Origin of the sequence: Ktedonobacter sp. SOSP1-85, assembly GCF_016587415.1 — a bacterium.
Lineage (GTDB): Bacteria > Chloroflexota > Ktedonobacteria > Ktedonobacterales > Ktedonobacteraceae > Ktedonobacter.
Genome location: NZ_BNJI01000003.1, coordinates 915,822 through 972,947, shown reverse-complemented (window position 1 = coordinate 972,947; position 57,126 = coordinate 915,822). Strand labels below are relative to the sequence as shown.

The window sequence follows — 57,126 nt, the reverse complement described above, 5'->3', positions numbered from 1 at the left end:
CAATAAGCGCATGCAAACGTGCCTCCCATTGAGTAGGGGAGGAATTGTGTTCGGGGGAAGAGTCTTGAGGCTTATCTTGTATTGACATCATGGGTCCCTTTATATAAATAAACCAAAGAGACAGCGGAAAGTGGTCACTTCGCACCACCCTGGTCTCTAAGATCTTATCCCGAAACCCAACGTCACCTGCGTGACTAGCACTTCCCGCTCAGGGTTTTCGGAGAAGAAGTAAACAGAAATTCTCTAGTACCCATAATACGGTTTACAAAGATAAAAAGAGACACCTTGCTATTGTTGGGTGGTGTGATGGCAGCAGGGTGGCTATAATGGATCCCATAACTAAGACAAAAAGAGGTTAATGCATCCAAACCTCTCTTATCCCTTGTTGAGGTTTAGATGCATTAACCTCTGCTGCTCTTTTCTCTCAACTCCAGCAGATCAGCTTTTTTCCTGCAACACAACCGTAAGAGGAGCCTGTGCTGGCACAGTTTCTGACCAGACAATCACCACCCCCAGAAGGATCCAGAAAAAGCCCCAGAGATCGACGAGTGGAGCGAAAATCAGATGCCCTTTTCTCAGGAAGAAAGGAACCTGGATAAGGACCAGTTGGGCGATGAAGTACAGACCAACGAGGAGAGGGACCCATGCTTGCCAGCCAGGCAACTTCTTTCTTAACAATGCTGCTATTCCCAGGGCGACCATGCCGAGCGCGATCAGGATGCCACCAGGTGGCGTCAACACCTGCCCTGCTCCAGAGTTGGGGAGAAACAGGTAGCAGATCATCCCGCTCGCCTGACTGAGAGTGCCAAGGATGGTAACGCTAGCTCCAGCAATTGCCAGCCATCCAGGAAAAACAAACCGACGGGCGATGATTCCTATGGGTCCGCCAATGAGCGCCACATTAGCGATAGCCCAAATCAAGCGGGCGACAGCGTGGACCGGACTCGTGGGGTCCGACCACCACAGGTCAAGTGGTGTATCTGCTAATTGAAGGATTCCACCGATCAGGCAGAGCAACCCGATCAGACGAAAACGCGGTAAAACAGACATGGAATAATCCTTTCTCTTTTCAGCTCTTTGTCCACATTCTGCGTTGATCCAGCTTAGGAACGCGCAGCCTGCGTCTTCTCAAAGCCTCCATTTCCCATGTCGGCGCCTCTCTCATCCAGCACAATTTCATACACCGCCGTTTTCTCGCCAGGATATTTGCGGTCGAAGACAATCCCGAAGAAACGACCCACGATGCCGATACGCAACACGCCTCGCGCGCGCCTGGCCTCCTCGGTATACAGGCGGCGCACGGTGCCTTCAATCGCTGGACCAAGCGCCTCCCCTTTGCGGTTGCCAGGCGCGAGGGTGACGTGTGGATTATGGGCGAGGCGTTTGACCTTCCAGGTATCCGCTGGCGTCATAAAGTAGAGTTTGCCGTTCGAGGCGACCGTGCCTACCGGGGTGCCGATGCCTGTGCCGTTGCGGCGGAAGCTGGTCAGCAGGGTCATATGACCTTTTCCAGGGGCAGTCAGGTACTCTCGCGTGGTATGAGTCGTTTTTTCGCTCATGATCTGTCTCTCTTTCTTGTGCTCAATCTGCTTAGAGTCCTCTAAGAGCAGCAAACGGTTTCGCCAAAACCATATATGTCATCCGTCCATTCACTTGACATACTAAAGAATGCATTCACGTCCTACGGAGAGGTTTTTTCTCTCAGGCATCCAGTCAGGAAGGCTGGATGCCTGCAAGTAGCCCCCCTCTATACGTGTGTGAATGTTCACTAACATACTATAGCCAGAGATGGGGAACTTGTCAAGGGAGGCAGTGCAGCCGATCTCACGCACGACTACCATGATCTTCCATGTTGTCACTCAACTGCCAATACTCGATGTTGTTTTGCTCGCAGTACCACTCTCCCCATGCGTGAATCTGGTAGACGATCGGTTCCAGGCTTCGCCCCGACTCGGTGAGTGAGTATTCCACCTTTGGGGGACCTGAGCGTAGACCTGCCGGTGAATGATCCCTGCCTGCTCTAACTCCCGCAATTAGAGGGTGAGCATTAGTATGATTTTCTAGACTACCTCAAATTATTTTGTGTACTTGTTTCTTTTACTGTTATCCGGTATTTTGATTGTAGTAGGACGTGGGAAGCATAACAAGCGAAGCCAGCTTGCGCTGGAGCAAGAAGATCACCTTCTCTCTGGAGCGCCTTGCTCATCTTGCGCGAGAGCCAACTCATTGCTCGTGCTGAATCTGTTGCATAAAAGCTGAGGTCAGGATCCCCTGCCGTTTTGAGGATCATCCCATAGCTCACTCGCTGCACTCTTAGACCTTGATGAGCACCGAGTCGAACTTACTACCTACGAACTTTGTCTTTGAGGAGAAAAACAGATGTCTCATACTACATTTGCGTCGCTCCCGGCAACGCCGCGCAGACGTCTGCCCCCTGGACCGCCATGGCCTACGGCGGCCTGGAATACCGTCAGATTTGCGCGCCAGACCCTAAGCTTCTTACAGGAGCTGCGTGAGCGCTACGGCGATCTCGTGACGCTGCCAACGGTCCTGGGTCCCTGGACCCTGGTCTTTCATCCTGATGGCGTGCGCCATGTCGTTCAGGAGAATCACTTCAACTATCGCAAAGGGGGGATTTCCAATCAAGCGCTTCGCCTGACGCTGGGCAATGGCCTGCTCACCAACAATGGAGACTCCTGGCTGCACCAGCGTCGCCTGATCCAGCCGGTCTTTCATCGAAAGCAGATCGCCGCCATAGGCCAGCTGATGGCCGAGAGCGCCCTGGCCTGGACTGAGGAAGCCGGCATCAACGCGGGACAGCCCCTCGATCTGTTCCAGGAGATGAGTGGCCTGACCTTGAACATTGTGTGCAAAGCACTCTTTGGCGCAGATATGCTCGCGCACAAGGAGCGCGTGTTGCAGGCGTCTACCACGATCAATCATTTGGAAGCACAAGCCTTTTATGTGCCGGGGCTTTTATCGCTACCGACACCCCAGCGCCGTCGCCTGTATGAGGCCCGCAATACACTCTACACCGTTGCTGACGCTCTGATCTCCAAACGTCATCAAGCATCGACGGAGAGTGATCTGCTGACCCTGCTCCTGGACGCGCGGGATGAAGAGACAGGCGAGGGCATGACGGATCAGCAGGTGCGGGATGAGGTCCTGACCCTCATGGTGGCCGGTCATGAGACCACGTCCAATGCGCTTTGTTGGACACTTCTGCTTCTGGTGCAACACCCAGACATCGAAAGTAGGCTCAGAGAGGAGTATACCCGCGTCCTGAATGGGCGCGCTCCGCAGATGGAGGATCTGCCCCAGCTTCCACTGACGCGCATGGTGCTTGAGGAGTCCATGCGCCTCTATCCACCGGCATGGGCCTTTGCCCGCCAGGCCATCGCCGAGGATGAAATTGACGGCTATCGCATTGCCAAAGGGGCGTATGTCCTGATGTTTCCTGCGACGACTCACCGGCATCCTGACTTCTGGGAGCAGCCTGATGTCTTCGATCCCGAGCGCTTCTCCCCCGAGTGTTCAGCCGGGCGTCATCGCTTTGCCTACTTCCCCTTTGGGGGAGGGCCGCGCGTGTGTATTGGCAACCAGTTTGCCCTCACCGAAGCACTGCTCATCCTGGCGACGATCCTGTCCCGATATCAGTTGCGCCTCCTGCCCGAGACCAACGTGGTCCCAGAGCCGCTGATTACCCTGCGGCCACGGGGCACGCTGTTGATGACGGTCCATCGGCATGAAGAGCTGTGAGCGCGCATCTTTGAAGGCCGGGCCGCCGCATTCCCCTCGCCTTCAGGCAGGGGTTAGGCGGCCCCTCTCGCTCTATTCTAGCATGGTATGGCATACCATGCTAGAATAGAGCGTATGAGAGAACAACATACGAAGCATGCCACATATAAAATAGCATACCATTTTGTATGGTGTCCCAAGTATCGCAAGACTATTCTGGTGGGGAATATCGCCACGTTTATTGAGGAAGAAATCAGGCGATTATGTGAGGCGAATACTTGGGAGATCGGCGCACTCAATGTACAGGAAGACCACGTTCACCTCTTTTTGAGTGCGCCACCCGCTATTGCGCCCTCTCTCATTGTTAATACCCTCAAAGGGATTACTGCGAGACAAGTCTTTAAGCAGCATCCCGAAGTCAAAAAACAACTGTGGGGTGGGAATTTCTGGTCTCGCAGTTACTACGTTGGCACCGTCGGAGACATGACCGAGGAAACCGTCAAAAAATATATCGAGTTGGGACAAGGGACATGAGAAAAACGTACAAGTACCGTTTAGCTCCCAATAAGACGGTGGAGAACAAACTCCATTGGGTTCTGGCACGTTGTCGAGAACTCTACAATGCGGGTCTTTCCGAGAGGAAGGATGCTTACCGTATGGCGGGCAAATCGATCACCTACTATGATCAACAAAATGTCCTTCCAGAGATCAAGGCAAAGATCAGAGAAGAGTATCAGGATATCGCTGCTCATGTCCTGCAAGATGTGTTAAAACGACTGGACAAGGCATTTCAACGGTTTTTTGATCGCTGTGCCAAAGGCCAGAAACCAGGATACCCGCGTTTTCAGGGTCGTAACCGCTATAACTCGTTTACCTACCCGGACGGCGCTGGCTGGAAATTGGATCAACAAACACGCCCGCCTGATAAGAAGGGCATGGTCAGAGTCAATCTGAAATTGACGAAGATTGGAACAGTGAAACTGCACCTGCATCGAGACATGATAGGCAAAGTCAAAACCTTGACCATCAAGCGCGAGGGAGAGCATTGGTATGCCTGTTTTAGCTGCGAAGTGGACAAGCCGGAAGCCTTGCCTAGCAGCTATGAGGATGTAGGGATAGACCTGGGTGTGACTCACTTTGCCGCCTTGTCCAATGGCGAATTCCTTGAGAACCCGCGCCATTATCGGAGAGCAGAGAACAAGCTCAAGAAGCTACAAGAGTCCTTGTCTCGCAAGAAGCGCGGCAGTCATCGCAGAGCGAAGGCAGTGAAGCGCGTGGCAAAGGCCCATCGTAAGGTCCGCAATCAGCGTGCCGACTTCGCTCACAAAGCCTCAAGAAAGCTCGTCAATCGCTATCAAGTGATCGTGCTTGAGGATCTCACCATGGCCAATCTGGTGAAACAGCCCAAGCCGAAGCAGGACGAAGAGACAGGACAGTATTTGCCTAATGGGGCGGCGGCCAAAGCGGGATTAAACAAATCAATAGCCGACGCTGGTTGGAGTCAATTTGTGGGAATGTGTACGTACAAGGCAGCATGGGCCGGGCGTACTCTCGTACAAGTTGATCCTAAGTACACCAGCCAGATTTGCCCGAATTGCGGGAATGTAGGCAAGAAGACGTTAGAAGAGCGGTGGCATTCTTGTACGTGTGGGTGTGAACTGGATCGGGATACGGCCTCAGCGAAGGTCATCCTCGGTATCGGACGAAAACAGCTTTCGGTCGGGACGCGGCCAACGCGGGCAACTGCGTAGAAGCCTCTCCATTCTATGGGGAGGTACGTTCACGGAAAAAGTAGTGGCCCCAGACGATGCACCCAATGTGACTGACACAGAGGCGCTTTGGTTGACACTGTTTGACAACTTTGGGGTGGTTTTGAACTCAAGCAGGCGAATGGCGAGGGGTCCAAGCTTAGCAAAAACGAGGCGAAAATGGTTGCTTGAGTATATGTTATAGTAGAATAAATCAAAGTCTGGGAGAGAAGCCTATGGATAAGCATCAAATCATACTCAAGGCGAAGAATGACAAAATTCGCCTGGTGCGTTTCCTCTACTGCGATAATGGGGGAATTATTCGCGGCAAGGCCACACATGTGGATAAGCTGGAGAGCCGTATGCGTGAGGGCATTGGGCAGACGCTGGCCATGCAGGCCTTTACGGGAGTAGAACAACTGGCGGCTGTCGAGGGTATGGGGCCGGTTGGTGAGTTCCGCCTGTTGCCAGATCCGGAGACCTTTGTCACGCTACCCTACGCACCACACGCGGCCTCCATGATGTGTGATATGGTCGGTACGGATGGCGTTCCCTGGGAAGCCTGCCCGCGTACCTTCTTGAAGCGCATAAGCGCGCGCCTGGCCGCGCATGGTATGCGTGCAGAGGCCGCGGTTGAGCACGAATTTTACCTGGCACGCAAAGACGAGCAGACGGGGAAGTTTCTTCCTGCCGACAGCAGCCTCTGTTATAGCAGCATCGGTCTCGATGAACAGGCACATGTGATCGATGCCATTCTCGCCGCCTTAGAGGCGCAGGGAATCTCCATCGAGCTATTTCACACGGAACTGGGACCCGCGCAACAAGAGCTCTCAATCCAGCACGCCAACGTGCTCAGAGCCGCGGACAACGTCTGTTTGGTTCGCGAGACGGTCAGGAGCGTGGCGCGCGACTATGGCCTGTACGCGACCTTTGCCCCCAAGCCATTTCTCGATCAAGCGGGCAGCGGCGCACATATCCACATGAGTCTCTGGGGGACCGAGCGTGGCGAGCAGGCCGGGAAAAACCTCTTCTTTGAAGAGGGCCAGCGTGGTGGCTTTAGCCAGCTTGGCAAATACTTTGTGGGCGGCGTCTTGAAGCATATTCGCGGCCTGGTCGCGCTCACCTGTGGTAGCCCCAACTCCTACAGGCGCCTATTGCCGCATTACTGGAGTTCGGCCTATAGTGTTTATGGCTATGATAATCGCGAAGGCGCGATCCGCATCCCCTCGCTCTTCAGCGGGCGCGAAGCCAATTCTGCTAATATCGAGCTGAAATGTGCCGATCATAGCGGTAACCCCTACCTGGCATTGGGCGCGCTGCTAGCAGCAGGCCTCGACGGTATCGAGAAGCGTATCGAGCCAGGGGAGCCGCAAGAGATTGATCCTGGCAACTATAGCGACGAAGAGCGCGCTCGCCTGGGCATCCAGCGCCTGCCAACCACCCTCAGCGAGGCCCTCGACGAATTGGAGCACGACACCGTACTCACCGAAGCCCTGGGTCCGCTGCTGGCTACCTCCTACATCGCCGTCAAACGCAACGAAATCGAATTCTTTAAAGAGAAGACTCCCGAGGAAGAGACCGCACAACACTTCTACAAATATTAAACAATGGTGTGTGACAGATACCGGGCTGCCCACAGGCAGCCCGGTATCTGTCACACACCATTGTTTTACAGTCGCAAAGACGGGCCGGAAAACTACGGAGTCGGAGTAGGGAACGGAGGCACCAAAGTCGGGAAAGGCGAAGGTGTCTTCTGCGGTTTCGGCGTTGATGTGACCGTCGGCGTTAGTGCCGGGGTTGGCGTTGGGGTCGGGGTGTTATTACCGCCACCCGGTTTGTTTCCACCATTGCCATTCGTGTTGGTGGGCGCAGTAGGGATAATGTCTCGCCCGCGCAGTGTTGGGGCCTGACCATTGATAACCCAGTCACAGATACCCGTACCAGCCAGGCCATCCTGTGCGGAAAGGTTGCAGGTATAGGTCACGCCACCGGGCTTGGAGAATGTGGTCGGGCCGGTCATGCCATCCGTTGCCGGATTGAGGCGAGAAGTGTGGCAGGCAATATGTACATTCATCGCGTCGTTAATGTCGGCACAGGGACGCCCGGAGACAAACTCCATCACAGCATGCCAGATGGGAGCCGCCCCGGTAATACCAACCACTCCATTTGCCATGTCATGACCATCGGCATTCCCTGCCCAGACCCCAACCGTGGCTCTAGGGGTATAACCAATCGTCCAGTTATCCTTGAAGGAATCGGTGGTACCAGTTTTGGCGCCTACCTGGTAGGTATCACAGCTAATGTATGTCTTGAGAGATGCCTGGCAGCTTGGATCCCAGTCATAGAACGAGAGATCATGGTCGCCAGGAAACTCTGGCTGGCGTGATGGCTCATCGCTCAGGACTGACGTGAGGAGGTAGTTGACCTGGCTGGAAAAGACACGCGTGCCTTTGCCCTTCGATGGATCATACTGGAAGAGATGGTTGCCATAGTTATCCCAGACATCAAGAATATTCTGGTATGGCGCATGCACACCATCATTGGCGAAGGTCTGGTAGGCGCTGGTCATCTCCAGGGGCGAGACATCCACCGTACCCAGGACCGGCGTCAGGTGAAAACAATTCATGGCATCCGTGCAGTTTTTCTTCCGCATAGCTTGATCAAGGCTGGTGATTCCCATCAGGCGCGCGTTATTAAAGACATTATCGGTGCCAGCAAAGGTCATCGCCTTTACCGCAGGAATGTTGTATGAGTTCGCCAGCGCCGCCCGAATAGTTGAGCGTGGCCCGGATACCCCATTCGGCTTCCCACCGTAGTCATTGGGCGAATATGGGAATTCCAGGTTTTCTTGATCCAGGGCGCCTGCAGCAGCGCCATTTGGAAAGTAAGTACGAATGTCAGGTAGAACAATCCCTGGATTCCACCCCATCTGGAAGGCCGTGGCATAGACGATTGGTTTAAAGGTCGAGCCAGGACCACGACCACGCGTGGTAACATTGACGCTACCAGCCACACGCTTGTTCTTTGGGTCCTTGTAATAGTCAACACTACCACTCATCCCCAGGACCTCGCCTGTCTTGGAGTTCATGACTACGACTGCGGCATCATTCACTTGCAGGTCTCGATTGAGTACAGCCGTTGTTCCAGCATAGCTGCCGAACTTCTGATAGGTAGGCTGCGTAATAAAGTATTTCGAGGCATCCTGAACATACTGCTGAATATTCATATCCAGGGTGGTGCGAATGTTGAAGCCGCCCGAGAGGAAGGCCTGGAGCCCCATTTGATCGTCACCATTGCCGAGTATATGCACCATCTGAAGTGTGACCCAATCGGTGAAGTGAGGAGCCTTTTTAATCGCGCTATATGGAGCGAATTTCCAGGTAGCAGTTAATTTCTCGGCCTGCTGGATCATCTCGTCGTCAATGGGTTTGCCATCGATGCGCTTGCCGTCTGACTTCATCTTTTGCAGGACATAGTCCTGGCGTCCGAGCGCGTTCTGGCGTGTGGTCTCGCTGATTGATGGGTCAAAAATGGTGGGGTTATTAGGAATTCCAGCCAACAACGACGCACGAGCCAATTCCACAATCGGATTGGGCTTGCCAGTCTTGGGATCAAGAGCCAGCTTCGTAATGCCGGGCTTACAGTTAAAGTTTTTATCGCAATCGGGCTGCAAGCCAAATAAATCGCGAACCGCCGCCTCTACGCCGAGATCCTGTATTCCGTAAGGGACACTATTAAAGTAGATCTCCAAAATCTTCCATTTGGGGTACTGTTGCGTCATACCCAGAGCCAGGGTAGCCTCGACGAGTTTGCGCGTGTAGGTACTCTGACTCTGCTTCGACAGGTTTTTAATGACCTGCTGCGTAATGGTACTACCACCGCCATTACCGGAGGTGGCGGCACGCAGAATACCCTGTGGATCGATACCCGCATTGCTCCAGAAGGTGCGATCCTCGGCGGAAACCTGGGCGTCCTGCAAGACCTGGGGAATATCTTTAAAAGAGACGGGCGTCGAGCGGCCAGAACTTCCCTCATCCTGATTGTAGCGCTCAGCAATCAATGTCGTGTTGCGGTCATAGATGCGCGTTGTTTGTGCGCTCGTCTTATTCGCAATGCTGGCGACCTTGCCTGCTTGCTGCTGATAATAGCTCACCGCGAAGAAGCCCGTGATAGATGAGGCGATAAAGCCTACTATCAATACCGCCAGAGCTACGCGATTGAAGATCCTGCGAAAGCGCGATTGTGGACGTCCACGCCCACGGCGCCTGCTAGTTGTCAAAGGTGCGATAAAGGGTGAGTTCAAAGCGCGCTTCCAGGGAGTAGCCTGCTCCATAGTCGGTTGCTGAGCGAGAGGATTGTCGCCTTGAGGATATGACCCCTGATAGTTTCCCATAGGTGGCGGCGCAGTCTGCGTAGCCTGTGTATAATTACTGCGCCCCAAAGCGGCCATCTTCCCAGAAACCTGGCGCATAACTTGCATCGCATTTGGCATCCAGCCCTGTTGTTGAGGGGATAAAGGCTTCATGGGAGGCCGTGCAGATTGTGGAGAGAACTGCTGGGGCCTCTGTGGTTGTGGTGGTATCTGTGGCTGGAACTGTTGGGGTTGGGAAGGCGGAAATTGCGAAGAAACAGGCCGACGCGGACTGCCTGCAGGCGGAAACTGTGGAGGTTGACCAGGGCCGGCAGACCGTTGTGAAAATGGGCGTGAAGCAGGTGGTTGCTGCTCGACATTTTTTTGCTGATAGTTGCTGAGTAATCCTCCCGTTTTTTTTGCCGGTTTGCCGTTCTGCGTTGTGTTCGCTGGCGCGCCTGGCTGATTCCAGTTATTACTCATATGCCTCCTTATACGTTTTCATGGTCAGCAGCAGGTTGCTCCTTTATTACGCATATGAAAGAGTTTGGCTGATTCAAGGTTAGAAAATAGGTACTCAGTGACAAGAGTCACTTTTTCCTCTTCACATGCGTACTTTGCGACTGACCTCTCTGTTTTTTGGCTCCTTTATGCAAAAAACATCGGCAACGATAAGATTGCCGGAAAATTCACCTTCGCTGTTTGCATTTGCTATGTATCCTGCATAGGTTAACATACACACTCATCTATCTGCTAATTGCTTACATAAATGGGCTAGGGAGACCAGGCTAATGGTTTAGTCTATGTGGGTGATATGCGGCAAATGAAAGTGAGAATGTGCAAAGATCTCGGGACTATTTTAACTAATCAAAGCGGCCTCTATGCTATAATAAGAGCATCAAAATAGATGTGCTTCAATTAAAAAGGATCCTCTTCGCGCACTTCGATTCCCAACGAGTTTGCTGTAAATGATGGCTTTAAGGATGAGCCGCATATCATTATTTCGCGAAAGGTAGGGAAACTTGCTATGGCGACATCTGCAATGGGAAATGAAGGCAATCAGCTCCGCTCGGAGCGTATTGCCGGGGGAATTTTACCGCGTGTGCTCAATTCATTTGACATGGTGGCAATTTTTGTAGCGATTGTGCTTTTTGCCAGCAACGGCGCGGTAGTCGCAGGCGGCGCGGGACCCTCCGCGTATGTGTACTGGATTCTGGGCTTTATAACTTTTCTTATTCCAGGGGCGGTAGTCACAGGTCAGTTGGGCTTGATGTTTCCGGGCGAAGGCTCGATCTATGTCTGGACGCACAAGGCGTTTGGCTCTTTTATGGGTTTCTTCGCGGGCTTCTGTGCCTGGTGGCCAGGTATTCTGGTAATGATCGCCACCAGTGATACAGTGGTCTCGCTCTTGCAGCAGATCAACACCTCCTGGCTGACTGAGCCCTGGCAGCAAGGGGTCGTCATCCTGGCTGTGCTCGCCTTTTCACTTGTGCTCTCTGTTCTGCGCTTCCGGGTGACACAGAATCTGGTCAATGTGATCTTTGTGGCCTATGGCGGCGCGATCCTGCTTGTGGGACTGGCTGGCTTGCTGGCCCTCTTTGGTGGCCATTCCGCCCATGTTGACTATGCAGCGCATAACTGGTTGCCTGTTCCCGCGACCTATACTTTCTATGGCACGGTTATTCTGGCTCTACTGGGTATTGAGGTTCCGCTCAATATGGGAGTCGAGATCACCAATACGCGCTCGATTACCCGGTATCTCCTCTGGGGTTCGGCGGTCGTCATGGCAGGCTATCTACTAACGACCTTTGGTGTGATGCAGGCGGTGACCCCGGTAAGCGCACAGGGGAGCCCTTCAGCCATTGCCCAGGCGGTGACCTCCGGCTTTGGTGGCGCGGGTAGTGTGCTGGGTCTGCTGGTCAATATCATCTTTATCGGCTTCTTCCTCTTTAACACAACTGTCTACAACTACTCATTCGGGCGCCTGCTCTTTGTCTCGGGCCTGGATCGTCGTATGCCAGCTATCATCAGCAAGGTCAATGCCAACAAGGTTCCCTGGATGGCTGTGCTGGTGCAGACTATTATCGCCGCCGTCTTTACGGTCATCGCCTTTATTCTGGCTCCATATGCCTTAAATGCTGGCCTCAAGCCCGCCGACCTTTCAACCATCATCTATGACATTCTGCAAGCGGCAGTAACCGTTATCTGGTGTGTCTCGATGGTCATTCTGTTTGTGGATGTGATTGTGATTCGCTACAAATACCAGGATGCCTTCACACGGGTAAAGCTGGCTCCCACCTGGGTCTTCTACTTGTGCGCCGTCTTTGGCCTGATTGCCAGTGCCGTGGGCGTGTATGTCACATTCACAGGCCCCTGGACATCACTGGTTACCAGCGCGCAGTGGGTGCTCTGGATTGGAGGCATTGGCTTGCTCTCCCTGATCGTGGGTGTGTTGCTCTACTTCGTAGGCCAGTTCACCGCTGGGCGCCAGCAGGCCGATGACCAGGAAATTATCGCCGAAGTCACCAGTTCAGCAGAGTAGCCACATCCAGTAGCCGCGTACGCCAGTAGCGGGTCTGCTACTGGCGTACGCGGGAAGATGGACTAGGCCTCAGTACTGATCTGAAGAACGCGCACGCCCTGCATATCCAGCCAGTATTGTCCCCTTCTCTGCGCAACGCGGATGAGCACGGTATCGCAGGAGGGGCAGCGAATGACCGTCCCCATCCCATGCATGTAGACAGCCAGTGCACCGATGGCACCGGTTGTACCGCAACCTGTACAGGTTGCCTGAACCTGCGTCATTTCAAAAGGGAAGATCTCTTGCAGAATGCCCCCGGCAGCGTTGCCATCAAGCTTGTTCTCCATCATATTTCTCCTGTGGGTCCGAATCGTTCGGTTTTGATTCGTCCAGGTTCGTATCCCAATGTGACGAGACTCGTTGCGGCTGTTTCGACGAATGGAGTTGGGCCACAGATGAACATCAATGCCCGTTGATCAACCAGCCATGCCACCTCACGCAGCATCTCGGTATCGATCCGACGATGATACCCTGTCCATCCAGGCGGTTGCACGCGGGTCAGCGTTTGCGCCACTTCAATCTTCGTGTTGCTCTTGACCAGGCGAGCGAGTTCTTCACGGTAGATCACCTCCGTGTACGATCGTGACGAATACAGCAAACGGATCGGAATCGTACTCCCCACGGCGGCATGATAGCGAATCATTGCCATCAACGGCACGATACCCGATCCTCCAGCTACTAGCAAGAGAGGACCACCCATCTGCGCCTCCCAGACGAAGTATCCCCCAATTGGACCGCGCAGTTCCAGTTGGTCACCGACACGGAGTTCACCCGTGAGGTAGGGCGACACTTCCCCTTCATCGAACCGTTCGACGGTGAGCGTCACACGTTGTTCCTGCTGAGGAGCAGACGCGATCGAATAGCTGCGCTCTGCCCGGTAGCCGTCTTCAGCCGTGAGTCGTACATCCACATGCTGTCCCGGTCGATGCCCGTTCCAGTGGGGGACGGCAAGCGTGATGCTCTTTGCCCGCGCTGTTTCTTCCTGCGTCGCAACCACCTCGCCAAGCTGCCAGCTTAGTCGCCCCGGTATCGTTCTTCTTTCCATGGATCACCGTGATTATGGTAGCCAAGCGATTCCCAGAAGCCCGGTTCATCCCGATCGACCAATCGCAGACCTCGGACCCACTTGGCGCTCTTCCAGAAGTAGAGGTGGGGAACCAGCAGGCGTGCCGGCCCACCGTGTTCGGGGGTGAGTGGCTGCCCATCATATGCATACACCACCCACGCCTTCCCAATCCAATACGTCTTCCAGTGGAAGGTTGGTAGTATAGCCGCCATCGCTAAAGGCGATCACGTAGTTAGCATCGTACTCAACCTGCTCGAGCAGTGTATCGACGGAGACGCCTTCCCAGTGTGTATCCAGTTTCGACCACTTGGTCACGCAGTGGATGTCTTTGGTCACCATCTCATGTGGCAGGGCGCGAAATGCATCCCAGGTCCGCCGTTTTGGTTGATCGACCTCCCCAAGCAGGGAGAAATCCCAGGTTGCGAGAGGCGTGTGTGGTGTCGGTCCCGCCGAAAGGACGGGAAAGCCACGCTCCAGATATTGTCCTGGTGGGATTCGCCCACTCTCATCGCCAGGCTTTCGGCGACCTCGGAATCCCCGCGAGACGAAACCTTCGCTCATTTTCTTACTCCTGATCTCTTTCTCATGTTGTTCCTCTCGAATTTATCATACACCGATGTCCAGGCTGATCGGCATACGCCGGATAGGATGAACCCACCCCCGTTGTTGCTCAGACAGCATGACGTCATCAATCTTCCGCATAGCCTGGTTTCCGGCTGTGTTGCAAAGATTCATGAAGGGAGACGATGAACGTGGAGCCTCCAGCAGCCAGTCCAAACAAATTGGCGATGAATGAGAGCTATCCTAAGAATCAAGCGTCATAAACAGCGCATTGAGCCCTTCAGCCAGGAGTGGATGGGTGAATGTGCCTTCTTTTAAGGCTGTGTAGGGCAACTTCCCCATCATTGCCACCTGGATGATCGTCATTATCTCGCCCCCTTCTATGCTCAGGATGGCGCAGCCCAGAATTTGCTGGGTCTCGGCATCGACGATAGCCTTCATAAAACCGCTTGTCTCGCCTGTTTCCAGGGCACGGGGTACAGCATTCATGGGCAATTTCGCCACACGGATGTTACGCCCCTGTTTCCTGGCCTCGTTTTCACTCAAGCCAACGCGTCCAAGCTGGGGGTCGATGAATATGGTATAGGGAACAAGGCGATCCCGAGTGCTGGCGTTGCCATGCTCCAATAGATTGGTGCGCAAAATGCGGAAGTCATCGTAAGAGATGTGAGTAAAAGCTGGCCCACCTTTCACATCGCCCATCGCGTAAATGCCAGGAACGCTCGTCTCCAATTGCTCATTGACCTGGATATACCCCTCCTTGTTTAGTTGGATGCCAGCAGCTTCGGGGGTGAGATCTTCAGTGTTAGGGACGCGGCCAGCTGCTGCCAGTAGATGTGAGCCGATGAGCTGCTGTTCTCCCTGAGGCGTGCGCACGGTCAATTGAATACGTCCTCCGCTGAGTGGCTCCGCCTGTTGGGGCGTGGTTCCGGTCAGGACCGTGATCCCTTCCTCGCGCAAAATCTTTGTTATTTCGTCACTCACGTCTTCATCCTCGCTCCTAAAGTAAGCGTGGACCGCGCTGAATGATCGTGACCTGGCTGCCAAAGCGACGAAACATCTGTCCGAACTCCAGCCCAATGTAGCCGCCACCGATGATGAGCAGGTGTTCGGGGAGCGTGTCTAGCTCCATGAGCGTGGTTGAATTGAGCACGGGTACGCTCTCGATGCCTTTGATTTCTAGTTGTTCAGGCCGGTCGCCGGTATCGATAACAATCAGTGGCGCGGTGATCTCCCGCGTCTCGCCACCCTTGAGAGAGACCTCAAGCGTTTTTGGGTCGAGAAAATGAGCTTCGCCCCTGAGCAGATCCAGCTCTTGCGCTGCAGTAAGACGGCTTTTGTAGCCGAGGCGTGCGCCTTCGACGATCCCTTGTTTGCGTGTGCGTACGGCCTGCAGATCGACCGAAATGGGGCCAATGTGTATGCCGTAGTCAGCGCCACGCCTCGCCAGGTAGGCGAGGCGTGCGCTGGCGACCATCGTTTTGGTGGGGGTACAGCCCATATTGACACAGACACCGCCAATGTGGTCACGCTCGATTAGCGCCACTTTTCGGCCTGCCTTCGCCAAAGCGATAGGTAGGAATCTGCCGCCCTGGCTGGTCCCGATCACAATCGCATCATAGTTGGTGGCTTGCGGCATCTCACTGTTCTCCTTCTGCTTCTCCGTAAACGTAACAGGTGCTTCCCACGAGCGAAATACATACCTCAATAGTGGTGTTCCATCTTCAAGATATACGTTGGTACAATAGAAGGACAAATATATCTCTCCGCCTATTTATGCAAAAGATTACAGGGATGCCATTTACTGCTATCTGCATGTTTTTTAACTAAGTTCCCAAATTGAGAATGGCCCTGTCATGTTTCGTCAATCGATATTTGCAACAGAAGGGTTTCCCTTGCTCTCCTGGATGCTTCTCGAAATCGCTATGGGGCAGCCAGGCATCTATGCTAGTCTACCCCTCTTTTGTAATCTTCCCGATCATGGGAGTATGGCTTGAGCACCATGGTTGTTGGAGAACGCTTTTTCCACGCCAGGGACATCCTTTGCTTCTCAGGCCAGCAGTTCCGCGACCAGGTGCAGCAGGGTTTCCAGTTCAAAGGGTTTCTGCAACGTTCTGAGGTGTTTGTGGCTACTGACTTCCTGCGGCACATCCGCGCTCATCAGCAGGATGGGGATATGATCATATTCCTCTCGGCTCCCCAGCCAATCTGCGAGCTCCAGGCCGTTCATCCCAGGGAGATGATAATCCAGCGGCAGTAACGCAGGAACATCTGTTTGCAGGCTGTTCAGTGCGATCTCCCCACTGAGGACATGGCATGCCTGATAGGCTTTCTCCTCCTGGAGGGCTTCCAGAAGGAGATCGCCCAGGAGAGGATCATCGTCGACGATGAGAATATGTTTGCTGTGAGCAGCTTCACGATCTACATATTGGTCCTTGCGCATCGCTGTTCCTCTTCTATCCTTCTGGTAACCTCTTTCCGCGAGGTGGCAAGGGGAACGTGACGTGAAAGGTTGTGCCTTTTTTCTTCTCGCTTTCGACCCGAATTGTTCCCCCATGATGCTTGACAATCTCCGCGACAATATACAAACCCATCCCCAGTCCCGGAAAGGCACGCTGTTGGGGGGTGACCGCCCGGTAGAAGCGTTCAAAGATTCTTCCTTGCAGTTCTCGTGGAAGCCCAATCCCCTGATCGCGCACGCTGATCGTGACCGCTTCAAGCGAGGTGGTAAGCGCCACGTCGATCAAAGGAGCATCTGGAGCATATTTGATGGCATTGCTGAGCACATTCAGGAAGACTCGTGCGAGTCGATCTCGATCTCCGACAATGACAGCGGGAGATGAGGCATGATGAACCGCAATGGTATGGTTTGCGTGCATATCCTGAATCATGTCAACCACTTCCTCAAGCATCTCGCTCAGATCGACCGTGTCTTGCGCATATTCCAGCTTCCCAGCCTGGATGCGCGAAAGGTCGAGTAACTCGTCGACCAGGCGAGTAAGAGCATTCAGCTGTGTTTCCATACGAGCACACACCACCCCCATATTGGGAAGGTCTCGTTTCTCAAGTTTCTTACACAAAAGCTGTGTTTGCAGCTTCAAGGAGGCGAGGGGGAGTCTTCAGTTCATGGCTGACCATGCCCAAAAAGGCATCTTTTCGCTGTTCCAGTTCTTTGCGCGCCGAATTATCTAGCACAAAGGCAATCCCCTGGAACGGGTGATGTTGTAAGACGACCCCGCACACGAGCACTGGAAGGCGACTACCATCTTTACACACGTACTCTTTCTCATATGTCATCGCCTGCCGGGCGGAAAGCTCCTGATGAGCCTGCTGGGCCTGAGCTAGATATTCTGGAGGCGTCATGTACAACCAGTTCATGCGACCTTCACAGAGGTCTTCACGGGTATAGCCGGTCATGCGCAGAAAGGTGTCATTCGCGTCCACAATCTGCTCTCCCTCGATGATATTGATCCCGATTATGCTGGAATTCATCAGGGCGCTCACGCGCTCCTGGCTCTGGCGTAAGGCTTCCTCCGTCTGTTTCTGTTCATCAATATCCGTGCAGGTATCCAACCACTGGACAATCTGCCCTGCGTCATTGCGGAGCGGCACACGCCGTGATAAGAACCAGCGATACGCGCCCATGCGTCCATCCCTGAGGCGATACTCAAATGTGTAGGGGGCACCCGCTGCAAATGCCTGGCGCTCAAACGCCAGGACACGTTCTTTATCCTCAGGGTGGAGGTTTTGAAGCCAGACCTCTTTCTCAGGGCAGGATTCAGTGTGAGGCAGCATGGGCTGCCTGTCCTGAATGGGTAGGCAGCCATCGAAACACAGATGCTGGACCCCCGCCTGCCCTTCAGCGTGTTGAGGCAGCAGACGGCGATAGTCGCGCCAACGTTGATTCGTGTATGCGATAGAGCCATCAGGTTGGATGACCCAAACAAATTGGGGAAGGGCATCAATCAGCGCGTACTGCTCTTCTTTCTTCTCTTTCCGCATTCTTTTTTCGATTCGTAATGACATACTCTATGTTCCCCTTTCACATACCACATCCATTATCAAGAACGCTCCTGCTTTATCTAGAAAAAGGAACATCCCTCGCGTTTCACCAGTGTTTCTTTTGGTGGACGACCTCTGACTCTCGAAGTATATTGGAAGAACAGAGAGGAAGTTATGGGACGAAAGAGCTATTGGAAGGAGAGAAGTGACAAATGTAACCCGGCACCAAAGTTCTAGTACTCAGCTCGACCTCTCTGGTCAGCCTAACATATTCGGATTTGATCTGTCTGATATACCTGACTCTGATGAGCATACTCTCAGTCAAGGGTGTCTGATGAAAGGAGGCCAAGGGTCCGCGCACGGGCTACTGCCTGGGTGCGATTGGTAGCTTCAAGTTTGCTGAGGATATTACTAATATGATGCTTCACGGTGCTGATTGCGACCACCAATGCTTCCGCGATGTCCTGGTTCGAGGCACCACTTGCGAGCAAGCGAAGCACTTCCTGTTCACGCGTGCTTAACGGGTCCAGCAACGGTTGGGGTGGTCTTGAGGATGGCTCGCTTTCCAGATGGGTTGGCTGGGCCACTGGCTGCTGTTTGAACGCACGCAAAAGGGTCTCCAGATACGGGAGATCTTCCTTCTGGTGCTCCTGTTCTCTGAGTTGGGAGAGCAATCCAGCTATGGCGGCCCCCCCATCCACAAAGTGATGGATGTACCCTTCTGACGCACCCAGATGCACCGCCTGCGCCAGGAGAGATAGGGCTTCTCGCTGCCGCTGAAGCATGAGATACGCCTGTATCTGCAAGAGCCACATTTCCAGCACATGGTTCCACCGCTGCGTGACCGTTGCCCGTTCTACCAGGGGGATGAGCAGGTTCAACGCCTGGTCCGCTTGGGATTCGGCAAGCAGCAAGCGAGCAAAGGCAACATTCTGTCGTTCCCGTGCCAGCGGAGAGTCCAGCGGATCTCCCAGTTTCACCTCTCGCGCCCAGCGTCGTGCCTGCTCCAGATCGCCACCTGCCAGCCAGAAACGCATCTGATCGACGCTGCTCCAGATCGCTGCACGATAGGGGGACGGTGAGTTTCGCCAGGCATATTCCAGCTGCCGAGAGGCTTTTCTGGCCTCCTCCAATCGCCCTTGCGAGAGGGTAATCCGCAACAACAGGGTATAGGCGAGGGGTAAAAATGCCAGAAGTTCGGTCTGTTCACCGAGCTCGATTGCCTGTTCCGCGAGATGTTGGGCTTCCTCTAATCGGTTCCACTCGTGCAAGATCCTGGCTTGATAGGTATAGGGCCAGCATATCTGCGTTGGCTGAGGTCCCTCAAGAGTTTGGAGCGCGTGAATCGCTTGCTGGCTCAATTGCCATGCCTGGTGGAGTTTCCCCGCCATCGTGCTTTCCCAGACGGCCTCGCGCCAGTAGATACTCTCGAGTGTTTGATCGCCCTTCGCTTTGATCCGGCTCCATTCAGCCTGCAGTTGCAGGACACCGCGCTCGACATACCCCTGAGAAACGTTCGCCCGCGCCTGGGCAAACGCCATCTGGACTCGTGCGGCCCATTGCTGTTCCTCAAGATGGGTCAGTGCCTCCTGACAAAAAGCTCGCGTTGCTCCCGCATCCCCATGATAGAAACCCGCAATCGTGGCCTGCAAGGCGGCGATTTCCCCAGAAGATGGAGTGGAGCCTCCGGTCCGTGTGCATCTCGCGCCATGGGTGTCTGTTCTTCCCGGAGATGAGCTCGTGCCCAGGCGCGTCTGGCATCGCGCACCCAGCTTTCGGTGACGTCTGGCGGAGCGATCCAGAACAAGCTCTGGGCAGAGGCCAGGCATAAACGAGGCCGCTCACGCAGGACCTCGCGGGGAAGTTGCTCCATCCAGGAAGGGAGCAACGCGTACTCGAGCTGACTCCAGAGGTCCTGACGGGGAATCTGCTCCATCAGCCACGCGGCCCAGGACCACTCGTGCGCCTGCAGCGCGTGCTGGATCGCTTCGCCGCGCATCTGTTGGGCCGCATACCACTGACTAGCCCGCAGATGCAGGCCAGGCACCTCCGTGGGAGAGGTCCGCTCCAACTGAGTACGCAGGACCGAGGACCAGAGAGGATGGTAGGCATACCACTGGCGCTGCTCATCAATGGGACTGAGAAAGAGATTGGCCCGTTCTATTTCCTCCAGGAAAGGATGGCTGTCCTGCTGCTCAAGGACTGCATTGCACAGGGAGTTGTGCAGGCGGGATAAGATGGATGTTCGCAGGAGGAAGGTCTGTACCTGCTCTGGTTGTCGTTTCAGCACCTCTTGCACTAGATACTCGAAAAGCGCACGCTGGTTTCCCTGGAGTGCTCGAAGCAGATCGTTGGGGTGCGCCTTTTCCTTCAAGGTAAGCGCTGCCAGTTGCATGCCCGCCCACCAGCCTTGCAGGCGTGCGTCTACTGCCTGGATGTCTTGCCCGGCAAGCCGAAGATCCATCACGCTCCAGAAAAAGGCAATCATCTCCTCGCTCGTTGCCCGTAATTGCTCGGTGCGCACTTCCAGAACCTGGGCCTGCGCGCGCAGCCGGGCAAGGGAAAAGGGAGGGTCAGTCCGTGTCGCCAAGACCACACACAGAGTGGGCGGCAGGCGCTCAAGCAGTGAGGAAAGCAGGGCATGGATCGCGGGCTCTGTAATCTCCTCGTAATTGTCCAGCACCAGTACCAGGGGTTCGCTTTGTCGGGTCAGGTTATTGATCAGAGTTGCGAGCACTGCTTGCCAGGATGGTTGTGGTATCTCGGACAAGGAGGCAACGGGGAGAGGAGAAAGTCCGGGCCGGCACTGTTCCAATGCGGTCAGAACGTACGCCCAAAACTGCAGGGGAGCGTTATCGCCTGCGTTAAGCGACACCCAGGCCACTGGCGGGTGGTCTGGAGGAAACGTACGAACCCAGCTTGCCAGCAGCGTGGTTTTCCCAAAGCCTGCGGCGGCGGAGATGAGCATGAGGCGTCGGTGGAGGCCGGCATTGAGCAAGGCCAGGAGACGTGGGCGAGCAATGATCTCATGGGTAGATACGGGAGGAAGAAACTTGGTCGCAAGCAGAGAATGAGGGGATGAGCGTAGGTCTGGCGCTGATGTGGTGTTGTGGGGGGTATGGTTCTCGTGGCCCATACACGTTCTTCCTTTCTGCTCCCTGTTGTTTGCCTTTTTGGCGATGAGCAGATCAACTCCTTGGAACATACATGCTGTGCCACCGTCCATGAAAGAGCTCTCTGTCCCTCTCACTGTGCATGGCTCTCCTGTTTGATTGTATTCCTGCGCATTCGCTTTAATTGACCAGGAAAGTCGAGCTGCACGCTAGAACTTTCGTGCCAGATCCCGGCGGCCACTTCTCGCCTTCCAATAGCTCTTTCGACCCATGACTTCCTCTCCGCGCTTTCAGTATACTCCGGGAGTCAGAGGTCATCCGCCAGCAAGGAACACTGCTCAGATGCGAGGGATGGAACCATTAGCAAAATCAAAAGACGTGTTTATGGCCAAGCGCCTGAAAAAATGTTGTGTACATTCCTGTATACTGCCCTGTGTGATAGCGTCTTTGCTCATCCAACATTGGCAGAATTGCACAATAACCTGTTCTCGAAGCTCGACCAGGAAAGATCGTGCACCGCGTCTGCTCGTGCATAAGCGAGGCGGACGAAATAAGGGAGATATGCATGCAGAAGCATTCCTGGTGGCAACGGCTCCACTGGCCCGAATACGGCTCAGAATTGCTGGGAACCGCGTTTCTCGTCTTCATCGCGTTAAGCGCGGTCGCCTTCAATTTGGGGACAGATTCACCGCTGGCAGTCGTGCTTCCCAATAGCGGCGTGCGTCGGCTGATTACGGGAATGCTGCTCGCGGGAAGCGGACCGCTTGTGGCAATCTCACCTCTTGGCAAGCTGAGTGGTGCCCATCTCAACCCCGCTGTCTCGCTGGCATTCTGGCTGCAGGGCAAGATGCACCAGCACGATCTTGTCAGCTATCTGGCGAGCCAATTTCTCGGTGCGGTGCTCGGCGCGGGATTGGCCGTGCTGGCCTGGAGAGAGCGGGCGGCAAGTGTCCACAATGGCGTCACCGCTCCAGGGGCGGGGTATCCTATCTGGAGCGTTTTTCTGATCGAGATGGGACTCACTTGCCTGCTGGTTCTGGCGATTTTTCTCTTCGTCAGTAGCCATCGCCTGATGCATTGGACCCCTTTGATGACCTGGCTTCTGATGGCGTTCATCTACTGGCAGGTTGCGCCCATCTCTGGCTCCAGCCTGAATCCCGCTCGCAGCTTTGGCCCAGCGCTGGTCTCCTGGTTCTGGCGCGACCAGTGGGTGTATATCCTTGCTTCTCCCATTGGGGCACTGCTGGCCGTCGGACTCTTTCGATCGCTGAGCCTGGTGGGCATACACGATGTGTTGACGGCCAAGCTGTTCCACGCCCCGCGCTATCGGTGTATCTTTAAAAATGTCAAAGCGCCGCAATTGAATACCGATCAGGATGGAAAATTGATTGCGCCGAGAGAGAGGAATTGAACACCAGGCAAGAGAAACTTTTTCATCACAGGAAACGTTTCGGCACTCAGAGAGCTATCAACCGAACACATCTTTACCTTTATCTCTAGAAGACACAGGTGAGAAGAAGGGAGCACATGATGAGGGTGACAGGATATACCAAAAAGCTCGCCATTTTACCATTTGATCATCGCGCTTCTTATATCAGTGGTTTGTTTGGCTGGAAGGAACCGCTCAATGTCGAGCAAGCGTTGAGGGTAGCTGAGAGTAAGCGAGTCATCTACGAGGGGTTTAAAAAAGCCCGTATCCCCAAAGAGGAGGCGGGTATCCTCGTTGATGAACAATATGGCGTTGGCATTCTCCGCGAGGCGGTACAACAGGGTACCATCACGGCAGTCCCCGTGGAAAAAAGTGGGCAAGACGAGTTTGATTTTGTTTATGGCGACGACTTCGCGCACCATATTGAGACCATGCAGCCGACATTCGCCAAGGCGTTGGTTCGCTATAATCCCGAGGGAGACTGTATGCTGAATCAGCGTCAAACCCAACGTCTGAAACGTCTCTCCGACTACCTGCACCAATCACAACATCTGTTCCTGTTTGAACTCCTTGTCCCAGCTGAGTTCCACCAACTTGAACTCGTCGATCAGAATAAAGATGCCTATGACAGCCAGCTTCGGCCTCGCTTAATGGTACGGGCCATCGAAGAATTGCGGCAGGCTGGGGTGGAACCAGATGTCTGGAAAATTGAAGGGTTGGATCAACGCGCTGATTGTGAAAACATCGTTGAAGTCGCACACCGCAATGGTGGCCAGAATGTTGGTCTCATTGTGCTGGGGCGTGGAGCAAGCCAGGAGCGCGTTATTCACTGGCTCCAGACGGCTGCAAGCGTGCCAGGTTTTATTGGTTTTGCCGTTGGTCGTACCAGCTTCTGGAACGCCGTTGCTGACTTTGAGGCAAAACGCCTCTCTCTGGACGCCGCCGCGACGCAGATCGCGCAGCATTTTGAGGAGTGGAACCAGTGCTTTGAGGCGGGACGCTAGGCAGGTATGGCGGTCCACGGCGGTCTGAATCGCTCACCGAATGTGAGCTAGCGGTTGGTTGAGCGCAATCTTCATCAACTGTTCACTAAGCAAAAATGCTCATGCTTGGCTGTTTTCTGACCGTCCTGCTGTGCTACTGTGTTGTTGAGCCATCCTTACCGATTTTGCCTTTTTTGACAACCACCTGTTTTATCAACTACAAGGGAGAGGTTGGCGCAGCCATTCTCGGACCTCGCGCGGACTTTATCCTGGCTCCGTATGTCTTAAATGCTGGCCTCAAGCCCGCCGACCTTTCAACTATCATCTATGACATTCTGCAAGCGGCGGTAACCGTTATCTGGTGTGTCTCGATGGTCATTCTGTTTGTGGATGTGATTGTGATTCGCTACAAAAAACTGATGACCAGGAGATCATCGCCGAAGTCACCGGTTCAGCAGAGTAGCCGCATCTAGTAGCCGCGTACGCCAGTAGCGGGTCTGCTACTGGCGTACGCGGCTACTGCTGGGTGTTGTTTAGATTGGGCTGAGGGCGAGGGCCTGGTGGTGTTGGGTGAGGTACTCCTCTTTCCAGGGAATGGGAAGTGCCTTCCAGTGTTGGCCTGCGTCGACTGAATGGTAGAGGCCACGGTTGCAGAGCGCGTAAAAGACGCCGGGTTCGGCCTCGTAACTTGCCAGGACGGGTACGACCGTTCCTTCTATATCGGGGAGTCCATCCGAGATGCGTCGCCAGGGCTGGCCAGCTTGTTTCAGGTAGATGGCGGACTGGGCCTCTTCGCGCTGGTGATGGGCGGCATAGGGACCCGGCGAGGCGGAGACCACAATGGTATCTGGATTGGCGGGATCGACCGCCAGGCCCCAGAGGTAGTGCTGTTCCAAGCCCTCGTCGGGTCGCTGCCAGCTTTGTCCGCCATCATAGCTCTCGCTGTAGCCTCGTCCTGGTGAGGAGAAACCATCACCCGCCGCCGAGTACAGGCGGTCGGGTGCCTGGGGATGCATCACCAGGGTATGGGTATCGATAGGGGCATCGGGGACGCGATCCTCCCAGGTCTCGCCACCATCCAGGCTGCGCACAAGCGCGCCGGCCTCGATGGCCGCGAAGAGGCGTCCCGGCACCCTGGGATCGGGCGTAATCCAGCGCACATGGCTGGTGTAGGGGCGAGGCGGAAAGCGCCAGGAGGGCGCGGAAGGTAGCTCGCGCAAGGCTTTCAGTTCACGCCAACTCAGCCCACCATCATCAGAGCGATAGATAGTGCTTGGTTCAGTGCCAGCGTACACCACACCATAGCCCTGGTTCTGCTCGGTCGAGCTGACCGCGAGCGAAGTGATATGGGACTGGGTGATGCCATCGTTATTGTATGGTTCCATAGCAGCTCCGGCATCACCAACGGGTTGCCAGGAATTGCCCGCATCTGCGCTCCGCCAGAGTCCTCGCCCAAAGGTGCCACAATACACGATCTCCGGCCTAAAAGGATCGACCGCCAGGCAGGTTGGCTGCAAGCCCTCAAGAAATGAGTGGGTCTGCCAGCCTTCACCAGCCTGCTCAACGACGACCAGCTCTCTCTGCATAGCGAGATACATCTTCATAGCGCGTCCCCTTTCTGTGGAAATTAGACCGACGCTGCTCAAGCACGCGTCTACATATCATGGTACCATTATGCGTAGACATGTGCTTGCATGATTACATGGCAATTTCGGGATGCATTAACCATTATGGAGAACCATATCCAGAAAATGTGGTATTGATTTATTTCAATGTATGATAGAGACTATGCTTGAGACAATAGCAATTTATGTTTCCTGGGGAGATATATATGGAGCAGTATACAGATGCAGGGATGCTGGCCCTGCTGGGATCGGGCGAGTACCTGGATGTGATGAATGAGGTGGATACCTACTTATTAGAGGCGCGGGGCGGAGCTGTGAAAGAGAGCCGGGTTGCGCTCTTGCCTACGGCCAGCGGTCTGGAGGCCAATGGCCCTAATTATTGGAATGGCCTGGGAAGTTCGCATTTCCGGCGCCTGGGCGTCAAAGAGGTGCGGGCAACACGGATTATTGATCATCAGAGCGCGAATGATCCCGAGCAGGTCGCGCTGCTTGAGGAGAGCAATTTAACCTATTTCTCGGGTGGTGATCCCCAGCATGTAATTGAGTCGATGCGTGAGTCAGAAGCCTGGAGGCGCATCGAGGCCGCGTATCGAGGGGGCATGTCACTGGCGGGCTGTAGCGCGGGCGCTATGGCCATGGGTGGCTTTACCCTGGCGATTCGCGATATTCGCGCTGGCCAGGAGCCGCGCTGGACCAAGGCTCTTGGGCTTGTGCCGCATATTGTGGTCTTCCCACATTTTGATCGCATGCGCCACTGGATGGGCGAAGAGTTGCAGAAGAGGATTATCGCGAGCGCGCCCGAAGGGTGTGTACTTGTAGGTATCGATGAGAATACTGCCCTGGTGCGCACCTATGAGCCACGAGATGGTCGCAATGCGACCTGGCGCGTTATGGGCCAGCAGAGCGTGACGCTTTTCGCAGTTAATGTGGAACCACGCGTCTTCCAGGCGGGCGCGAAACTTGAATTGTAGGGTCCAAGCTTGCATGGACTCTCTCTCCCCTATGTATCCGTTGTGCGGATACGCTACGTATAATGTCTGTAAACTGGTCGTGTGCTTACCTGTTGTTTATGTAGTAGTGTCCTTCTTATGCGAAAACCAACGTCACTACCGTGACTAGCGCTCCGCGCTCAGGTTTTCGAAAGGTAGTAAGGGGAAAACGATATGCAAACTCGCCGCTTTGGCAAAACCGATATGCAGATCACTCCGCTTGGTATTGGAGCGTGGGCCATGGGTGGAGGCGGTTGGGACGCCGGCTGGGGTTCTCAGGATGACCAGGAGTCTATCGCCACCATTAAGCGCGGCCTGGACCTGGGCATTAACTGGATCGATACCGCTGCCGTGTATGGTCTGGGCCATTCGGAAGAGGTCGTTGGGAAGGCCATCAAAGGTCGTGAGAGGCCCCTTATCTTCACCAAGTGTTCCCTGGTCTGGGATGAGAAGCGCCAGATAAGCAATAGCCTGAAGGCGGACTCCATCAAGCGCGAGGCCGAGGCCAGCCTCAAACGCCTGGGCGTTGATTATATTGACCTCTACCAGATTCACTGGCCAAATCCCGACCCCGATATCGAGGAGGGATGGAGTGCGCTGGCCGAGCTGAAACGCGAGGGCAAGGTACGCCATATCGGCGTCTCAAACTTCAATGTTGAGCAGATGCAGCGTGCCGAGCGCATCGCCCCTGTGGAGACGTTGCAGCCGCCTTATTCATTGCTTAGTCCCGACGTAGAGAGGAAAATTCTCCCCTATTGTGAGAAGAACGATATCGGCGTGATTGTCTACTCGCCCATGGCTTCGGGCCTCCTAACTGGCCGCATGACGAAGGAGCGCATCGAGCAGATGCCTGAGGATGACTGGCGCAAGAATGCCGACAACTTTAAGGAGCCTGCTCTCTCGCGCAACCTGGAACTGGCGCATATGTTGCAGGAGATTGGCCAGGCGCATAACGTCACCGCAGGCGTGGTCGCTGTGGCCTGGACGCTGCGCAATCCAGCAGTTACCGCCGCCATCGTCGGCTCGCGCCGCCCTGCCCAGATCGAGGACATGGTCGCCGCGGCAGAGTATCGCCTGAGCGATAGCGAACTGCACGATCTCGAAAAATTCATGCTAGCCCACCGCTAGCCAAAGCTAATAAGGCACGACGCTACTAAAGTACGCGTCTACATATGTGAGTAATATGTAGACGCGTACTTTAGTAGCGTCGTGCCTTACAAACATTGCTGAAGTAGACGCTACATTGTTGGCTGGTTGAGATAGAGTGTCTTGTTGTGCTTGAAATTATAGAGCGCCAGGACGGGTCGCTTCCCTGTCTGGCTGCGCTGGATGGCCTCGCGCCGCGCTTCCTCCAGGCGAGGACAGATCAGGGTCACATCCAGATAGCAGCAGAGTGTATCTGGATTGATCCAGGTCCCCAACCAGGTGTCAGGCTCGCGCAGGTAACTCTCATTCGTTTGGATAAAGTTATGTAAACCCTCAGCGATATTGGCCTCGGGATTGAGAATGAGTGTCTTATCCGGATATTTTGGCAGACCCCAGGCATCGATAGGATCTAAGAACTGGTAGCTGGAGAGTTGAGAGGTCACTCCCCCATATTTAAGCGTAGCAATCGCGACATCAAGAACGAACTTCTCGAATTGATACTGTTCCAACCAGGTAGCAAAGTACATAGCTATTTGTCCTCGCACGCAAAGTTTCAGTCTCTATCACGTTTGAGGACGGCACTTTTTACCAGGCAAGTGGTATTCTCTGGTAAAAAAGGCGTAGAGAAGCGGGGGAGCGCTATTCATCTCCCCCGTCAGGCGAGAGGAAGCTACCTATCAGTCAAAGAACGATCGATAGGGGGTGATTGGTAGGGCGAAAGTTCAGATGTCGCGCGGCGCTCATAGAACCTCTGCTTCTCATAGTTGAGTTCATTGTAAAGCTGGTTCTCCTCACGGGTCAGTCCATCAATGCGATGCAGGACGCGAAAGAACTCATTAGTATTCTGGAAGGCCGTCATGCGATCCTGGTAGAAGAGAATCTCGTCATCAATCGCGTCGATACGTTCTGTCAGGTCCTCAATTTTCTGCTGAATGTGTGCGCTCTCAACATCGCGTGGATGAAGATCAAAGTATTCCATAGGTCAGCTCCGTCTGCTAAGCAGGACACGTTTAGGTCAAATTAGTATACCTAAGGGGGTGAGGTTATACATCCATCGAAGTAGGGAAATGTATCTCCTCCTTTAGAGTGAGTATGTGTGTACACCTGCGGCCCAGCTTGGGCGTGAAAGAAGCAGTATGGACTTCGATTGAAGGCCGGGCCGCCGCATTCCCCTCGCCTTCAGGCAGGGGTTAGGCGGCCCCTCTCGCTCTATTCTAGCATGGTATGGCATACCATGCTAGAATAGAGCGTATGAGAGAACAACATACGAAGCATGCCATATATAAAATAGCATACCATTTTGTATGGTGTCCCAAGTATCGCAAGACTATTCTGGTGGGGAATATCGCCACGTTTATTGAGGAAGAAATCAGGCGATTATGTGAGGCGAATACTTGGGAGATCGGCGCACTCAATGTACAGGAAGACCACGTTCACCTCTTTTTGAGTGCGCCACCCGCTATTGCGCCCTCTCTCATTGTTAATACCCTCAAAGGGATTACTGCGAGACAAGTCTTTAAGCAGCATCCCGAAGTCAAAAAACAACTGTGGGGTGGGAATTTCTGGTCTCGCAGTTACTACGTTGGCACCGTCGGAGACATGACCGAGGAAACCGTCAAAAAATATATCGAGTTGGGACAAGGGACATGAGAAAAACGTACAAGTACCGTTTAGCTCCCAATAAGACGGTGGAGAACAAACTCCATTGGGTTCTGGCACGTTGTCGAGAACTCTACAATGCGGGTCTTTCCGAGAGGAAGGATGCTTACCGTATGGCGGGCAAATCGATCACCTACTATGATCAACAAAATGTCCTTCCAGAGATCAAGGCAAAGATCAGAGAAGAGTATCAGGATATCGCTGCTCATGTCCTGCAAGATGTGTTAAAACGACTGGACAAGGCATTTCAACGGTTTTTTGATCGCTGTGCCAAAGGCCAGAAACCAGGATACCCGCGTTTTCAGGGTCGTAACCGCTATAACTCGTTTACCTACCCGGACGGCGCTGGCTGGAAATTGGATCAACAAACACGCCCGCCTGATAAGAAGGGCATGGTCAGAGTCAATCTGAAATTGACGAAGATTGGAACAGTGAAACTGCACCTGCATCGAGACATGATAGGCAAAGTCAAAACCTTGACCATCAAGCGCGAGGGAGAGCATTGGTATGCCTGTTTTAGCTGCGAAGTGGACAAGCCGGAAGCCTTGCCTAGCAGCTATGAGGATGTAGGGATAGACCTGGGTGTGACTCACTTTGCCGCCTTGTCCAATGGTGAATTCCTTGAGAACCCGCGCCATTATCGGAGAGCAGAGAACAAGCTCAAGAAGCTACAAGAGTCCTTGTCTCGCAAGAAGCGCGGCAGTCATCGCAGAGCGAAGGCAGTGAAGCGCGTGGCAAAGGCCCATCGTAAGGTCCGCAATCAGCGTGCCGACTTCGCTCACAAAGCCTCAAGAAAGCTCGTCAATCGCTATCAAGTGATCGTGCTTGAGGATCTCACCATGGCCAATCTGGTGAAACAGCCCAAGCCGAAGCAGGACGAAGAGACAGGACAGTATTTGCCTAATGGGGCGGCGGCCAAAGCGGGATTAAACAAATCAATAGCCGACGCTGGTTGGAGTCAATTTGTGGGAATGTGTACGTACAAGGCAGCATGGGCCGGGCGTACTCTCGTACAAGTTGATCCTAAGTACACCAGCCAGATTTGCCCGAATTGCGGGAATGTACGCAAGAAGACGTTAGAAGAGCGGTGGCATTCTTGTACGTGTGGGTGTGAACTGGATCGGGATACGGCCTCAGCGAAGGTCATCCTCGGTATCGGACGAAAACAGCTTTCGGTCGGGACGCGGCCAACGCGGGCAACTGCGTAGAAGCCTCTCCATTCTATGGGGAGGTACGTTCACGTAATTTGGTTGAAGTAATTTGAAATAATGCCAGCCCTCGAATCAGGAGTGGAGAAGAAATGCACATGTACCAGCAGCAGAAGAGTAGGCTTACAGGGATACAGAAGATAGTGGTGCTCAGGGCCAACGCACTTGGCGATTTTATCTTTACCCTGCCTGCCCTGGAGGCTCTGCGCTCTAGTTATCCCAAGGCGGAGATTGTGCTCCTGGCAAAGAAATGGCACCAGGCGTCTGGCGCGATAGGCCGGGTCCTGTGGATCGCGTGGTTGTGGCGCCTCCCTGCGCGGGCGTCGGCGAGAAGGAGACGTTTCAGAATGATCAGGAGGAGTTGGAGCGTTTCTTCCAGGCCATGCGAGACGAGCACTTTGACCTGGCGATCCAGTTGCATGGTGGTGGGCGCTACTCAAATCCCTTTACGCATAGCCTGGGGGCGCGTACGACGCTGGGCTTGAAGACTCCTGATGCTGTGGCGCTGGATCGCTGGGTCCCCTATGTCTACTTCCAACATGAAATCCTGCGGTATCTAGAGGTGGTCTCACTGGTAGGGGCGACCACGACGCAGCTTGAGCCGCGTGTGTATGTGATGCCTGAAGATTTGCAAGAGGCCGAGCGTGTCGTACCAGAGCAGAAGAAGCCGCTGGTGATTCTCCATCCGGGGGCGGGCGACCCCCGTAGGCGCTGGGCGGCTGAGCGTTTCGCCCAGGTGGGCGATCACCTCGCCGCACTGGGAATGCAGGTCGCGGTCATTGGGACTGGCAGTGAGAAGGCGACTGTTGAGAGCGTACTGGCGTCTATGCATACAGAAGCGCTGAACCTGTACGAGCGGCTCTCCCTGGGAGGGCTGGCAGCTCTCTTCTCGCGCTGCCGCCTGGTGGTCTCCAACGACTCGGGTCCTGTGCACCTCGCCGGGCGGTCGGGGCCTCAACGGTGGGTATCTACTGGTGTATGAACCTGGTGACCTCCGGCCCCATCACCAGCACCGGGCATCGCACCTGTGCCTCATTCCAGATGCACTGCCCCGTCTGTGGCAAGGATTGCATGCTTGAGGAGTGTGAGCACCAGGAATCCTTCGTCGACACTGTCACTCCGGAGGAGGTCCTCTCCGCAATCCATGATCTCCTTGAACAGTAAATGATGTTGGTTAAGCTCTCTCCCAACACAGACGTAGACATCACCTGTTGTGATGGTTATGAGTGGATGAGGGAAAAGCGAGGAGCTCAGAGCAGAGACAGGTTTCGTGCTACCTCGCTGGCCTCAACACGATTGTGGACATTGAGTTTGCGATAGAGGCCCTGGACATGAGTTTTTACAGTATTCACCGAGATCACCAGTTCGCGAGCAATCTCGACATTGGATCTCCCGGCAACCAGCAAACGCAAGACTCGTTGCTCCTGTTCACTGAGCGGCTCCAGGAGTAATGGGTTCTGTCTGGGATGTAGTATCTCTTTTGCGAGCTGGGTACCAGGTTCTTGAGCAAATGCCTGGAGGAGGGTGCGCACATGGGAGATCAGGGAGGCCTCGCGGAGTTCTGGCAGCAGCGTTTTTAGCAGAGCTTCCATGGCAGGGCCTTCATCCAGAAAGACGCGCTGATAGTTCTCAGGGTGTGCCAGTCGTAATGCCTGGAGAAGAGATGACCTGGCCTGCATCTGTTCTTTACAGGCAACGTGAGCCAGAGCCTCCAGGATTTGGATGATCAAAACGCTCTGCTTGCGCCCCTGAGCCTGGGCCTTTTCTCTCCAGAAACCCAACACTTCTAATGCCGTCTCCCCCTTCTTTTGCGCAATGTGAAAACGCGCGAGGAGCAGGGCTTCTTCCTGCTGTTTCAAAAGCGGCAGGCCTTGCTCTTGTTTGGAAACTCGGGAACCGAAAGCGTATTCCTTTTCCTGGATCCATTGCTCTACTGCGGACAGATTTCCCTGTGCCAGTTGCAGCCGTGCCAGATAGACGCGTATCGTGCTCAAAGGCCAGGAAAAGCGAGCGTTTCTCTCCCACTTCAAGAGCAACTCCTGAGCCTGGGCGGTCTCTCCAGCATACTGCAGAAGGCGGGCTTGGATGAGCGCACCCGATGTAAAAACGTGGACCTCTTCCTCCGGCTTTTCTCTCAAAGCCAGTGCTTGCGAGAGATAGTGTTGCGCCCTGGCGATTTCATTTCGCTCATAGGAAATTTGAGCGAGGCTATGATATGCCCACGAGGTGAAGAAAGGATCCATGCCTCCGGTTGCCAGAAATTGCCGTCGGGATAGCTCCTGGTCTTTCTCAACGTAGGATAGGGCTTGATGGTAGTAGTGGGAGGCTTTCTGCAGCTCGCCTTTTTCCAGGCATACGCTTCCCAGGTAGAGGAACGTAGAAAACATATTCACAAGAGAATCGATGCGTTTCGATAGTTCGAGACTTTCTAGAATGTACGGCCTGGCCACATCCACCTCACCTGCAAAGAATGCTTCTAACGCGTTCGCCAACATATTGTCGGGATAGAGGAAGCTGTCCCTGGAAAGGAGCGGTTGTGCCTGGTAAGCTAACGCAAGCGCATGGGGGAAATCTTCTTGATAGAAGGCAAGCTCGGCGTGGAGTTCTAACGCGTCTCCCAGTTGTTCCCATTGCTCTTGTGCCTCAAAGCCCTGTTCAGCCCACTGGAGGAGCTGCTCAGAACGTGCCTGGATGGCAGGTGAACGCCGATCTGTTGTAAACATCATAGCGATAACAGAGAGGGAACAGAGTTCTGGTTGGATTCGCACCACTTCCTCTGGCAATTGCCCCAACCAGGAGCGCAGCAGATGGTACTCATTGTGAAAGCTGTTTGGAGCCACAAACCGCTCGATCAGCATCGCCGCCCGGGAAAACTCTTCGCATGTCAGGGCTGCCTCAATCGCTTCCGGAAGCATCTGCTGTTGTTCATACCACTGACTGGCTTTGTTGCTCAATGAACGTACGGTGGCCGCTCCCAGGCGACGTCGAGCTTCGTGTTGCATCGCCTGTGCCCACAGCATGTGATAGCGGTACCACTGCCGATTCTCATCCAGGGGTTGCAGGAAGAGGTTGGCCCGTTCCACCTGTTCAAGCAGGCGATCGCTATCCTCTCTGCCCGTGATGGCATCGCAAAGCGAGGCACTCAAGCGGTGGAGTCCGCTGGTCTGTAGCAAGAAGTCTTGCAGCTCTGATGGCAGACTCGCGAGAACTTCTTCGCGCAGGTAGTCGAGCAAAAAGCGCTGGCTGCCACTCAACGTTTGCACATAGGCAGAGGGATCAGTGTGTTTTTGCAGAACGAGGGCAGCCAGTTGCAGGCCTGCAATCCAGCCCTCAGTGCGGGTTTTCAGTAGCGTGGTATCGTCCTCCGAGATGATGAGTCCCATGCTCTGAGTGAGAAAGAGGTGCGTTTCTTCCTGCGTGAAGCGTAGATCAGTATCGCGTATCTCGCCCAAAAGCCCGCGCGCACGGAAGCGAGAGAGGGGAAGGTCGGGGTCTACCCGGCTAGCTAGCACCAGGTGCACATGAGATGGTAGATGCTCCAGCCAGAAGGTCAGAGACTGGTGAATGGTTGGCTCATCGATGACGTGATAGTCATCCAGGATCAGCAGGATGGGCGAGGTCTCTGCATGTATCTCAGCCAATTCATTGAGCAGGGCTGTCAGGCTGGTAGAAAGAGGCTCCAGTGTAGGCGTTTGTAGCAGGGTCAGTGCACGCGCCCCAATCTCTGGTCGACATCTGCGAAGTGCCATGATTATCGAGAGCCAGAAGCGCTTCAGGTCATTATCTAGCGCCTCCAGAGAGAGCCATGCAACCGATTGGGGATACCTACGCGCCCATGCTGAGAGCAGCGTCGTCTTGCCCCAGCCAGCGGAGGCGGAGAGCAAGGTCAGTGGGTGAGAGAGGGCTCCATCCAAAACCGAGAGCAACCGCTCCCGTACAACGAGCATGGTGGGCGGCCCTGGGGGAGAGAACCTGGTCACTACCATCGTAGCTCTGAGTTCACTGCCCGGCTGTAGAGTGCTGGAAGGGCTTGCTTTATTGGCGTGCGTTGTCGGCAAGGAGACAGGGGAGACAGACGCGTGCGAAGGTGCTAATGACAGATCCTGATCGAACCCATGAAGGGCCTGTGCCACCTCCTCTAAACGCGCAAATGTCACGGTCGCACTTTGTCCAAGGTAGCGTTTCCTGGTCTGTCCCGAGCTTGTGTGGTAGGCATACCAGTAGCTGGTCCCGCGTGGCCGAGCCTCTTTCAGCACGCTCAGATGAGCATGTTGCCCCTGGAAGGAGAAGGAGGAATGGGTCGTCAACCAGATGTGCCATGCTTCCTCATTCTCCGGCGTCCTCGGCTGTGGTGGATAGTCAGGGGTATGCAGAACATACAGGTGATGCTCGGCAGACCAGAGAAGTATATGCGCAGGTGGTTTTGGCATAGGCTCCTTGTACACAACAGGTTTCATCCCCAACGCCCCAACATGGGTGAGTATAGCAAAAACGTGACTGGCAAGCAAGCCTTCTCGCAGACTGTCAATCTGACCCCGTGGAGAGCGTTCTCTGACTTGTGGGACTGGTTTCTCCAAACAAGAGGCGTCGCCAATTGATGGATTCAAAAAGGTGGGCTGTGAGCGATGGTTTGCTGATTTGACATACTAAGGCGCCGTCGCGCGCTCAAGTTGAATGAGATAGGTCAACGCCTCCTCGCGTGAGTTACCGCACATCTCTTGGGAGGGGCGGAGCAGGCGGCAGACCTGGGGGCGCTCTGGTTTGCCAAAGATCTGGCAACGATTATCCTGGGTAAGCTGTACACAACGCACGCCCGCGGGTTTACCCTGTAGCATACCAGGGATTGGTGTGCTGATAGAGGGCGCGATACAGCAGGCCCCACATCCGGCGCGACATTCCAAATCGCTCACTCTTCCTTTCATGGTACAACAGATCCAGTAGTGCTTGTAAACCCTCATTCGAGGGCACGGCGACGCACCTACTCTCGCTGGGAAAGGAGGTAGCCTGTTTTTCCGTCTAGTATTTTTGCACTAGTATAGCACATGGTTCCTCTACATGAGAGGAATTAATCTGAGGCACTGCACCCGGCATGGCCTACCTGAATGTCTATTTCATGAGAAGGAAAATACCATGTATAAGCTCTATGCTTAAGGGTAGTCCACTGAGACGGCAGCACACCCGGAGGCTGACACCATGGTCTTGACCAGGAGATCTTCCTGCTCAGGCGCGCCCATGACGTACCCACCCCCGTGGGTCCAGAGCAACGCGGGCAGTGGCCCCTGCACAGTGGTCGGCAGGTACACCAGCACTCGTACCTCAGGTGCTCCTTCTGGACCGGGGACGAAGCGCTCGCTGACAGCAATGCTGGCGAACTCGGGGCTGTTCACAGGCTGCCGCCTACTCTGCTTCATCATGACTCGGATTTGCCCCAGGGATTCTGTGGTGAATTGTACATCAGGAAGATGATCAAGCATGGGCAAAAGTTCAGGGTCAACAAGGTGTCTGGTAGACATCGTACTTTCCTTTTCAATAGGCAAAAATGGAAAACAATAAAAGAAGAGAAACATACGCATACGTGTTACATGACAGTCAATCAAAACATCACGGAATCTTCTTCCACGACGCGTAGCGCGAAGCGCCCAAAGCCCTGACCGCTCTGCGCGTAGGCATGAGACTGGGCCGCCTCGCGCAGGGCAAACGCTTTGCCCACCGGTGCCCTGAGAAAGCCCTCCTCCGCCAGTTGGACGAGCTGATCCAGGGGGACTGCGGTCGTCCCACGACTGGTCACTGTCCGGATTCCGCGCGCCTGTGCCTGCGCACGCTCCTCGGGGCTCAACTGCGCATTCGACATCAGCGTTCCTCCGTCGTGCAGAGCTGCCAGCGCGCTGCTCACCGTTGCGCCAGGTCCAAGAATCACCAGGTCCATCCGCTCCGCAGGGATCGTCGTAGAATCCACCACCAGTTCTGCACCAAGAGAGCGCACAAACTCGTGATACCTCGCCGGAGCGGTGCCAATCACCCGGGCGCCCTTCCATTTCGCCAGTTGCACCGCGAACAAACCCATGCCGCTGGTGGCTCCCTGAATCAGCACCTGTTGTCCGGCGGTCACTCCTGCAATGTCGAAGAGCGCGCGCCAGGCAGTGACTGCGCCAAACGGAAAGGCGGCTGCCTCAAGAAAGCTCAAGGTCTTTGGCTTGCGTGCCAGGACGCTCGCGGGAACTGAGACATACTCGGCATAGCCCCATGAGCAACCTGCCCCAAAACCTCCTGTCCGAGCAGTTCGGGCGTCACTCCTGCTCCCACCTCTTCGACCACCCCTGCCACTTCGATGCCAGGAATAAACGGAAAGGTGACGGGCTGAGACTCTTTGAACATTCCCTGAGGGATTTGCCAATCAATGGGATGCACACCTGCGGCATAGACCCGCACCAGCGCTTCGCCATCCTCCGGGACCGGGCGAGGGGTCTCCCCCAACTGGAGCAATTCCGAGCTCCCATAACTATGCAGAAGCATTGCTTGCATCATTCGCGTCATATGAATTGACATGGTTGTTCTTATCCTTTTTTCTTACAGGGTTTGCATCCAATTCACTAGTGCCTGCCCCGTCTCCTTGGGAGAGTCCTCCTGGGGATAATGAAGCCCGCGCACGCTGACTTCGGTTTGCGCGGGCCAGGCCCGGCAAACCGCCAGAGAACTCGGGGTCAGGTTGCCTGGATCGGCGCGCAGAAACAATTTGGGAATGGGGTTATGGGAGAGCCATTCCCCAGAGGTTGCGACAATCTCAGCAACCTCGGCAGGCTCACCCTCAAAGGGGATCTGGCGCGGCCAGGAGAGAGTGGGACGCCGCCCTTCTCCCGGCTCGGCAAATGGGCGGCGATACGCGCTCATCTCTTCCTCGCTCAAGGTGCGCTGAATGGTCGCGGGCAGGTTGACCTCGATGAACGAGTTCTGTTCCAGGACCATCTGTTCCCCTGCCGGAGAGCGCAAGGCCTGGAAGATCTTGCGTCCGCGCTCAGGCATCTCGTTCCAGTTCATGGAAGCCACAACCCCTTCCATATAGGCGATCCCTTTCACAGCGTGCGGATGACGGCGGGTCCAGTCAAAGGCCTGGGCAACGCCCCAATCATGCGCGACAAAGGTGATGCGCTCCCGAACGTCGAGCTGCTCAAGAAGCGCATCCAGGTAGCGCCGATGCTCGAGGTAGGTGTAGGAGTCGGGACCGCTGTGGGGCAACTTCGCCGAATCACCCATGCCAATCAGGTCAGGAGCGATACAGCGTCCGAAACGCTCCAGGTAGGGGATGATGTTGCGCCAGAGGTAGGAAGAGGTTGGATTCCCATGCAGGAAGACAATCGGGTCGCCGCTCCCAACCTCTGCGTAGGCCATTTGTAGTCCAAGCACCTCTTGAAACTTTTTAGGATAAGGAAAGGTTGCGTTAATCATAAGAGTTCTCGTTCCTTTCTACGAACTACTCGTCTTCTGGATGACCGGTAGTGATGTCGACGGCCTGTGATCTCAAGCAAGAGACGTCGGAGAAAATGTCACATCCCCGGGAAAAGGCTTCCTCTTCAACAGTGGACTTCACCAAGAGAAAGCTTTCCCCGAACGATTTACTTCACAGGGATGCCTCCCTGCAAGAGCGTCTGCACCAGATCAGCGACAAACTGCTCTTCGGAGACAGGGAAAGGATTGAACCCCTGAAAGTAGTGGATAAAAGCATACTGATGGCAGGGACCTAGCAGCAGCGCCGCGAACGCAAACGGCTCGATCTCTGGCTTGAGACGACCCAGACGCTGCTCAGCGGCAACATAGCTGGCAACGATCTCGTAGAGTCCCAATGGTCCACGTTGGTGCTCCTGCAGCCAGAGGCGAAAGTGAGCCAGCAGGTCCATGTCGGCGAATAACGCTGTCGTCAATGGGAGGAGTTTTTGGTAATAACGAATGGCAGCCCGGGCGATTTCCTGGATATTTTCTTCAATGGAGCGTTCTCCAATGCGATCCCCCCCAACCACGGTGAAGAACTCCGGCTGGTTTTCTTCAATAGCCGCCAGAATTAATGCTTCCTTGGTCTCAAAGTGGTTATACAGGGTTCCTTCAGCACATCCAGCAGCCTCCGCAATTTCTTTACTGGTCAGGCGAGCCAGGCCCTTTGTTTGCAGCATGCGTTCTGCCGCCTCCAAAATGTATCGACGTGTTCTCATCAGAAAAAACGTTCCTCCTTCCAATGCCTTACGAACTAGGGTGATTGCTCACTACAAAAATATAGCAGACACTCATCTTTGTGACACTGGTCAAAAGAACAGGTTTCGCGACCAATCTGTTGCAAAGCTGGAAAGGGCAATGGCACCCCGCTTTTCTGAAGAAGCTGACGAGAGGCCAAAGCGCTTGTAAATTTCTCCGGCGGGCCTAATAGGCCTAAATGGACGTTTATGTCTCTCCAAGCCCTTCATGTGGTTTTTCATCTGATTCATACGCAACCCACATTTGAGAAAAAGTCGAGCTGAAACTCAGTTTGAACAGTTTCTTCCCCATTTCCCCTGGAACGAACAAACGCCATATGCTATCATGAATGACCTTACATCTTTCTCCTCATGGCCTCTTTTGACCAGGGAGATGCTTTGCCGCTGCCAGTTCAGCTCACAGCACGTTCGCGCGGAGAACCGACACGCGAGGCAGCGGAGCTTGGAAGATATGATGGATCACTCAAGGTCAGGACTCTGCGGAGTCGGCTGAGGCACAGGCTTTCTGCTTCTCAGACGACTCCACGGAGCCTTGTATGTTGAGGCATCCGGTCCCGGAGGGGGTACAAGGGCAATATTGTCAGGATAGTAGCTCCATGGCTGCGCGTTCTTTATCCGCAATCTCGAGCAAAAGCTTCGACGCCTGCTGTAGCTCCTGTTGGTTACCTGTTCTTCCCGCACGGTCGATCGAAGCAGAAACACTGACCCACATTGGAGCGATTTCCGTAAACAAACGGTAGGCTTGTTCGATTTTCGGGTCTTCCAACAGATCGACGCATTCTTTCAGGAAATCCCGATACAGATTCCGAAACAAAGCGCCGCCGGTTCCAGCACGCTCCATCAGCAAAGCGGTCAGGCATAAATCATGTTCGATATTGTTGCTACGGGAAGGCCACTTCAAGATTTCATTGCTCATTTTGACTATGCCTTTTTTCCCAATATTGCGAATGGGCGGGTTCAAATAGTCATACGAATTCTTGGACAAGGATGCGCGTACAGCTGGAACGAGCGGCGGCAAGGCGTCGATTGGCTCGAGCGTAAAAGAACGATTTCGGGAACTCATGGACCCCTTTGCGTTTCTGGCCGCGGCCAAGCTGGTCAAACGCGTCTTCACCAGTCCGCCCTGTTGTCTGGTGTCCGCCATATATGCGTATTCGTCATCGATACCGTATAGGACCGCATAGTGACCGGCAAAGTGCACTTTGTTCGTGAAATAGTCCAAGTAATAGGAGTCCAATTTCAGCCCGACCGGAATTCCATGTTCGATGCAGCTCCATATGTTCTGCCACGCTTTATCGACGGACGACGTTTCTTGAATTTTGACGGTCAACCCTAGCCGGGCGGCGAGATTGGCCGTCAATTCATCCGGTTTCACCCTTCCTCCGATGAACGGAAAGTCCATCCCCTTTGAGTCCCAATATATGAATCCGAGCCCTTGCCCGAGTCCGAACAGCATCGGTTCCGACAGCTGGACTCCCGCAAATTGCAGCAAATTACCCATAGCTGTCGTTTCACAATGTTCGCCTTGATAGGAAACGAAACTGTCAATGATTTTGCCCATATTCCTCTGTCTCCTCCAACAATTCTTGAATGAGATTGGCAACGAACGCTCGCTCGCTCTCGATGAGGCTTATCGGATGCAAGAACAGCGCTCTTACGTTCAACGGCAATCGAACGCCGCCTTGCGATTCATACTTTTGCTCTATTTTTTTTGAAGTCTCTCGAAGAAAATCCAACCGATTCCGCAAAGCTTCCACGGCCTCGTCCTTCCCGACAAAAGGTAAAGCAGCCAGGCCGAGATCGAAGCGACTGTCGCGCTCTCGCGCAGATGACAGGCTGTCCAGGATTTCTTGTTTCAGCTTGGCAATACCGGCTTCGGTGAGGGCAAAACGGTTCGGCATAGGCCCCTTACCGGATTTTTCGTCGGATTCCTCGGTTACGATCCAACCTTTATCACTCAGCTTCTTCAGTCCTGCGTAGATCGAAGTCGTGCCTATATTCGTCCATTCCCGATAACCGCGTTGATCGACTAACTTCTTGATATCGTACCCTGAAGCCTGACGACATTCCTCGATCATTTGCAGCAGCATGAATTCTACATTCGAAATTGGGTGCATAGAGAGGCCCCTTTATCTTTAATATTTCACGTGTGGAATATACCACTAGTGGAATAAAAACTCAATAATCAGATCTATTGGCGCGCTTTCGCCAACTTCTCCGTAGCTGGTCAAGGAAGGGCATCTCTCATCGACAGAGTAATTCCCAAGAAAATCAACAGCTTCATGTCAAAGTTTACACCGTCGAGTGCGAGTTGGCTTCGCTTCTACGCTACTTTCCTCAGGAGAAGCGGCCTCACTCTCCATCTGGAGCAAACTGCTCAACTGTGAACGATCGCCGAAGGTCGAGCGCCACCTGTTGTTTGCCAGCAACAATGTCGGCTGCCATATCGGCCAAACTTGCCGAAACCTGTTCCTGTTCCCGTACACACTCAAGCGTGAGCTTGGTATTAGGTGCGACTTCGACGGATGTTGAGAAGCCATGGAAGAAATCGACGCCAATCATCTGCTGGCGCGCGTCCCGATGGTGATACACACAAAGCGCGAAACAGGAGCTGGCTGCGCCTCTACATCCAGGTCCGCCTGTTCAAAAAGCGCACGTATCTGCGCTGCACTGTGAAAACGAGAATGTGGAAGCAGCCATACAAGCAGGGAGTGAACCCTGTCCCTTTCCTTGTTAGATCTGCTCTTCTCTTTCATGCTCAGGGGACAGCGAGTGATGTTCAGATTGACGGCCTTTGGGAATGGACTCCCGAGAAGAAGTAGCCAAGGAGGTAGGCGATGAAAGCTCCCATAAAGCCAAGTGCCATCCGAAGTTCCAGGTCATTTTGCTGGGTGGCAAGAAATTGGACCCCACTGAGCCAGGCAAAGACGAGCGGAGCCAGCAACGGCTGCGATGATCCCAACAGGATGCCGCGCGACGAAACTCAAAATCAAGGCCACCAGTGCAACGACAATCAGCAGCGTCCCGAGATAGATATGAAGTTGAATGATGATGCTCTTCCCGAAGACCCAGCTTGAGACATTTCCGCTCGGAAGCTGCACCTCGAGATTGGCAAGCATTCCCAAAATGTGCTGAAGCACTAAAAGCACAAGGGTAATGAGAACTGTGAGACGAAATGCTCTCCCACGAGCGTGCGTGAAGAGAACAGGAAAAAGAATGCCTTAAGAACTTGTGTTCTTCTGGTCTCTCTGCTAGAATAGACGTACTATTACTGATCACAGGTATGTGTTTGAAGGTGGAGCGCAGATGCCCAAGACACGCCAGGATCGCGCAAGCAGAAAGAACAGCAGGAGAAACGACTTGCGACCCCCACCTTTCTGCTCGAACTGCCTCTGGTGGTCGATCCAGGGCAAGCCGCACGCCTGCGTGCCCACCTGGAAGCGGCTCGCCAGTTCTACAATGCTATCCTCTCCGAAGGCCAGAAGCGTTTGAGGCGTATGCGGGCTACCCCCGCCTGGCAAGAGGCACGTGCTCTTCCTCGCATTTAGCGGGGAGCTCTCAGAATAGTAAAGAGGTTAACCAGGAAATTGAGCTTGTTATAGACGCAAATAGCAAATGGAGGGCGAACTTTGCAGACTATGCCAGGACAATGCGCGATTCTAGGATCAGGTGAAACGACCGTGGTTGGACGCCGCGTGCTGAGTCAGATGCTACCTCGCTTAGAAGAACCGCGGACCATCGCGGTTTTAGATACGCCTGCTGGTTTTCAGCCTAACCGTGTGCTGGTCGCGGAGAAGATTGTGCAGTTTTTGCGGGAGCGCTTAGGTGAGTTTCGCCCCCAGCCGCAACGCATTGAGACGCGCCAGGAGGAGCAGGAGAGCGAGACCGGGGCCGCCATGCTAGCAGCCATCACACATGCGCGCGCCATCCTTGCCGGGCCAGGCAGCCCAACGTATATGATACGCGAACTACAGGGAACGACCTATTTTGATGCCATCCGCCAGGCACATGCTAACGGTACCGCGCTCTATGTCTCCAGTGCGGCCTCTATTGCGATGGGTTCTTATAGCCTTCCAGTCTATGAGATTTTCAAGGTTGGTGATGAGCCGAGTTGGTATCAGGGGCTGGATTTCTTCAAACCCTTTGGCATGACCCTGGCGATTGTGCCGCACTGGAATAACAATGAGGGTGGGGCCGACCTGGATACAAGCTTCTGCTATATGGGGCGCGAGCGTTTCAGCAAGATGCTGAAGCAGTTGCCGGAGGACGTGGTTGTCTTTGGCATCGATGAGCATACCGCCTGTATTCTGGACTTTGTCACGGGCGAGGTCGCCGTTGAGGGCAAGGGAGGCGTCCATATCATCCGTGAGGGTCAGATGGTGGAGTTCCAGGCGGGTGAGAGCTTTCCCTTAACGTTGCTGGGAGCGGAAGCGGTCGCGCAGGGGCAACGGCAGGCACTCTCCACAGTGGGAAACCCAATCTATGTTGAGACATTGCTTGCGCCGGGCGAGACCCTTGATCCACGTATTGAGGAGCAGAACCTGGCGGGAGCGCTTCCCGCGCCACTTATTGATGCCCTGGTGACTATTCGCACAGACCTACGTGCCGCGAAGCAGTGGCCCTTTGCCGACCGCTTGCGCGATACGCTTAGTACCTATGGCATAGTGATCGAAGATACTCCCCAGGGCTCCCAATGGCACATAGAGGAAGAAGAGTAAACAAGTCAACGACCCCACGCGTAGAACGCGGGGGCTTGCTCCCGTGGTTGACGTTGGTCCCGTTGTCCAGCCTGAGATGCTGATCCCGCAGGCCGGGAGAGGACGCATCTACGTTCGGAAGATCATGGCACCCAGGGATGCCACCTCAGTCCCTGGCTCTGCCGTTGGTGGTTAAAAGCCCGTTGGGGTGTCGGGCGGTGCGCCAACAGACGAGTCTTCTGTAACCGTGGCGAGAGGGGTCATCTGGGCACGCCTGGCCCAGGTGCGTCACCAGCCCCTTACGGGGGCCTCTTCGGAGGCAGAAAGGATCCATTCGTATGTCCGTGTTTGTCGTGGATCGGCACCATCAACCGCTGATGCCATGCTCGGAGAAACGGGCACGGCTCTTGCTGGCGCGCAAGCGAGCAGTGGTGCATCGACATGTTCCCTTTGTCATTCGTCTCACTGATCGAACGCGCGAGCAGAGCGAGGTTCAGCCCGTCGCGCTCAAACTGGACCCTGGGTCCAAAACCAGCGGGATGGCGCTGGTGCGAGTTGAGCAGCGAGAGGAAGGTGACGTCCATCATGCGCTTCATCTTGTTAACCTGTCCCATCGAGGCGAGCAGGTGAATCAGCCGCTCATGCAGCGGCGAGGCTACCGCAGGCGACGCCGAACGGCCAACCTGCGGTATCGTGCCGCGCGCTTTGCCAACCGCAGGCGACCAGCAGGGTGGTTGCCGCCCAGTCTGCGCTCTCGCATTGGCAATGTCCTCACCTGGGCCACCCGTTTGCAGACGTGGACCCTCTGACGCGCATCGAGGTCGAGCGCGTCAAGTTTGACATGCTCCTGATGCAGCATCCCGAAGTCAGCGGGATTGCCTATCAACGAGGCGAGCTTGTTGGCTGGGAGATCCGGGCCTATCTGCTCGAAAAGTTCGCCCGGCGCTGTGTGTACTGCGGCAAGCAGAACGTGCCCTTTGAGATCGATCATGTGCTACCTCGCTCTCGTGGGGGATCGCATCGCGTGTCCAATCTGGTGCTCAGTTGCCATGCCTGCAATCAAGCCAAAGGCAATCAGACCGCCGTCGAGTTTGGGCATGCGGAGGTGCAGAAACAAGCCAGGGTCCCTCTCAAAGACGCCGCGGCGGTCAATGCGACGCGTTTCGCGCTGGTGGAAGCCTTACGAGCATTGGGGTTGCCTGTTGGGACCTGGAGCGGTGGACGCACGAGATGGAACCGAGATCGCTTTGGTGTCGAGAAGGAGCACTGTCTGGATGCGCTGTGTGTTGGCGACCTGGTGGGAGTGACGCGAGAGCGAAGCCAGATGCTGCTCATCCAGGCGCAGAGGCGTGGCAGCTACCAGCGCACCAATGTGAATGGCTCAGGCTTTCCCGTGAGTTATTTCACACGAGACAAGCGCATCCGAGATTTTGCGACAGGGGATCTGGTGCGGGCTGAGGTGCCCCAGCTGCTCAAGCCACTCAAAACCGAAGGCACGCATGTGGGGCGGGTCGCCGTGCGAGCGTCAGGCTCCTTCCGTGTGGGAAAGCGCGACGGTATCAATGCCAAATATTGTGTTGTGCTGCAACGGGCCGATGGCTATGCCTACGGACAGGCCCCTTGCCCCAACCCCCAACAAGGAACGCCTGCTTCCTCCCCATCTTTGAAAAGAGGGGCATCCGCAGGCGGTGGTTGGTGATAGAAGAGGCCACTCGCGCATGCGCGAGTGGCCTCTTCTATTACGTATAAAATTTATTTAGGGCCAGCTGGTTTCGTTGAGGGGGGTGACGATGAGCTCCTGGAGGGCGGACTCGGGTGGGAGCTGGGCGGCGAAGACCATGGTTGCCGCGACATTGGCCGGACTTTGTAGGTTGTTTTTGTCGGGCATGGGAATGCCCTGATCCAGGAAGCGGTCAAAGAAGTGAGTATCCATGCCGCCGGGGATGAGCGTGGTAACACGAATGTTATGTGGGCGCCCCTCGACGCTCAAGCCACGGCTAAAGCCCAGCAGGCCCCATTTTGAGGCGTGATAGGGCGAGGCATTGGCCCAGGCGCGGGTAGCCGCAGTCGAGGCGATATTGAAGATATGCCCACCACCCTGCTGGCGTAGCCAGGGGAAGGCCGCTTTGGCGAAGACGATGTTGCGCACGTCCTTACGTGGTAGCAGGCGGCCTACGTAGGAGATAGTAAAGGCCGACTTGGGAATGCCAAGCTGGCGTAGCCCAATCTCCTGGCGTGCCAGGGCGCGCGTAACCGGGCGTAAGAGCGTAGTGTTGGCGGCGGCAGGTATCAGCACGAGCCTGGATGGATCGGCTCCATACTCCTCAATGAGTTCCTGCCATTCACTTGGGCATTGCGCGATGACTTTATCAACCTGCTGGATAATACTTTTTTCTACCGCGATGCGTTCAACGGGGCTTGTATCGGCGGTTATATTTGGTGACATGAATCAGCAAGACATCTGGATCATCAACCAGGTGCCGGGTCTCGGTGGCATCAGGTCGCGGAGTATTCTGGAGTAAATCGCGAGCGGCCTCAAGCACCATCTGTGGCGAGATCAGGCGAAGACACTCATGCGAATAGGGACAGACGCGGCTATAGCAGATGCGACAGGGAACGTCAACGTAGAGCTGACGATGAGCCACGTTCCAGGGTCCCCATTGCTCGGGGGGATTGGTCAGGGCGAAAAGCGCGATCACGGGCGTTTGCCCTGCCGCCGCGAGATGCATGGGACCCGTATTATTGGTGATAGCCAGGTCTGCTCGCTGGAGCAGAGCACATAAGCCTGCGAAGGAGAGATCTCCTGCCGCCCCTCGTACCTGTTCACGCTTTTGCGGATCTATAAGTTCCAACACGCGCTTAACCAGTTCCTCCTCAGAGTGGTCGCCAAGTGACCACCACTCGGGCCGAGAGCTGTTCCACCAGGAGATTGATGACCTCGACATACATCTCCCAGGGGTAGGTGCGTGCAGGCATCGTACAGCCGGGATGGACCACGACCAGGGGCCTCTGGTCCGCGAATGCCTGCTGTGCGAGCCAGCTTTCAGCCTCACTCTGGGCCTCTGGGGGCACCTGTAGTACGAGGTTGCGCTCACTGGCGCGCATACCCAGCGCGCCAACGAGATTGAGCGCTCGCTCTACCTCGTGCACAATATGTTCAGGATGCTTATGGCGGGTGGTCAGCAGGGAGCCGGGGCCATCGATGGAGGCCGCGGCCCGTAAGGGAATATCTGCCAGGTAGCACATGTAGGCCGCGGGCAGCGCGCTCTGGCGGAAAGATGTGAATATAATCGCGCCATCGAAGTGCCTCTCACGCAGGAGCGCGATCATGGCCTGCTCGCGCTGACTATCGTGGGGCAACTTCTGCCAGGGATCGACCCAGGGGGCCTCATATACCATGACCTCGTCGATATCGGGATCGAGGCGTCCGATCTGTGCCCCAACGGGGCTGGTGAGCAGGGTCAGGCGCGCCTGGGGTAACGACTCCTTGACGGCGTGAAAAGCCGGTGTCATTAGAAGCACATCGCCCGGGTTGTCGAGTCGTACGAGCAAAATGTTGTTCTTATCTTGCCAGCGTGGATCTACCATGAACCTCTCCCCTCCTCCCGAACACTTGAGACATGCTCAGGTGCCTGCTGTAGCATGGCCATGCGCGCAATGCGGTCGATAACGGCGCTTGTGCTCATGCCCCCGAGCAAGGGAATGATAACCACCTGTCCGCCAGCCTCCTGCACGGCGCCGGCCTCTGGCAGGTCCTCATTTGCGTAATCGCCGCCCTTGACATGTATATGGGGACGCAAGAGGCGTATCAGCTCCGTGGGCGTCTCCTCCTTGAATGGGACCACATAATCAACGCCATCCAGAGCCGAGACGAGCGCCATGCGTTCCCGGAGGCCATTGATGGGACGCCTGGCACCTTTAAGACGGCGCGCACTCGCATCGCTATTGACGCCAACGACCAGGATATCACCCAGTTCTCTGGCCTGGCGTAGCAGGTGGATATGGCCGGCATGCAGGATATCGAAGATGCCATTGGTGAAGATAAGGCGTTTGCCTGCCTGGCGCTCAGGCTCTAAGATGGCGGCGAGCCTGATCGCGTCCACCCGCCCGATTTCCGCCTTACTCTGCTCGTTATGACTTCTCAGGCTCACGCGTTGTAGGAGATCATGGTGTGAGACGCTGGCGGTATGTACGCGTGAGACAGCGATGCTGGCAGCATCCAGTCCAATGCGTGCCGCTTCAACGATATCATCTGCCACGGTCAGGGCCAGGAAGAGAGCCGCGGTAAAGGAATCGCCCGCGCCCACATCGTGCGCTCTGGCAACCGATGCCGTGGGGAGATGTCGTTCATGTCCCTGGTGGTCAAGCAGGAAGACTCCCTCGCCACCCAGTGTAATCGCCAACGTATCTTGTTGTGAGTAAGCTGTGCAGATGTTCAGCCAGTATCCGTGCCTCAGCCAGGAGCGTCTCTGAAGATGAAGAGGTGTATTTACTATCAGCCGCGCCCACGAGTTGGCGAGCCTCAGCGATGTTGGGCGTAATGGCTGATATTTCCAGCCCCTTGAAGTTATGCAGGGTTTTGGAATCGACGATCATAGGCAAATGCCGCTCAGCCTGAAGCGTATGAAGACGCTCAAGTATGCGAGGTGAGAGGACGCCATAGCGGTAGTCAGAGATAACGGCCAGGTCACAGAGCGCGAATGCCTGCTCAAGCTGAGCGAGCAAACGTTGTTGTATATTCTCTTCAGGGATGAAGGCATGTATTCCACCCTCGTCGAAGCGTGCAACATACTGTCCATTGGCGAGCAGACGCAACTTATGCTGACGAAAGATACGCTCACCCTGCGTGAACAAGGCCATGCTGGCATGGCTCCTACAGATTTCTGTGTCACTTGGCAGATGCACCAATAGGTACGTGTCTAGTCTTGTTTGCTCTCCTGGTTGAATTTGCGGATGGCGACCTCGCCGGGCTTGCTGATAAATGAGGCGACGGGCGTCACATGCCTGTGGGCCGCGTCCCGCGTTTTATCGTCGTTGGCTGGCGCCTTGGGCATGAGTCGGCTTACCACGGAGAGGATATCGCTGGTCAGGCCGGGGAAGAGGCCGTGGAATCCAGCTAGCAGCTTGGCCTGGGGTGAGAGGATAACTTCGGCCTCTCCCAGACGGGCCGCGTCTACAATCTTACGAGCCGCTCTATCGGCCTGCATAGAGATGAAGGGGTAGGTTGCGCCCATCGCGAACCAGGCATACTCCGCCTCCTTGTCGCCTTTGGCATAGGCGTGTACATGCGAGCCTGTGCGCATCAGGCCAGGCACGACGGTCGTCACCGTAATGCCATCCTGTGCCAGTTCAGCATGCATACCCTCGGAGAAGCCTACAGCGGCGAATTTGGCCGCCGAATAGGGAAGCAGGTGGGGTATGCTGACCTTACCGCCGATGGAGGTGATATTCACGATGCGCCCGCTGGCGCGCTCGCGCATATGAGGCAACACGGCAAAGGTCATATTGACCGTGCCCCAGTACATAATATCCATCGCCTCTGCATAATCCTCGATAGTCGTACTTTTCTGTGGGCCAATCGTGATTACACCCGCGTTATTGACGAGAATATCGATACGTCCAAAATGATTGAGAACCTGGGAGACAAAGAGGTCAACCTGGTCGCGCTTGCTGATATCGCAGGTCTTTATATAGATTTCGGCGATTTCGACGCCCTTTTGCGTAAATTCCTCTTTTACGATCTCCAGGGCCTTAGCCTCACGTGCGCAGAGCGCGAGGCGGCATCCCTGGCGCGCGAACTCACGCGCCATCGCCAGACCTAGCCCGCGTGATCCACCCGTGATGACGACGACCTGCCCCTGGAGATCCTGCGCCAGACCGCGCCTGATGTAGGTACGCAGGGCCAGGCCAGCACCCAGCCCAATCCCTGCCCATGCCAGATTCCTGCTCCATTTCGTACTCATAATGTTGGTATCTCCCTGTTTTATTTATATAAATCGTCTCTCTAAAAGACGGTTGCTAGAGAGAATCGGGTAGTCACAGGGAACACGCTCAGCAGGGAGAGTGTGTGTCAGATTGAGCATTGTTCAGGATGAGCAGCAGATGCGATTACGCCCCTTCTGTTTGGCTAGGTACATAGCGCGATCGGCCTGCTCTATGAGAGCGTCGCGTGTGGTACCATGCCTTGGATAGACGGCTATGCCGATGCTGGCGGTCACTGAAATCTCGTGCGTGTTATCACGAACACTGCAGAGGAAGGGTCGCTCTGCGAGGATAGTGCAGAGTTGCCTGGCTCTCTTCCTGATTGTGGACAGATCACTATTGGCGCAAATCAGGGCAAACTCTTCTCCCCCATAGCGGCCGATGAAGTCTTCCTGGCGCTGATTGGCATGTAAGCGTTGGGCAACCTCGTAGAGAATGGTATCGCCCACTCGATGTCCCCATTGATCGTTTATGCTTTTAAAATGATCGAGGTCAATAAACATGATCGCGAAGGGGCTATGCTCTGCTTGTGCCCGTGCGAGAGTCGCGTCAATATAGCTCATCACGGCCCGGTGATTGGGAAGCTCAGTCACGGGATCAATGGTTGCCGCAAATGCTTGTTCGCGATAGAGTTTCTCTAGCTCTAGCAAGAGAACGCCTTGTTGTTGATAAGCCTCCTGCAATTGTTCGCGCAGCGTCTTCTCGCGACTGGTCACGCGCTCCTGGTCGCTTAACAGGAGGCTCAGACGGGGCATCTCACCACAGAGCCAGCCGAGGATCAGCATGATAAATACGACCATCAGAATGATGCTTCCCCAGTGCTCATTCGAGATTCCAGTGACCCAGGATTGCGCGAGCGTTGCCCAGATAGCTACTAGCGTGGCACCTGTACCCAGGAGTGCAATTGCTATAAGCATCAGGCGTTTATAGTTGATAGTGAACGCTATGCTTCTGCCTTTCCCTCTATTGAAACTTATTATTATGGGCAAGGTGAAGAATAGTGATGTGGAGCATAATAAGAGAACAAACGAGCTTGCCAACATAATTTTATGTGTATTTCGCTCGATCTCTATGACGTTATTGCCACTTTCAAAGAGCGAGGGGACGAATATAAAGCCTATAACCATGACCACCAGGATAGTGAAGGCCTGGACTAGCATCGTAAAGACAGGAACCCCCGAAGCGTTTATGCGTGCAAAGGCAGGAGGCAGGCGGTGATGTTGAGTCAGGGTGATAAGTAGGCGCGAAAAAAGCACCATAAAGATGACTGCCTGGAAGATATCCGCAAGGCCCAACACGAGAGTGGCGGGAAAATTTACCACTGGTCCGAAGGCGTTTATCCAGAGTACAACCGCGGCCTGAGTTTCATTTCTTGACACAACAGGTGTCCACGCTGCGGCACTGACCAGGCCCAGCAGATAGAGGAAAGGTATGATGGCAGCCCCCCACCAGATGTATTTGGAGGCCCGGCGTAGGCCCGCTTGCCCCTCGCGTACCTCACTGCCCATAAAGAGGGGATGATTCAGGCCAAGGAAGGCTAGAATCGTGAAGCTATAGAATAGAGGTTGCTTATGCCACAAGAGTGGCTGAGTTGCCGGGTGGTTCCAGGGAAGAAGCCACAGCATGCCATGCTGTAGCCTCCACAGCGTGCTAGCACCCAGGATGATATAGAGTGCGCCATAGCCGAGACAGGCAATAAAGAGCAATTGCTTTAGACGTGATAGGGGGAGACAACTGATGGCCGTTGCCAGAAAGAGCATAAGAATCATGAGCAGGCCCTGTTGAGAAGAGGTATAGAGCCAGTTTGGTTTGAGCATGCGGAAGTAGATGATTGCCTCTTGAAGCGAGGTCGAGGTATAGAGTATACTGGTAAGCCAGATACTAAAAGTGATCGTAAAGCCAAGGACAGGATTTAGACAGTTGTCAAAAAGCTATAACTAGCATGTACTTCTGCAACTATCTATAGCCGCTTCAAACAAGTCCAAAACAGTTGCAAGTACATGCTTTTCCTGTTATACTTCTCCTCATGAGGACAAATGTTCGTCAGAGGAGGAACGATGCGCTCTCCCCATACCAACCGTACCCACCAGCCCCTGACCTATGATGTGCGGTTGCCTGACGAAGCCCAGGCAGATGCGCTTCGCCTCCTTGACGCCAGTAAGGCCGTCGTCAATGCGGCACTGACGATCCTCTGGCCCTGCCTCGACGCGTTTGGGGCTGAGCGTGAAGGGCCTGCCTGGAAGCAGGTTGGCAAGTACATCGCAAGCCCGTTGCCGCATGGTGATCGTCAATGGCGCTGCGAGAGCGAGGTCGTCGGGCGCTTGCTGCGGGCACAAGCCGAGCGCAAAAAAGTCTTTACCCTCGTCGCCCCCATTCTCTCCGATGGCTTCATTCGCCCCAAAACGGAGAGGCGCCCAGCAGGCAAAAAACGCCCAGCCATCAAAGAAGCCATTACGGCCTTGCAGCAGAGCCTCGATGAGGATGAAACCAGCTTTGTCACCCTACAAAATGTGGTCGAGCAAGCCTGCAATTTTTGCTTGCAGCATGATCGTTTCCCCACTTCCTATGAAGAATTGCAACCCATCCCCTTGTTACACGTTGGTCTGCTGACCTATGCAGGAGACGATGGTGGCACAAAAGGCCAGGCCTATCGGCTGGCTCTTGACGCAGATGCAGGGGTGGCTCGGTTTCGCTTCCGCTCCCCTGACGAGATGGGGATGTGGCGCTGGCGCAAAGAGGAGACCCTCATTGCGTTCCCTGCTTGCCTCAAAGAGCGTCTTTCCGACGGGAAGCTCATGGCTCCCACGCTGCGCGAAGAGCGCCGAGCCGATGGTGAGCGCTTTGCCGTGCTCGACTTCATCATCGAGGTCGAAAAAACGGCCTTGCCCACCTGGGAACAGGTTGAATGCGTCTTAGGCGTGGACTGGGGTGTGCATACCCTCTTGACGGCGACTGCCATCGATGAACACAGTGAGCAAGTTGGCAGGCCATTCTTCCTGGACACTGGCGGCTTTGATGGCAAACAAGCCCGCACGCGGCGCCAGATTGATGAACTTAAGAAGAAGGTCGCGGCCTTTGAGCAGGAACGAGATGCCTTGCCAGAAGCCCATCCCAAACGCGCCTGGTACCAGGAGCGCCTCGCACTCTCTCGGCGCGACATCGAGCGCTGTTGGGGCAAATATGAGCGGCGCAATCGAGCGCTGGCGCATCTGGCAAGTAACGTCTTGCTGCTGTTGTGTCAGATCCATGGCTGCTCGCTGCTCTCGATGGAATCGTTGAAAACCCTCAAAACCACCGGGCGAGGGAAAGGTGTCCGGGGGCGCTGGCGCCACTATCGCAATAACTCGACCGTCCGCGGGGAAATCTGGAGGATCCTTCGCTATAAATGTCATCTTCTGGGCGTGCGGTTCCGTACAGCGCAACCACGAGGAACCAGTCATACCTGCCCCCGCTGCGGGATCACGGCAAAAACGTATCGTTCCCCCAGTGATCGTCGTGAAGCGGTGAAGTGGGGGCGGTGGATGGCTTGTGAGGCCTGTCAGTATAACGGTGATCGGGATTATTGTGCGTCGGTCAACATTGCGAGACTGGGCGTGGCATATCTGGCTCACATGAAACACGTAGGCAAGGCGAGGTCTTGCTCCATCTCTGACCCCAGGGTCAAGCCCGTTTCGTATACCGGAATGGGTTCGGCGTTGCTGTTGCCGCCGACGGGAGAGACACCCGCCCGCACCTTGCGGGGAAAGATCTGTTACTATCCTGGCTGGGTGGCTTCTGCCTTCCTTCAATCGTCACAGCCCAAAGCTGTTTTCCTTCGATTGTGTGGATAGTTGGGCCTTGTTCAAGATAGTTCTAGATTTTAGCAACGGTTGAAGACACTACTGAGCCACACATAGGGGCTTCCCTGTCCCGGCAGGTGTCGCGCCAGCCAGTAGAAGACGACTGCCCCTGGCAAGAAGAAGGTGCAGGTACCTAGAAGCCAGTAGAGTAAGGCGAATGGCCCGGCCAACTGCATCAGCATCGCAAACGACAGAACGACGATATCGAAAATAAGGAAGACGACCAGGTCACGAGTGCCTAAGGTCCTGGGAAGCGGCTGAATGTCAGGGAGCGTCGCAGTGATCCTGGGTATTTTAGCTTCGAATATATATTGCGCCGTTTGGGGAGAGTTCCGCTCCGGCTGCCCTGGTGGAGGGATTGCCATAATATCTCTTTCTTAGCAAGCTAGCATATAGCTGAGACGCGCTTTAAGTCAACGATCCCCACGCATGAATGCGGGGGCTTATCCCTTGTGTTGATGCCGTTTTCGTTGTCCAGCCGAGGTGCCAGAGCCCGCAGGCAAGGCGCTGATTGGCACCAGCGTTACGCTCGTCATGACACCCAGTCGTGCTTCCTCAGCGGCTGGCGCTGTCGCTCAGCGTTAAAAGCACCCGTCGGGGTACGGGTCGGTGCGCTGAGCCGAACAAGCGAGTGCAACACCGGCGAGGGGAGCGTCCTGAGTCAGCCTGCTCAGGACCGTTACACCGCCCGGTAACGGGACCCTCACACGAGGGAAGAGAAAGGAGTCACCCATGGCGTTTGTGCTCGACAGACACAAAAAGCCACTCATGCCGTGTACCCCCAGGCGCGCCCGCCTCCTGCTTGCGCGCAAGCGGGCCGTGGTCCATCGGCTCAGCCCCTTCACGATCCGGCTCAAGGACCGCAGCGTCCAGCAGAGCACGCTGCAACCGGTCGTGCTCAAGATCGATCCAGGCTCGAAAACGACTGGCCTGGCGCTGGCGCGGGTGGAAGAGACTGGCGAGGGAGAGGTGCACCACGCGCTGCACCTGGCCGAACTTTCCCATCGTGGGGAGGAGGTCCGCGACCGGCTGCGCAAACGGGCCGGGTATCGGCGACGCAGGCGTTCGAGCAACCTGCGCTATCGGCCGGCGCGCTTCCTCAACCGCCGTCGAGCGCCTGGCTGGCTTGCGCCGTCCCTGCGCTCACGCATCGATAACGTCCTGTCCTGGGGCAGGCGCTACCAGCGCTGGGTCCCGCTGGTGCGTATCGCGGTCGAGCGGGTGAAGTTCGACACCCAACTGCTGCAGCATCCGGAGATCTCCGGGGTCGAGTACCAGCGCGGGGAACTGGCCGGTTGGGAGGTGCGCGCCTATCTCCTGGAGAAATTCGGGCGCAGGTGCGTGTACTGCGGGCGCACGGACACGCCCTTCGAGTTGGACCATATCCAGCCGCGCAGTCGGGGTGGCTCCAACCGCGTGTCGAATCTGGCGCTCAGTTGCCACGCGTGCAATGCGGCCAAGGGGGAGCGCACCGCCGCGGAGTTCGGCCATCCCGAAGTAGCCGCCCAGGCGAAGCAGCCGCTACGGGACGCGGCTGCGGTCAACGCCACCCGCTACGCGCTCTGTGACGAACTGCGCGCGCTGGGACTGCCGCTCACCAGTTGGAGCGGCGGACGCACGAGGTGGAACCGTGCTCGCTTCTCGATCCCTAAGACGCACGCGCTGGACGCGTTGTGTGTGGGGGAACTGGCAGGGGTTGCGGTGGGTGGGCAGAACACCCTTGCGATCACCGCCACCGGTCGGGGGCGCTACAGCCGGACCAATGTCGATGAACATGGTTTCCCCGTTGGCTATCTGATGCGCCGCAAGCAGGTCCTGGGCATCAAGACCGGTGATCGGGTGCGGGCGGTGGTCCCAGAAGGGTTTGCGGCGCAGGGGACGCATACCGGGCGCATCGCCGTGCGCGCGAACAAGCAGTTTCGCATGGGCAAGGTGCAGGGGATTCCTGCGCGCTTTTGCCGGGTCCTCCAACGGGCCGACGGCTACGACTATGCTGTGGTGGCGACAGCCTTGCAGGGATGACGTACTGAGGAGCCCCCTCCCCAGCCACCAGGAAAGGAACGCCTGCTTCCTCCCCATGGGTGAACCCAGGGGCATCCGCAGGCCGAATGAGGTGATGAGAGTGAGATGACAAATCTATTCTCCTTCTAGTATATTTACCCACAGCTACAGCGACCCATTGAAACGCTGAGTAAAATGGCTCGGAGCATACTTTTGAAGCGTCTTAGAAGGCGTTGTACGTATAACATACAAAAATTAGGTAACGCAGATTCCTACAAAGCAGTAGCGGGCCGAAGCATGTTGCTTCGGCCCGCTACTGGCGTATGCGGCTACCTGGTTAGCTATACTGTTTCGTATTAGCGCAGGGGGTCGCGTCGGAGATGTAGATGTTGGTCCAATCATCAGGGGGAGTGAAGCCCTGGGCATTATCTACGACACCGATCACGCAGGGCTTGCGCACCAGTGTAGAGATGCTCTGGTAGACAGGAATCCAGGCGACATCGTCGATGAGTGCCTGTTCGGCCTGGTTGTACTGTTTCAGGCGTGCCTGCTGATCCGCATTGACGTCGGCCTGCTCCATCAGGAGCTGGTTTGCCTGCTGTTCCGTGGCAAGAGGTGTTGAGTTCTGTCCATAGTTGAAGGCATTCTTGGGCGAGCCTTTGTCGAAGATCAGGGTCAGCCAGTCCTGGGGATCGGGATAGTCCGAGCTCCAGTCGAGTGCCCACATCTGCATTCCTTTGGGATTGTTCACTGTGCTATTGCGATCATCAAGTAGCTTGTTGAAGTCTTCGTCCTGGATCTTGACGGTGACGCCAAGGTTCTTCTGCCACATCTGCTGGACAGCGGCAAACATGTTACGCCAGTCAGTTAGACCCAGGGTGGAGACAGTAAAGGTAATCTGGGGGAAGGTAGAGACGGTAAGGTTCTCATCTTTTAAGCCCTCGGCAAAAAGCTGCTTGGCCAGTTCCGCGTTACCTTTGGTGCTGGTAACGCCATGCGTGGCTGTCAGGTTCTCATTGTAACCCGGCATGCCCTGAGGAACAATATGGTTCGATGGGATGGCGGCGTCTTTGAAGACGTTATGCGCGATGGCGTCCTTGTCGATTGAGAGCGCAAAGGCCTGACGGATCTTCAGATTGTCAAATGGTTTCACCAGGTAATTCATGGTAAAGTATTCGACATCGAGCTGAGGAATGCTATGATATTGCCCGTTGGGCAACTGTTTGGCGCTGGCAATTTCCGTAGAAGACACGCTGGAAGAGTCTACCTGGTTCGCCTGGTAGGCACGATAGACGGTATCTGCCTGCTTGTAGAAGACCATGACGACCTTTTTGAGTTTGGGTTTGGGGCCGTAGTAGTTGGGATTGGGTACAAATTCGATGTCTTTGTTAGGAGTGTAGCTGGCGACTTTAAAGGGGCCATCTCCGCCGATGCCCTCGCTCAGATGGGTGGCAAAGTTATTGCCATACTTCTGGATCATGCTCTTCTCAACCACAAACGAGGTTTGATAAGTCAGGATTTGCAAGAAATAAGCGGCTTTGCTTTTGGCAATGAGGACCACCGTTTGGGAATCGGGCGTCAAAATACTATCATTGATGAGCGATGGTACGGCGCCGCTGAAGCGCTTATCTGCGTCCTTGAGCAGGCCGAGATACACGGGCGAGACAGGCGACTTGAGATCGGGTGTTAGGGCCCGATCCAGGCTATAGGCCACGTCAGCCGAGGTCAGGGGCGTGCCATCACTGAACTTGAGGCCAGGTTTGAGCTTAAAGGTCCAGGTCACGCCATCAGCAGCCAGCGAATGCGAGGCTGCGAGCTGATCCTGTACCTGGAGCTTGTCATCAAGCTCAACCAGGCCGGTAAAGACCATATTGATGGCATTGATGGCCGCCGATTCGGTTGCGAGCGCGGGATCAAAGGTCTGCAACTCCGAGCGGCCTTCCACGGGTTTGACCAGGATCTGCTGGTCATCCGGGGCTTTGCCGCTGCTGGTTGGGGTGTTGTTGCCACCGCCACAGGCCGCGACAAAGAGCATCAGGATGCCCATGAAGAGAGGGAGTACACGATGGGTTGTGATGCGTGTACGTGGTCGGGTGTCTGGTGTGTGTAGTTGCATCAGGTCTCCTTGCTACCAGATAGTGAGAGTACCACAAATAAACGATGCGGTG

General features: G+C 55.1%; 50 protein-coding genes and 6 pseudogenes (1 of these 56 cut by a window edge). 19 read left to right on the top strand and 37 right to left on the bottom strand.

The genetic code is table 11. The features are described 5' to 3' along the window. The 4 genes and pseudogenes from KTE_RS42420 to KTE_RS42405 all read right to left on the bottom strand — a co-directional run. A protein-coding gene (locus tag KTE_RS42420) for a PAS domain S-box protein (protein ID WP_201392836.1) crosses the window boundary here: on the bottom strand, positions 1-91 show its beginning. It extends 1,472 nt beyond the left edge of the window; 91 of the gene's 1,563 nt are visible here — the first part of the coding sequence; its start codon is at positions 89-91; the stop codon falls past the left edge of the window. A 347-nt stretch (positions 92-438) separates the two neighbouring features. Further along, positions 439-1,050, bottom strand: a complete 612-nt coding sequence (locus KTE_RS42415; RefSeq protein WP_201392834.1) for a hypothetical protein — start codon at positions 1,048-1,050, stop codon at positions 439-441. Between the two features lie 53 nt (positions 1,051-1,103). Further along, positions 1,104-1,559 carry a PPOX class F420-dependent oxidoreductase gene (locus tag KTE_RS42410; RefSeq protein ID WP_201392832.1) on the bottom strand — a complete coding sequence of 152 codons (456 nt, stop codon included), beginning with the start codon at positions 1,557-1,559 and terminating at the stop codon, positions 1,104-1,106. A 265-nt stretch (positions 1,560-1,824) separates the two neighbouring features. Continuing rightward, positions 1,825-2,033 (bottom strand): annotated as a pseudogene (locus KTE_RS42405) (winged helix-turn-helix transcriptional regulator); the annotation flags it as partial. Between the two features lie 346 nt (positions 2,034-2,379). On the opposite strand from KTE_RS42405, the gene KTE_RS42400 reads away from it, so the two are divergent. From KTE_RS42400 to KTE_RS42385, 4 genes are all read left to right on the top strand, one after another. Beyond that, on the top strand, positions 2,380-3,759 hold the full coding sequence (locus tag KTE_RS42400; RefSeq protein ID WP_201392830.1) for a cytochrome P450: 1,380 nt from the start codon (positions 2,380-2,382) through the stop codon (positions 3,757-3,759). A gap of 114 nt (positions 3,760-3,873) precedes the next feature. Further along, entirely contained in the window at positions 3,874-4,272 is a 399-nt protein-coding gene (tnpA, locus tag KTE_RS42395) for an IS200/IS605 family transposase (protein ID WP_201392828.1), read from the top strand. Then, positions 4,269-5,489: a transposase gene (locus KTE_RS42390; protein WP_236600284.1), complete on the top strand. Its 1,221-nt coding sequence runs from the start codon at positions 4,269-4,271 to the stop codon at positions 5,487-5,489. The genes tnpA (KTE_RS42395) and KTE_RS42390 overlap by 4 nt, the downstream gene beginning before the upstream one ends. Positions 5,490-5,722: 233 nt before the next feature. Continuing rightward, positions 5,723-7,090 carry a glutamine synthetase family protein gene (locus tag KTE_RS42385; RefSeq protein ID WP_201392826.1) on the top strand — a complete coding sequence of 456 codons (1,368 nt, stop codon included), beginning with the start codon at positions 5,723-5,725 and terminating at the stop codon, positions 7,088-7,090. A 92-nt stretch (positions 7,091-7,182) separates the two neighbouring features. On the opposite strand, the gene KTE_RS42380 is transcribed toward KTE_RS42385, so the two are convergent. After that, a complete protein-coding gene (locus KTE_RS42380; protein WP_201392824.1) occupies positions 7,183-10,320 on the bottom strand; it encodes a transglycosylase domain-containing protein in 3,138 nt (1,045 codons plus the stop codon). A 544-nt stretch (positions 10,321-10,864) separates the two neighbouring features. On the opposite strand from KTE_RS42380, the gene KTE_RS42375 reads away from it, so the two are divergent. Beyond that, entirely contained in the window at positions 10,865-12,379 is a 1,515-nt protein-coding gene (locus KTE_RS42375; protein ID WP_201392822.1) for an APC family permease, read from the top strand. Between the two features lie 62 nt (positions 12,380-12,441). On the opposite strand, the gene KTE_RS42370 is transcribed toward KTE_RS42375, so the two are convergent. The 9 genes and pseudogenes from KTE_RS42370 to KTE_RS48515 all read right to left on the bottom strand — a co-directional run bounded on the left by KTE_RS42370 (position 12,442) and on the right by KTE_RS48515 (position 21,183). Next, entirely contained in the window at positions 12,442-12,708 is a 267-nt protein-coding gene (locus KTE_RS42370) for a DUF6510 family protein (RefSeq protein WP_236600982.1), read from the bottom strand. Beyond that, positions 12,705-13,463 (bottom strand): ferredoxin reductase, encoded by a 759-nt coding sequence (locus tag KTE_RS42365; protein WP_201392820.1) that lies wholly within the window; start codon positions 13,461-13,463, stop codon positions 12,705-12,707. Before KTE_RS42365 ends, KTE_RS42370 begins: the two co-directional genes overlap by 4 nt. Next, positions 13,433-14,045 (bottom strand): annotated as a pseudogene (locus tag KTE_RS42360) (sulfite oxidase-like oxidoreductase). Before KTE_RS42360 ends, KTE_RS42365 begins: the two are co-directional and overlap by 31 nt. A 243-nt stretch (positions 14,046-14,288) precedes the next feature. Beyond that, a pseudogene (locus KTE_RS42355) lies at positions 14,289-15,684 on the bottom strand (mercuric reductase). Positions 15,685-16,095: 411 nt separating this feature from the next. After that, on the bottom strand, positions 16,096-16,488 hold the full coding sequence (locus KTE_RS42350) for a response regulator (RefSeq protein ID WP_201392819.1): 393 nt from the start codon (positions 16,486-16,488) through the stop codon (positions 16,096-16,098). 13 nt (positions 16,489-16,501) lie between these two features. Next, the gene (locus KTE_RS49350) at positions 16,502-17,068 is read right to left on the bottom strand and encodes a HAMP domain-containing sensor histidine kinase (protein WP_307812075.1); all 567 of its coding nucleotides are present in this window, start codon (positions 17,066-17,068) and stop codon (positions 16,502-16,504) included. 49 nt (positions 17,069-17,117) lie between these two features. Beyond that, the gene (locus KTE_RS49345) at positions 17,118-18,071 is read right to left on the bottom strand and encodes a PAS domain-containing protein (protein WP_307812074.1); all 954 of its coding nucleotides are present in this window, start codon (positions 18,069-18,071) and stop codon (positions 17,118-17,120) included. A 293-nt stretch (positions 18,072-18,364) separates the two neighbouring features. Next, on the bottom strand, positions 18,365-19,699 hold the full coding sequence (locus KTE_RS48520; protein ID WP_236600981.1) for a LuxR C-terminal-related transcriptional regulator: 1,335 nt from the start codon (positions 19,697-19,699) through the stop codon (positions 18,365-18,367). Then, on the bottom strand, positions 19,627-21,183 hold the full coding sequence (locus tag KTE_RS48515) for an NACHT domain-containing protein (RefSeq protein ID WP_236600980.1): 1,557 nt from the start codon (positions 21,181-21,183) through the stop codon (positions 19,627-19,629). The genes KTE_RS48520 and KTE_RS48515 overlap by 73 nt, the downstream gene beginning before the upstream one ends. Positions 21,184-21,725: 542 nt before the next feature. Here KTE_RS48515 and KTE_RS42335 point away from each other — a divergent pair. From KTE_RS42335 to KTE_RS42325, 3 genes are all read left to right on the top strand, one after another. Further along, a complete protein-coding gene (locus tag KTE_RS42335) occupies positions 21,726-22,571 on the top strand; it encodes an MIP/aquaporin family protein (RefSeq protein WP_201392817.1) in 846 nt (281 codons plus the stop codon). Between the two features lie 116 nt (positions 22,572-22,687). Beyond that, the gene (locus KTE_RS42330; protein WP_236600979.1) at positions 22,688-23,593 is read left to right on the top strand and encodes a 2-deoxy-5-keto-D-gluconate 6-phosphate aldolase domain-containing protein; all 906 of its coding nucleotides are present in this window, start codon (positions 22,688-22,690) and stop codon (positions 23,591-23,593) included. A 101-nt stretch (positions 23,594-23,694) separates the two neighbouring features. After that, entirely contained in the window at positions 23,695-24,045 is a 351-nt protein-coding gene (locus tag KTE_RS42325; protein ID WP_201392814.1) for a hypothetical protein, read from the top strand. Positions 24,046-24,105: 60 nt separating this feature from the next. Here the strand turns inward: KTE_RS42325 and KTE_RS42320 are convergent, their stop codons facing one another. Next, a complete protein-coding gene (locus tag KTE_RS42320) occupies positions 24,106-25,176 on the bottom strand; it encodes a glycosyl hydrolase (RefSeq protein WP_201392813.1) in 1,071 nt (356 codons plus the stop codon). Between the two features lie 227 nt (positions 25,177-25,403). Here KTE_RS42320 and KTE_RS42315 point away from each other — a divergent pair, with 227 nt between their 5' ends. Next, positions 25,404-26,168, top strand: coding sequence for a Type 1 glutamine amidotransferase-like domain-containing protein (locus KTE_RS42315; protein WP_201392811.1), 765 nt, complete (start codon positions 25,404-25,406; stop codon positions 26,166-26,168). Between the two features lie 192 nt (positions 26,169-26,360). Continuing rightward, positions 26,361-27,314 (top strand): aldo/keto reductase, encoded by a 954-nt coding sequence (locus KTE_RS42310; protein WP_201392809.1) that lies wholly within the window; start codon positions 26,361-26,363, stop codon positions 27,312-27,314. Between the two features lie 110 nt (positions 27,315-27,424). On the opposite strand, the gene KTE_RS42305 is transcribed toward KTE_RS42310, so the two are convergent. Next, a complete protein-coding gene (locus KTE_RS42305; protein ID WP_201392652.1) occupies positions 27,425-27,859 on the bottom strand; it encodes a hypothetical protein in 435 nt (144 codons plus the stop codon). A 143-nt stretch (positions 27,860-28,002) separates the two neighbouring features. Beyond that, positions 28,003-28,311, bottom strand: coding sequence for a hypothetical protein (locus tag KTE_RS42300; protein WP_201392806.1), 309 nt, complete (start codon positions 28,309-28,311; stop codon positions 28,003-28,005). 272 nt (positions 28,312-28,583) lie between these two features. On the opposite strand from KTE_RS42300, the gene tnpA (KTE_RS42295) reads away from it, so the two are divergent. From tnpA (KTE_RS42295) to KTE_RS42285, 3 genes and pseudogenes are all read left to right on the top strand, one after another. Beyond that, complete coding sequence (gene tnpA, locus KTE_RS42295) at positions 28,584-28,982, top strand: IS200/IS605 family transposase (protein WP_201379051.1); 399 nt, start codon at positions 28,584-28,586, stop codon at positions 28,980-28,982. Continuing rightward, positions 28,979-30,199: a transposase gene (locus KTE_RS42290; protein WP_236600480.1), complete on the top strand. Its 1,221-nt coding sequence runs from the start codon at positions 28,979-28,981 to the stop codon at positions 30,197-30,199. The genes tnpA (KTE_RS42295) and KTE_RS42290 overlap by 4 nt, the downstream gene beginning before the upstream one ends. 92 nt (positions 30,200-30,291) lie before the next feature. Then, positions 30,292-31,363: pseudogene (locus KTE_RS42285) on the top strand (glycosyltransferase family 9 protein). Positions 31,364-31,449: 86 nt separating this feature from the next. On the opposite strand, the gene KTE_RS42275 reads toward KTE_RS42285, so the two are convergent. From KTE_RS42275 to KTE_RS42225, 11 genes are all read right to left on the bottom strand, one after another. Further along, a complete protein-coding gene (locus KTE_RS42275; RefSeq protein ID WP_201392800.1) occupies positions 31,450-34,629 on the bottom strand; it encodes a LuxR C-terminal-related transcriptional regulator in 3,180 nt (1,059 codons plus the stop codon). A gap of 216 nt (positions 34,630-34,845) precedes the next feature. Further along, positions 34,846-35,121 carry a YkgJ family cysteine cluster protein gene (locus KTE_RS42270; protein ID WP_201392798.1) on the bottom strand — a complete coding sequence of 92 codons (276 nt, stop codon included), beginning with the start codon at positions 35,119-35,121 and terminating at the stop codon, positions 34,846-34,848. Positions 35,122-35,346: 225 nt separating this feature from the next. Next, a complete protein-coding gene (locus KTE_RS42265; protein WP_201392797.1) occupies positions 35,347-35,712 on the bottom strand; it encodes an alpha/beta hydrolase in 366 nt (121 codons plus the stop codon). An 80-nt stretch (positions 35,713-35,792) separates the two neighbouring features. Then, positions 35,793-36,383 (bottom strand): zinc-binding dehydrogenase, encoded by a 591-nt coding sequence (locus tag KTE_RS42260; protein WP_201392795.1) that lies wholly within the window; start codon positions 36,381-36,383, stop codon positions 35,793-35,795. Continuing rightward, a complete protein-coding gene (locus KTE_RS42255) occupies positions 36,380-36,745 on the bottom strand; it encodes an alcohol dehydrogenase catalytic domain-containing protein (RefSeq protein ID WP_201392793.1) in 366 nt (121 codons plus the stop codon). The genes KTE_RS42260 and KTE_RS42255 overlap by 4 nt, the downstream gene beginning before the upstream one ends. 21 nt (positions 36,746-36,766) lie before the next feature. Continuing rightward, complete coding sequence (locus KTE_RS42250) at positions 36,767-37,642, bottom strand: haloalkane dehalogenase (RefSeq protein ID WP_201392791.1); 876 nt, start codon at positions 37,640-37,642, stop codon at positions 36,767-36,769. A 167-nt stretch (positions 37,643-37,809) separates the two neighbouring features. Beyond that, a complete protein-coding gene (locus tag KTE_RS42245) occupies positions 37,810-38,400 on the bottom strand; it encodes a TetR/AcrR family transcriptional regulator (RefSeq protein ID WP_201392789.1) in 591 nt (196 codons plus the stop codon). A 619-nt stretch (positions 38,401-39,019) separates the two neighbouring features. Continuing rightward, the gene (locus tag KTE_RS42240; protein WP_201392787.1) at positions 39,020-40,000 is read right to left on the bottom strand and encodes a BtrH N-terminal domain-containing protein; all 981 of its coding nucleotides are present in this window, start codon (positions 39,998-40,000) and stop codon (positions 39,020-39,022) included. Next, complete coding sequence (locus KTE_RS42235; protein ID WP_201392785.1) at positions 39,984-40,556, bottom strand: PadR family transcriptional regulator; 573 nt, start codon at positions 40,554-40,556, stop codon at positions 39,984-39,986. The genes KTE_RS42240 and KTE_RS42235 overlap by 17 nt, the downstream gene beginning before the upstream one ends. Positions 40,557-40,791: 235 nt before the next feature. Continuing rightward, positions 40,792-41,031: a hypothetical protein gene (locus KTE_RS42230; protein ID WP_201392783.1), complete on the bottom strand. Its 240-nt coding sequence runs from the start codon at positions 41,029-41,031 to the stop codon at positions 40,792-40,794. Positions 41,032-41,318: 287 nt separating this feature from the next. Continuing rightward, entirely contained in the window at positions 41,319-41,558 is a 240-nt protein-coding gene (locus KTE_RS42225; RefSeq protein WP_201392781.1) for a hypothetical protein, read from the bottom strand. A 187-nt stretch (positions 41,559-41,745) separates the two neighbouring features. On the opposite strand from KTE_RS42225, the pseudogene KTE_RS42220 reads away from it, so the two are divergent. The 4 genes and pseudogenes from KTE_RS42220 to iscB (KTE_RS48505) all read left to right on the top strand — a co-directional run. Next, positions 41,746-41,981, top strand: a pseudogene (locus KTE_RS42220) (AAA family ATPase); the annotation flags it as partial. 96 nt (positions 41,982-42,077) lie between these two features. Then, entirely contained in the window at positions 42,078-43,157 is a 1,080-nt protein-coding gene (locus KTE_RS42215) for a Type 1 glutamine amidotransferase-like domain-containing protein (RefSeq protein WP_236601052.1), read from the top strand. Positions 43,158-43,200: 43 nt separating this feature from the next. Further along, positions 43,201-43,332 (top strand): hypothetical protein, encoded by a 132-nt coding sequence (locus KTE_RS49175; protein WP_255553069.1) that lies wholly within the window; start codon positions 43,201-43,203, stop codon positions 43,330-43,332. Positions 43,333-43,474: 142 nt separating this feature from the next. Further along, positions 43,475-44,835 (top strand): annotated as a pseudogene (iscB, locus tag KTE_RS48505) (RNA-guided endonuclease IscB). A 57-nt stretch (positions 44,836-44,892) separates the two neighbouring features. Here iscB (KTE_RS48505) and KTE_RS42205 read toward each other — a convergent pair. From KTE_RS42205 to KTE_RS42175, 7 genes are all read right to left on the bottom strand, one after another. Next, positions 44,893-45,582 carry an SDR family NAD(P)-dependent oxidoreductase gene (locus tag KTE_RS42205; RefSeq protein WP_201392777.1) on the bottom strand — a complete coding sequence of 230 codons (690 nt, stop codon included), beginning with the start codon at positions 45,580-45,582 and terminating at the stop codon, positions 44,893-44,895. Next, a complete protein-coding gene (locus tag KTE_RS49170) occupies positions 45,545-45,991 on the bottom strand; it encodes a glycosyltransferase family 9 protein (protein WP_201392775.1) in 447 nt (148 codons plus the stop codon). Before KTE_RS49170 ends, KTE_RS42205 begins: the two co-directional genes overlap by 38 nt. Before the next feature lie 19 nt (positions 45,992-46,010). Continuing rightward, positions 46,011-46,724 (bottom strand): glycosyltransferase family 9 protein, encoded by a 714-nt coding sequence (locus tag KTE_RS49165; protein ID WP_201392773.1) that lies wholly within the window; start codon positions 46,722-46,724, stop codon positions 46,011-46,013. Further along, a complete protein-coding gene (gene rfaE2 / locus KTE_RS42190; RefSeq protein ID WP_201392771.1) occupies positions 46,718-47,539 on the bottom strand; it encodes a D-glycero-beta-D-manno-heptose 1-phosphate adenylyltransferase in 822 nt (273 codons plus the stop codon). The genes KTE_RS49165 and rfaE2 overlap by 7 nt, the downstream gene beginning before the upstream one ends. Beyond that, positions 47,499-47,996 carry a hypothetical protein gene (locus tag KTE_RS42185; protein WP_201392769.1) on the bottom strand — a complete coding sequence of 166 codons (498 nt, stop codon included), beginning with the start codon at positions 47,994-47,996 and terminating at the stop codon, positions 47,499-47,501. Before KTE_RS42185 ends, rfaE2 begins: the two co-directional genes overlap by 41 nt. 59 nt (positions 47,997-48,055) lie before the next feature. After that, on the bottom strand, positions 48,056-49,099 hold the full coding sequence (locus tag KTE_RS42180) for an SDR family oxidoreductase (RefSeq protein ID WP_201392767.1): 1,044 nt from the start codon (positions 49,097-49,099) through the stop codon (positions 48,056-48,058). Positions 49,100-49,222: 123 nt separating this feature from the next. Beyond that, positions 49,223-50,935: a diguanylate cyclase gene (locus KTE_RS42175; protein WP_201392765.1), complete on the bottom strand. Its 1,713-nt coding sequence runs from the start codon at positions 50,933-50,935 to the stop codon at positions 49,223-49,225. Between the two features lie 240 nt (positions 50,936-51,175). Here KTE_RS42175 and KTE_RS42170 point away from each other — a divergent pair, with 240 nt between their 5' ends. Next, entirely contained in the window at positions 51,176-52,948 is a 1,773-nt protein-coding gene (locus KTE_RS42170) for a zinc ribbon domain-containing protein (protein ID WP_201392756.1), read from the top strand. A 29-nt stretch (positions 52,949-52,977) separates the two neighbouring features. On the opposite strand, the gene KTE_RS42165 is transcribed toward KTE_RS42170, so the two are convergent. Further along, positions 52,978-53,322 (bottom strand): amino acid permease, encoded by a 345-nt coding sequence (locus KTE_RS42165; RefSeq protein ID WP_201392754.1) that lies wholly within the window; start codon positions 53,320-53,322, stop codon positions 52,978-52,980. A gap of 367 nt (positions 53,323-53,689) precedes the next feature. Here KTE_RS42165 and iscB (KTE_RS42160) point away from each other — a divergent pair, with 367 nt between their 5' ends. Further along, a complete protein-coding gene (iscB, locus tag KTE_RS42160; RefSeq protein WP_201392752.1) occupies positions 53,690-54,979 on the top strand; it encodes an RNA-guided endonuclease IscB in 1,290 nt (429 codons plus the stop codon). A 316-nt stretch (positions 54,980-55,295) separates the two neighbouring features. On the opposite strand, the gene KTE_RS42155 is transcribed toward iscB (KTE_RS42160), so the two are convergent. Further along, positions 55,296-57,074 (bottom strand): ABC transporter substrate-binding protein, encoded by a 1,779-nt coding sequence (locus tag KTE_RS42155; protein ID WP_201392750.1) that lies wholly within the window; start codon positions 57,072-57,074, stop codon positions 55,296-55,298. Positions 57,075-57,126: the final 52 nt, after the last annotated feature.

What these genes read in the sequence shown, in the direction of transcription:
- KTE_RS42335 (WP_201392817.1), top strand. Translation starts at nt 21,726, where the DNA reads ATGCAGAAGCATTCCTGGTGGCAACGGCTCCACTGGCCCGAATACGGC.
- KTE_RS42225 (WP_201392781.1), bottom strand. Translation starts at nt 41,558, where the DNA reads ATGCTTGCCAATCTCGAGGTGCAGCTTCCGAGCGGAAATGTCTCAAGC.
- KTE_RS42380 (WP_201392824.1), bottom strand. Translation starts at nt 10,320, where the DNA reads ATGAGTAATAACTGGAATCAGCCAGGCGCGCCAGCGAACACAACGCAG.
- KTE_RS42180 (WP_201392767.1), bottom strand. Translation starts at nt 49,099, where the DNA reads ATGAGTACGAAATGGAGCAGGAATCTGGCATGGGCAGGGATTGGGCTG.
- tnpA (WP_201379051.1), top strand. Translation starts at nt 28,584, where the DNA reads ATGAGAGAACAACATACGAAGCATGCCATATATAAAATAGCATACCAT.
- KTE_RS42400 (WP_201392830.1), top strand. Translation starts at nt 2,380, where the DNA reads ATGTCTCATACTACATTTGCGTCGCTCCCGGCAACGCCGCGCAGACGT.
- KTE_RS42365 (WP_201392820.1), bottom strand. Translation starts at nt 13,463, where the DNA reads ATGGAAAGAAGAACGATACCGGGGCGACTAAGCTGGCAGCTTGGCGAG.
- KTE_RS42205 (WP_201392777.1), bottom strand. Translation starts at nt 45,582, where the DNA reads ATGTCACCAAATATAACCGCCGATACAAGCCCCGTTGAACGCATCGCG.
- KTE_RS42310 (WP_201392809.1), top strand. Translation starts at nt 26,361, where the DNA reads ATGCAAACTCGCCGCTTTGGCAAAACCGATATGCAGATCACTCCGCTT.
- KTE_RS48515 (WP_236600980.1), bottom strand. Translation starts at nt 21,183, where the DNA reads ATGGGCCACGAGAACCATACCCCCCACAACACCACATCAGCGCCAGAC.
- KTE_RS42165 (WP_201392754.1), bottom strand. Translation starts at nt 53,322, where the DNA reads ATGGCAATCCCTCCACCAGGGCAGCCGGAGCGGAACTCTCCCCAAACG.
- KTE_RS42300 (WP_201392806.1), bottom strand. Translation starts at nt 28,311, where the DNA reads ATGGAATACTTTGATCTTCATCCACGCGATGTTGAGAGCGCACACATT.
- KTE_RS42290 (WP_236600480.1), top strand. Translation starts at nt 28,979, where the DNA reads ATGAGAAAAACGTACAAGTACCGTTTAGCTCCCAATAAGACGGTGGAG.
- KTE_RS42305 (WP_201392652.1), bottom strand. Translation starts at nt 27,859, where the DNA reads ATGTACTTTGCTACCTGGTTGGAACAGTATCAATTCGAGAAGTTCGTT.
- KTE_RS42330 (WP_236600979.1), top strand. Translation starts at nt 22,688, where the DNA reads ATGATGAGGGTGACAGGATATACCAAAAAGCTCGCCATTTTACCATTT.
- KTE_RS42185 (WP_201392769.1), bottom strand. Translation starts at nt 47,996, where the DNA reads ATGGCCTTGTTCACGCAGGGTGAGCGTATCTTTCGTCAGCATAAGTTG.
- KTE_RS49345 (WP_307812074.1), bottom strand. Translation starts at nt 18,071, where the DNA reads ATGTCATTACGAATCGAAAAAAGAATGCGGAAAGAGAAGAAAGAAGAG.
- KTE_RS42320 (WP_201392813.1), bottom strand. Translation starts at nt 25,176, where the DNA reads ATGAAGATGTATCTCGCTATGCAGAGAGAGCTGGTCGTCGTTGAGCAG.
- KTE_RS42255 (WP_201392793.1), bottom strand. Translation starts at nt 36,745, where the DNA reads ATGTCAATTCATATGACGCGAATGATGCAAGCAATGCTTCTGCATAGT.
- KTE_RS42215 (WP_236601052.1), top strand. Translation starts at nt 42,078, where the DNA reads ATGCCAGGACAATGCGCGATTCTAGGATCAGGTGAAACGACCGTGGTT.
- KTE_RS42410 (WP_201392832.1), bottom strand. Translation starts at nt 1,559, where the DNA reads ATGAGCGAAAAAACGACTCATACCACGCGAGAGTACCTGACTGCCCCT.
- KTE_RS42175 (WP_201392765.1), bottom strand. Translation starts at nt 50,935, where the DNA reads ATGCTCAAACCAAACTGGCTCTATACCTCTTCTCAACAGGGCCTGCTC.
- tnpA (WP_201392828.1), top strand. Translation starts at nt 3,874, where the DNA reads ATGAGAGAACAACATACGAAGCATGCCACATATAAAATAGCATACCAT.
- KTE_RS42325 (WP_201392814.1), top strand. Translation starts at nt 23,695, where the DNA reads ATGCTTGGCTGTTTTCTGACCGTCCTGCTGTGCTACTGTGTTGTTGAG.
- KTE_RS42375 (WP_201392822.1), top strand. Translation starts at nt 10,865, where the DNA reads ATGGCGACATCTGCAATGGGAAATGAAGGCAATCAGCTCCGCTCGGAG.
- KTE_RS42155 (WP_201392750.1), bottom strand. Translation starts at nt 57,074, where the DNA reads ATGCAACTACACACACCAGACACCCGACCACGTACACGCATCACAACC.
- KTE_RS42265 (WP_201392797.1), bottom strand. Translation starts at nt 35,712, where the DNA reads ATGTCTACCAGACACCTTGTTGACCCTGAACTTTTGCCCATGCTTGAT.
- KTE_RS42250 (WP_201392791.1), bottom strand. Translation starts at nt 37,642, where the DNA reads ATGATTAACGCAACCTTTCCTTATCCTAAAAAGTTTCAAGAGGTGCTT.
- iscB (WP_201392752.1), top strand. Translation starts at nt 53,690, where the DNA reads ATGGCGTTTGTGCTCGACAGACACAAAAAGCCACTCATGCCGTGTACC.
- KTE_RS42170 (WP_201392756.1), top strand. Translation starts at nt 51,176, where the DNA reads ATGCGCTCTCCCCATACCAACCGTACCCACCAGCCCCTGACCTATGAT.
- KTE_RS49165 (WP_201392773.1), bottom strand. Translation starts at nt 46,724, where the DNA reads ATGGTAGATCCACGCTGGCAAGATAAGAACAACATTTTGCTCGTACGA.
- KTE_RS42240 (WP_201392787.1), bottom strand. Translation starts at nt 40,000, where the DNA reads ATGGGCAAAATCATTGACAGTTTCGTTTCCTATCAAGGCGAACATTGT.
- KTE_RS42245 (WP_201392789.1), bottom strand. Translation starts at nt 38,400, where the DNA reads ATGAGAACACGTCGATACATTTTGGAGGCGGCAGAACGCATGCTGCAA.
- KTE_RS42270 (WP_201392798.1), bottom strand. Translation starts at nt 35,121, where the DNA reads ATGAAAGGAAGAGTGAGCGATTTGGAATGTCGCGCCGGATGTGGGGCC.
- KTE_RS42415 (WP_201392834.1), bottom strand. Translation starts at nt 1,050, where the DNA reads ATGTCTGTTTTACCGCGTTTTCGTCTGATCGGGTTGCTCTGCCTGATC.
- KTE_RS49350 (WP_307812075.1), bottom strand. Translation starts at nt 17,068, where the DNA reads ATGGAAACACAGCTGAATGCTCTTACTCGCCTGGTCGACGAGTTACTC.
- KTE_RS42370 (WP_236600982.1), bottom strand. Translation starts at nt 12,708, where the DNA reads ATGATGGAGAACAAGCTTGATGGCAACGCTGCCGGGGGCATTCTGCAA.
- KTE_RS42315 (WP_201392811.1), top strand. Translation starts at nt 25,404, where the DNA reads ATGGAGCAGTATACAGATGCAGGGATGCTGGCCCTGCTGGGATCGGGC.
- KTE_RS42275 (WP_201392800.1), bottom strand. Translation starts at nt 34,629, where the DNA reads ATGCCAAAACCACCTGCGCATATACTTCTCTGGTCTGCCGAGCATCAC.
- KTE_RS42390 (WP_236600284.1), top strand. Translation starts at nt 4,269, where the DNA reads ATGAGAAAAACGTACAAGTACCGTTTAGCTCCCAATAAGACGGTGGAG.
- KTE_RS42385 (WP_201392826.1), top strand. Translation starts at nt 5,723, where the DNA reads ATGGATAAGCATCAAATCATACTCAAGGCGAAGAATGACAAAATTCGC.
- KTE_RS42350 (WP_201392819.1), bottom strand. Translation starts at nt 16,488, where the DNA reads ATGCGCAAGGACCAATATGTAGATCGTGAAGCTGCTCACAGCAAACAT.
- KTE_RS42235 (WP_201392785.1), bottom strand. Translation starts at nt 40,556, where the DNA reads ATGCACCCAATTTCGAATGTAGAATTCATGCTGCTGCAAATGATCGAG.